The organism is Streptomyces sp. T12, from assembly GCF_028736035.1.
GTDB lineage: Bacteria > Actinomycetota > Actinomycetes > Streptomycetales > Streptomycetaceae > Streptomyces.
In genome coordinates this window covers 2347286-2404956 of record NZ_CP117866.1, presented here as the reverse complement: position 1 = coordinate 2404956, position 57671 = coordinate 2347286, and the positions used below count along the sequence as shown (strand labels likewise).

Below are 57671 nucleotides of genomic sequence, written 5' to 3'. Positions count from 1 at the left end.
GACGTGGCCGCCGGGACGCGGGTGACGGTTCACGGGCCCGACGAGTTCGACGCCGTGGTCGACTTCCGCAACCCGTACTTCATCGGGCTGCGCACGGACCGGGGCCTCACCCGCTTCTTCGGGCGCAACCACTGGGGCTACCCGGTCGGCATCTCCCTGCACGACTTCACGCCGGGCGCCGACATCAAGGAGTGCGAAGCCGCCTGGCAGGGCTGGCTGAACGGCATTTTCAGCCAGCCCTGAGACTCACCGGAGGTTACGGGCGGAACCGCAGCACCTGCGGGTCGTGGTCGCTGATCTGGTCGTTGAACTCCGAGTTGACGTGCACGCTGTCGTACTCGAAGTCGCAGGAGCGCCGGATCGACGGGCTGATCAGGATCTGGTCCAGCGTCTGGGCGTTGCCCTGGTAGACGTACGAGTAACGCTCGCTCTTGGGCAGCGACTTGATCGCCGACCACAGCGCGCCGCCGTCCTCCAGCCGCTCGGCGGTGCCGGAGAACTCGAAGTCGTTGATGTCGCCGAGCGTGACGACATCGGCGTTCTTCTGGACGGCCAGGATGTCCTTGACGAAGGCGTTGACGGCACTCGCCTGGAGGTGGCGCTGGGTCTCCGAGCTGCGGGTCGGCGGCTGGTACTGCGCGTGCAGCGACTGGTCGCCGCCCTTGGAGGCGAAGTGGTTGGCGATCACGAAGACCGTGCGGCCGCGGAAGACGAACTCGCCGGCCAGCGGCTTGCGGCTGTTGGTCCAGGCGGCGTTCGCCGGGTCGATACGACCGGGGGAGACCGTCAGGGCCGCCTTGCCGTTCGCCTTGGTCACGCCGACGGCGGTCGTCGCGTCGCCGCCCGCGCGGTCGGTGAAGGAGACCCGCTCGGGGTTGAACAGGAACACCTGGCGGATGTTGCCGCCCGGCTCGCCGCCGTCGGCCTTGTCGACCGGGTCGATGGAGCGCCAGTCGTACGCCGGGCCGCCCGCCGCGACGATCGCGTCGATCAGCTTCTGCACCGTCTGGTCGGCGGCGACCGTACCGTCGTTCTTCGCGCCGTTGTTGTCCTGGATCTCCTCCAGGGACACGATGTCGGGCGACTGGAGGTTGTTCACGATCGCGGAGGCGTGCTCGGCGAAGGTGGCGTCGGACGGGTCGAGGTTCTCGACGTTGTAGGTCGCGACCGCCAGCTCGCCGCGCCCCTGCTTCTGGGTCGTCTCCCGCTTGATGCCACCGCTCTTGAGCGTGCCGAGCTCGCTCGCGACGAGGGTGTAGCCACCGAACTGGTTGTAGTCCAGCGGGCCGGTGGTGGAGCCGGCGAGGGTGTCGCCGACGTTCGCGACCGGGAAGTCGGCCGTGGCGCCCAGGGACTGGATCTGCAGGCGTCCGGTGTTCTGGGACTCGTAGGAGCCGTAGACCGTGCCGCCGCGGCGGTTGCGGTGCTCCCACGGCTTCACCGTGACCCACAGCTCGCTGTACGGGTCGGTCGCGGTGACCACGCGCGCGTCGGCGACCTGGACGTTCATGCCCTCCAGGGACTCGTAGTGGTCGAGGGCGTACTTCGACGGCTGGAGCGTCAGGCCGTTGACCGAGCCGTTCGCGGCGGTGTCGCCGGCCGGGGCGTACGCGTCCGGCACCGAGTCCTCGTCGACGACCGTGGCGGCCGGGACGGCGTTGCCGCTGGAGACGACGGTGACCGTCGGCTTGGTGATCTCGGTCAGCGACTGGTTGCCGGAGGAGGCGCCGCCCGGGACGTACTCGGCGACCGTGCCGGAGACCAGGACCGAGTCGCCGACGGCGACCTTCGGGACGGAGCTGGTGAAGACGAAGACGCCCTCGCTGGTGGCCGGGTCGGCATCCGCGTCCGGATCCTGGATCCAGAAGCCTCTGGAGGAGCCGTAGGTGCGCACGCCGGTGACGATTCCGGCCACGTCCGTGACCTGCTTGCCGGCGTACGGGGATATTCGGGTGCTGCCCTGGACGTCATGGATGCGCACGGAGTCCGCGTGCGCGGGCGCGGTGAGGACAACGGTGGAGGCCGCGGAACAGACGGCGGCGACGGTGAGCGCGGCGAGACGCGCGGTCTTCTTGCTCGGCAACGGGATCCCTCCGGGGACGTGAATGAGCGCCGGGACGAGGGTGGTGCGTGGAACGGTGGGTGCAGGCGCGACCGGTGGGGCGGTGGCGACGCGCGTAGAAAATACAGTGAACAGATGTCCGCCCGGTTTCTACGCGCGTCAATCTCCTGCCTGCTCAAGCCACTTGTCAAGGTTTCGGCCATGTACAGCTCCCGACCGGGAGATGAACCGGGCGGCATGGGTGGAAATCCGTCTAGGCTGAGCGGTTGAGCCGTGATGTGTAGCGGCTGAGCCGTGATGCGTACGGCCCTGCAGAACGCCCTAGGAGAACCAGCCGATGTCAGACAGCTCCCCACTGCCGCCGGTGCGGCTGCACCCCGAAGCGGAGCTGGCGCGGGACGCGCTGTCCACGCCGTTGCTCGCCCGGGCCGCGCGGCTGGCCCGCTGGGCCGGGCCCGACACCCGGGTCGACGCCGGGGGCGGGCTCGTCGACGAGCAACTCCCGGCCGCCGCCGAGCTGCTCGGGCTGAGCGGGGACGACGCCGCCGCGTACGCGAGCGAGGCCTGGCGGGTGGCCGTCGACACCGGACTGGTCGAGGTCGTCGACGAGGAGGCGGGCACCGTCACCGCCGGGGCGGAACTGGCCCTGCTGACCGGCGGTTCGCCGCAGGACGTACTCGGCGTGTGGACCGGAGCGCTGGAGACGGTGCTCGCGGATGCGAGCGTGCCCGACCTCGACGACCTGGTCGACGCCATGGACGCGGGCGGCGAGGTCGACCTCTCCTCGCTGGACTGGGACCCGGAGGCCGAGGCGGAGTTCCTCGACGGAGTGCTCGGCAACCTGTACCTGCTGACGGCCACCGAGGACGGCCCGGGCGACAGGCCCGTGCCGCTGCCCGCCCTCGCCGCGTCGATGATCGTGCCCAGCGACATGGGCGAGCCCACGAACGACGTGCTGGAGCAGGTGTCCGACGCGATGATGCGCCTGGACGACCAGTTCCGGCTGCTGGAGCCGGTCGGGCTGGTGGAGTACCAGCCGGTGGACGAGGCGCTGATGGCGGACGCCGAAGGCCCCGGCGAGGATCCGTCGGCCGCCGTCGACGACACCGACGTGTCGCGCTACGGCATGGTGCGGCTGACCCCGCTCGGACTGTACGGGCTGCGGGCCCGGCTGCTGGAGGCCGGATTCGAGGCGCCCGCGGTCGGGGACCTGGCGGACAAGGGGGCCGACGCGCTGCTCGACGGGACGGCCACGTTCCCGCAGAGCGCCGCGCAGGCCGAGACCGAGCAGTGGCTGGCCCGGCGTGAATCCCTGGCCGCGGCACGGGAGTTGCTGGCCGCGGCACGGGGACTGGACGCCGGGGCGCCGCTGCGGCGGCTGCGCTGCCAGCAGGCGCTGTCCCTGGTGGGCGCGGAGGCCGAGCCCGCGCTGCGGGAGGTCCTCGACGATCCGGAGCTGGGCGGGCTGGCCCGGGTGTGGCTGACCGAGGCCGGGTTCGCCGACGTTCCCGCGCCGTCCCAGGATCTGGTGTTCTGGCTGACCGTCGACACCCTTGCCGCCCAGCTGGCGGCCGAGGGGAACTCCGAGGAGCTGACGGCTCTGGTGGAGGGGCTGGCCGCGCAGCACAGTTCGTTCTTCGCGGCGGCTTGGCGGGTCGATCATCCGGCCACCGCGGATGTGCTGGAGGCGATGGGGCGGCTGCATCCGGACAAGAAGATCGCGAAGGAAGCGCGGAAGGCTGCGTTCAAGGCGCGGTCGCAGCAGGGGGGCTGAGCTTGTCTTGCGGGTGCGGCCGGGGTATGGCTGGTCGCGCCCACGCGGCGGCGCCGCATATCGATAGGGTCCCGCGCCCCTCAGGGCGTTGCCCGTGCCCGGCGTTGTTTCATGGAACCTGGTGCCCTGAGGCCCCCCGGAGTTCAACTCCTGTTCAGACATGGGCGGGACCGTTGCGCCGTCCCGAAGTCCGCCACCCTCCACGGCACCCACCGTCACAGGAGACACCATGTCGCTCACCCGCAGGGACTTCGCCAGGAAATCCGCGATCACCGGTGCCGGTGTCGCGCTGGCGGGCAGCGCCGGCGTGCTGGCCACCGCACCGAACGCGCTCGCGTCCACGGAGTCCGAGACCGCGAGCGAGGAGCCCGCGGACGCCCACGGTGGCGGCGTCGGGTACGGACCGCTGATCCCGGACCCCGAGGGCATCCTCGCGCTGCCCGCCGGGTTCGAGTACCGGGTCATCACCTACAGCGGCAGGACGAAGCTGGAGTCGGGTGAGTACACCCCCTCCAACCATGACGGCACGGCCACCTTCGACGGCCCGCGCGGCACCACCCTCCTCGTCAACAACCACGAGCTCAAGGGCCCGCGCGCCAACTGGAAGTACCCCGTCCCGCTCACCGAGGGCCTCGTCTACGACCCCGCCGCGGCCGGCGGCTGCACCGTCGTCGAGGTCCGCCCCGGCGGTCAGGTCGCCGAATGGGTCGGCATCGCGGGCACCTCCACCAACTGCGCGGGCGGCAGCACCCCTTGGGGCGCCTGGCTCACCTGCGAGGAGAACTCCGACAAGGCCGGCACCAACGGCATGACCAAGGACCACGGCTACGTCTTCGAGGTCGACCCCATCGACCGGCGCGCCAACCGCGACCCCAAGCCGCTGAAGTTCTTCGGCCGCTACGACCACGAGGCCGTCGTCATCGACCCCAAGCGCGGCCACGCCTACCTCACCGAGGACGCCGCCTCGCCCAACGGCCTGTTCTTCCGCTGGACCCCGCCGAAGGGCTTCGCGTACGGCCGCGGCAGGTTCCGCACGCTCGCCGACGACGCCGGTGTCCTCCAGGCGCCCAAGTGCTTCGACTCCGGCGGCAAGTTCGTCGACGACCTCTCCCGCGCCACGAAGATCGGCACGGTCTACGGCGTCGACTGGGTGGACGTCCCCGACCGCGACGCGCGGACCACACCGGTGCGCAAGCAGTTCGCCGCCGACGAGATCACCCGCGCCCGCAAGCTCGAGGGCATGTGGTGGGGCGACGGCGGCGCGTACATCGTCTCCTCGTACGCCCGTGCGGAAAGCCCCGTCCAGCACGACGGCCAGGTCTGGTTCTACGACCCCAAGCGCCGCACCCTCACCCTCAAGGTCCTCCTCGGCGTCAACCCCGACCCGTCCAAGGACGGCGCCTTCGACGGCCCCGACAACATCACCGTCTCCCCCTACGGCGGCCTGGTCATCGCCGAGGACGGCGAGGGCATCCAGCACCTGTTCGGCGCCACCGACAGCGGCCGCACGTACCCCATCGCCCGCAACGAGCTGAACGTCGGCACCGAAGAGGAGCCGGAGTACAGCGAGTTCACCGGCGTCACCTTCTCCTGCGACGGCAGGACCCTGTTCGCCAACATCCAGACGCCGGGAATCATGCTCGCCATCACCGGGCCCTGGAAGCGGCAGAAGCGCGGGTAATTAATTCGCTCGCCCGGCCCGCGGCACCCCTCTTAGAGTGATGAACGTCCAGGTGCGAAGGCAGGACTTACTTCCACTCTTAATGGGGAGGCCGCGGGTTCGAATCCCGCCACCGGTTCCACGAGCCGGTGTAGCTCAGTGGCAGAGCACCACGTCGGTTCCGCCGACCTCGATCTCTGGACACCACAACTTCATGCACCTCCCGGTGCGCAGGCCGCGGCTACTTCTTCTCCTAAAAGAATCCCATGCCGCTGCCGACTTGATCTCGGGAGGCGCAGCTCAAGGTGGGTGCCCGGTGCGCAGGCAGCGGATACTTCGGGAGCTGGTGGGGGTACACCCCTCGTGCGGGTTCGAATCCCGTCATCGACTTCGGGTCGGTGTGGCGGAACGGAAGACGCGCCAGTTATAAGCAACCGCAGTCGACTTCGACCTCGGACACCCTCCTTTTGCCGTGCCTCCCTCCGAAACCCACAGTGAATTCGGGGGAATTCAACATGGCGCGATTCAACACGCGGGCCGCCAAGGCGCGCCCGACTTCGCGAGTGACGTCGACAGGGCGTGTACTCCGTACCTATGAGGGCGGCCGCGGTCATGAGCGTGACGCCCGCTCCGAGCTCTTCCTTCTGTCGGTCGCCAACTTCGTCTCGCAGCAGACCTTCTACGAGGCCGGCGCCGACCGCGACGACCGGTTCGCGGGACTCGTGCGCGAGCTCGCCGTCACCGACCCGGTGTGGACGGCCGGCCTGCTCGGCTGGCTGCGCGGCGAGGGCAACCTCCGTACGGCGGCCCTCGTCGGCGCTGCCGAGTACGTGAAGGCACGCCTGGCGGCCCAGGCCACCGACGGCCCCTCGAACCGGCAGGTCATCGCCTCCGTGCTCCAGCGGCCGGACGAGCCCGGCGAGTTGCTCGCGTACTGGACGGCGACGTACGGCCGCAACGTGCCCAAGCCCGTCAAGCGCGGCGTCGCCGACGCCGTACGGCGTCTCTACAGCGGCAAGTCGCTGCTGAAGTACGACACCGCGTCCAAGGGCTACCGCTTCGGCGACGTCCTCAACCTGGTGCACGCGGCCCCCGACCCGGACAGGCCGTGGCAGGGCGAGCTGTTCCAGTACGCCCTCGACCGCCGGCACAACCCGGACACCGCCGTGCCGCCCGCGTCCGACCGGACGCTGGTCGCACACCGTGAGCTGATGGCGCTGCCCGTCGAGGAGCGGCGTGCGGTGGTCACGTCCGAGGGCGGTGCCGAGCGGCTCGCGGCGGCCGGGATGACGTGGGAGGCGCTGGCGGGCTGGCTGCAGGGGCCGATGGACAGGGCGGCCTGGGAGGCCGTCATCCCGTCCATGGGCTCCATGGCGCTGACCCGCAACCTGCGGAACTTCGACGAGGCAGGCGTGTCCGACGAGGTGGCGGCCCAGGTCGCCGCGCGGATCAGCGACCCGGCCGAGGTCGCGCGCTCGCGGCAGTTCCCCTTCCGGTACCTCGCCGCGTACCAGCACGCGCCGTCGCTGCGCTGGGCGTACCCGCTGGAGCAGGCGCTCGGCCACTCGCTGGCCAACGTGCCCGCGCTGCCCGGCCGGACGCTGGTGCTCGTCGACCGCTCGGGCTCGATGTGGGGCCCGCTGTCCGACCGGTCGAAGCTCAACCGGGCCGACGCGGCTGCGATCTTCGGCACGGCGCTCGCGCTGCGGGCGAAGAAGGCGGACCTGGTGGAGTTCGGCTCCACGAGCGCCCCGGTGAAGTTCCGCGGGGGCGAGTCGGTGCTGAAGATCCTTGGCCGCTTCGGTGGCCTGGGCGGCACCGACACCACCGAGGCGGTCCGCCGCCACTACAGGAAGCACGACCGGGTCCTGATCGTCACTGACGAGCAGTACACGTACAGCCACCACGGCGACCCGACCGAGCAGGTTCCCGCCGACGTGCCGGTCTACACCTGGAACCTCGCCGGGTACCGGGCGGGCCACGGCCCGTCGGGGAAGGCGAACCGGCACACCTTCGCAGGGCTGTCGGACGCCGCTTTCCGGATGGTTCCGCTGCTGGAGAGCGCTCGGAGCGCCGACTGGCCCTGGGCGGTCTGAGGCACAGCCTGCCTGGAACACAGGCCTGTGCCCTGAGCGTGGCCCGCACTTCACGGGGGGTGCGGGCCACACCCTTGTCCGGACACCGAATTGACATCTAACATTTCAGCCCGTGGAGGCGATACGACCCGTAGGCAGGATCCTGCTCAGGGACCAGGCGTACGAAGCGATCCGGGACGCCATCGTGGCCGGGGAGATCGAGTCCGGCGCGGTGGTGCGGGACGCCGATCTCGCCGAGCGGCTCGGGCTGTCCCGGGCGCCGGTGCGCGAGGCGTTCTCGCGGCTCGTGGACGAGGGGCTGCTGGAGAGCAAGCCGCAGAGCTACACGCGGGTGACGCCGGTCGTGGCCGCCGACGTACGGGACGCGGCCGCCGTGGTCGGCGCCATGCACGAGCTGGCGACGCGGGTCGCCGTGCCCCTTCTGATGGCCGCGGACGTGGAGATCATGCGCGCCGCCAACGAGCGCTTCGCCGCCGCCGTCGCCGCGGGTGAGGTGGACCTCGCCCTGCGGGCCGACGACGAGCTGCACGACGTACTGGTGCGGGTGAGCGGCAACCGCGCGGCCGCCGCCACCGTCGCCCGCTACACCCCGCTCATCCGCCGCCTGGAGCGACGGCGCTTCGGCGAGGGCGGGACCTGCCGGTCGGCCGGGCTGCACGAGCGGCTGATCGAGGCGTGCGCCGCCGGTGACGTGGACAGAGCGATCCGTGTCACGGCGGAGATCTGGCGCACCCTCGCCGACCTGGCCGACTCCGACTGACGCCGTTGCCCCTGGAGGCGCCCCATGTCCCTCTCCTCCTACGAGCGCTACCCCCTCCTCTTCGGTCCGTCCCCGGTGCACCCTCTGCAGCGCCTGACCGAGCACCTCGGCGGCGCCTCCCTGTGGGCCAAGCGGGAGGACTGCAACTCCGGGATCGCCTACGGCGGCAACAAGACCCGCAAGCTGGAGTACCTGGTCGCCGACGCGCTCGCGCAGGGCTGCGACACCCTCGTCTCGATCGGCGGCGTGCAGTCCAACCACACCCGCCAGGTCGCCGCCTGCGCCGCCCGCGCCGGTCTCAAGTGCGTGCTGATCCAGGAGAGTTGGGTGGACTGGCCCGACTCCGTCTACGACAAGGTCGGCAACATCCTCGTCAGCCGGCTCGCCGGAGCCGACGTACGGCTGATCAAGGCCGGGTTCGGGATCGGCTTCAAAGAGAGCTGGGAGCAGGCGCTCAGGGAGGTCGAGGAGTCGGGCGGCAAGCCTTACGCCATCCCGGCCGGCGCCTCCGACCACCCGCTCGGCGGGCTGGGGTTCGCCGGCTGGGCGTATGAAGTGGCCGAGCAGGAGAGGCAGTCGGGGGTCTTCTTCGACACGGTGATCGTGTGCTCGGTGACGGGGTCCACCCAGGCCGGTATGGTCGCCGGCTTCGCCGCCCTGGAGGAGGCGGGTGGCCGGCCCCGCCGCGTCCTCGGCATCGACGCCTCGGCCAAGCCCGCCACCACCCGTGAGCAGATCGCCCGGATCGCCCACGGCACCGGCCAACTCATCGGCGTCAAACGCGAGTTGACCGAGGCCGACGTAGAGCTCGACGAGCGGTACCACGCGGGCACGTACGGCATCCCCGACGAGTCGACGCTGGAGGCCATGCGACTCGCGGCGCGGACGGAGGGGATGGTCACGGATCCCGTGTACGAGGGCAAGTCGATGGCCGGGATGATCGACCTGGTCGGCCGCGGGGAGATCGGGCGGGACTCGACCGTGCTCTACGCCCATCTGGGCGGCCAGCCGGCGCTGAATGCGTACAGCGCGCTGTTCTAAGGAGTGTGGCCGTCGACGAGCTTGCGAACCTCGATGCTCTCGGGACTCTCGGAGTCGATGGCTTCCAGGGCGCGGGCGAGACGCTCGTAGCCGTCGGGCCGTTTCCTGGCGATGCGTACGACGGCGAGGAGCCAGGGGCGCGTGGGCAGGTTCGATTTGGGTTCCTCGGCGGTGTCGAACCCGGTCGCCTCGAACCAGATGGTCCGGATGTCCCCGTCGATCAGGGACGAGGCCACGGAGAGCTTGTCGACCAGTCTGCTCTCGAAGGAGCTGACGGCATTGGACGGGAAGGCGGGCGGGGCCTTCCTGGCGACTGCCGGCGCGGTGACCGGGGCGTTGACGGCGGTGAGGAGGATTTCGCGCTGAGACAGCGGATCCGGGATGTCGTACAGCGCGGCGACGTCTTGCGGGGTCAGTCCGGCGGGGACTTCCTCCGGGGGAACGTGGTCGATGAACACCGGTACGAGGCGCGGTAGATCGGGCTCGAGGTCCGGGTCCGCGTATATCTCCTCCAGGACCGTTCTGTTCAGACATCGGTCGGTGAGGCTGTCCCGGGACAGCAGCAGGACCACGCGCTTCGCGCGGAGCAACGAAGATCTGAGAAGTCTTGCCGGTGCGCGGCCGAAACACTCCGCGGGGAGAACGTCGACGTCGTGTCCCGGGTGGAGCTGGCTGTACGCCCACTTGCCCCAGCCGCGGTCCCTGTCCCGGTCGGTGTAGGCGAGCACATAGTCGACCGGCAGCGAGGACTCGGCGCCGAACTGCGGGCGCAGCGTGGCGATGTCCTCGACCCGAATGGGCGCGAGGGCGGCAAAGTGGGCTTCGACCAGGAGGCGGGCCACCTCGTGAACGACGTCCTCGTACTCCTGGTGGACCGGACCCTGGTCACGCGGAACGATCGACACCAGCCCGCGCTGCTCGTACATGGTGCCGGCCCCGAGGCGTACGTACTGGTACGCGGTGCTGGGCTCCGGCAACTTCAGGCCGATCCTCTGCCAGAGCACGCCGATGAGGAACGGGGAGTCGATGAGGTTCGCGCGGCGGCTCAGCCGGGCGTTGAACACCGTCCATTCATGGGCGCACCAGTGACTCTGGAAATAGCTGGGCGAGTACAGGGCCAGCATCGCCCTGGCCGTGCAGACGCCGTTCGCGACGACCCGTTCCTCCCAGCGCTCACCCGGCCTGATGTCCTGGAAGTCCACGAATCCTTTGCCGGGGACCGCGTTGCCGAGCATCTGCTTGACCTGCTTCTGGACGTCGTTGTGGAAGCGCTCGACCAGCGGGAACATGCTCCGGTCGTCCGAGTAGCCGGTGAAGAACCAGTACGGCACCGGCGGCGGGCCCCCGCCGGCCGCATCCGGCGGAACAGCGGCGTTCACCGGTTCGCCCGGCGTTGCTCGATCTCACCGACGATGTGGCGGGCCTCCGTCACCGCGAGACTCTCCGGTTCGACCGCTTCGAGGGCGTCCACCAGCTGAGTCAGACCGCCCGGACGGGCCTTCAGGCTGCGGACGGTCTCGAAGAGCCTGGTCCGTGAGGACACCTCGTCCCGGACGCGCACGCCGAGCGGGGTGACCAAGGAGTGGAAGCTGTCCCGGCTCTGCAGAATGGCGGTGCGCGCCAGCGCGTTGACGAGCTGCCGGGTCAGCAGCGCCTGGCCGTCGTCGTCGGGACCGGTCGCTCCGGGGAACACGGGAGGACGGGCGTCGCGCTCCGGTTCCAGGGCGAACCGCAGGAGGTCGCGGGCGGCGTCCGGGTCGAGGTCGTACAAGGCCGGCGTGATCCGGTCCCGGAGCGGAGGCGGTAGCCGGTCGGTCTCCACCGGCCGGACGAAGAGCGGCACCAGGCGCGGCCCGTCGTCCGAGCCGCCGTGCAGCAGCGCGCTCCACTCCTCGGAGGTCCAGGCGGTGGCAGTCATCGACGCCAGATAGCTGGGGGACAGCAGTACGAGGACGATGTCCGACACCCGGGGCCACGGCCGCCCGAGGTGAGTGTCCTCGACCTCCGTCACCACCGCGTAGCCGAGTTGCTCCAACTCGAAGGTCACCCAGTCGGCCCATATGCGGTCGGCCTCGACATGGCTGACCAGCACGCACTCTCCGCCCGGACGCTTCACCGAAGGGCGCGCGGACCGGGACTCGGACGGCTGGGGCGGCCTGATGGTGCGGCCGTCCGGCGCCGGGAGGTCGCCGGTCGCTTGGGACCAGCCGTCGAGGAGCTCGGCGACGATCCGGTCCGCGCCCGCCACGGGCCAAGCCACGGGGAAGTGCTGTTTCAGCACCTCCCGGGCTTCGTCCGTCCGACCGCTCTCACTCAGACATACGGCCAGGAGTTCCGCCGTCTGACGGGTCTCGGCACCGTCCCTGCCCCAGAAGCGCACATTCCCGTCGTACGCGCGCCTGGCCCAGGTCAGCGCGGTGTCGACGTCGTGGACGGCGAGATACGCGCCGGCCAGCAGACCGGAGGTGCTCAGGCAGTCGACGTGATCGGCGCCCAGCGTCTCCCGCTGGCGCGTGTAGGTGAAGTGGAGACGCTGCTGGGCTTCCTCGTGGCGCTCCATGCGGATCAGCAGAGCGGCCAGTGGAGCAGTGGCTCGCAAGGCGGCCGGATCGCGGGGGCCGAGGGTGAGACTGAGGTCGTGGAGGACGACGTCGCGCAGGTTCAGGGACCGTTCCAGGTCACCGAGGTTCGCGTACAGGGCGGCCAGGTAGGTGGCTGTGCGGAGCGTCTCGGGGTGGTACGCACCGAGCACGCGCCGCTGCCGGGACAGGGTGTCCTCCCCGAGGGTCCGGGCTTCTTCCCTGGTGCCGAGTACGCCCATCGGCACCAGCAGTGTGGCGGAGAGACTGAGCGCGAGGGGGTGGTCCGGCCCGAGGACCTCCCGCAGTTGCTTACGGGTCGGCATGCCGAGCTCCACGGCTGCTGCCGCGTCTCCCGCGTCGGAGAACAGTGCCGCCAGTTGTGCGGCGGTTTCGAGTGCCGTCGGCGCCGTGTCGCCGAAGGTGCGCCGCTCCCAGGCCAGGAGGGTCTCGGCCAGCGGCAGGGCGGCCCGGGGCTCTCCTGTTGCCTGCAAGCCGTCGACCAGGTACGACGTGATCTCCATCGTGGTCGCGTCGTCCGCACCGAGCCGGGACCGCGCGGCCTCGCGCAGCTCCGTCAGCCGGGGCACGGCGGTCGCGGCCTCACCGTCCAGCACCAGTCGGGTGCACCCCACGCACACCGCCGAGAGTCCCTCGCGCCTGGTCAGGTCCTGCGGGGCCACCGCCAGCAGATGCGGCAGCAGCGGCGCCCAGGCCTCCGACGGCGTGTGCAGGGAGGGGAGAGCCGCCACCAGCAGAGCCTGGGCGCCGAGAGCAGCGGTCGCTCGGTCGCCCGGGGAGAGCAGGTCGCGGAGCGCGGAGTGCGCGGCCGGGTGGATGCGCAGGGCGCCGTCGCCGCCGTGGCCGAGTCCGTACCGGTTCACCGCGCGCAGCGCCGACTCCCTCGCCTGGGGGGTCCGCAGCAGTACGGCGAGGGGCTTCGGGGTCCAGTCCGGTACGCGTACGCAGTCCCGGAGCTGGAAAGGCTGCGGTGCGAGCAGGGCGCAGGCCGACAGGAGCGCGACCGCTCGCTCGTCTTCGGCAGCCAGCCGGTCCAGGCCGAGCCGCACGGCATGCTGGAGCACCTGCGGCGGGTTCTCCACGGATCCGTCCTCCGAAAGCGCCTCGAGATAGGCGCTCACGGAGATGCCACGGCTGAGGGAACCCGCCGCCATGCCCACGGCCAACGGGATGTCCCCCATGTCGGCCGCCACCACCTCGGCGTCCTGCTCGCTCATCGTGGGCACCAGCGTGCGCAGCAGGGCGGAGGACTCCTCGGGCGTGAGCCGGCCCACCTCGATGGGTTCTCCGACGTCGGTACGGTCTCGCTCACGGGAGACGACGAGGATCTGGCCGTTGCCCATGTCCCCCCTGAGCTCCTCGGGCAGTCGGCCGACGTCGAGTACGTCGTCGAAGACCAGCAACCACCGGTTGCGCGTCCGCAGCTCGGCGGTGACGGCCCTGGCCGCTTCCCCGGGCACCGTGTCGCGGGAGGCGGCCCCGAGCCGCACCGCGAGCTCGCCGAGCTGGGCCGATATGGACCCCTGGCCCGGTCCGATCCACCAGACGAGTTCGTACTCTCCCGCGAACCGGTGGGCGTACTCGATGGCCAGCTGGGTCTTGCCCATGCCGGGGTCCCCCACGAGGACCGCCCGGGACCGCTCCGTCAGCGCGGCCCGCAGCCGCTTCAGCAGCTTGACCCGGCCCACGAACCGGTCGTTGCGCTCGGGCACGTTCCACACGCGGGGCCGACTGCCCGGCAGCCGGGGGCTGGTGGCACCGAGGCGGCGCAATCGACCGCCGACCGGCGGGCGTTCGGGGTCGACGGCGCGCAACAGGACCGAACGGGCAACCCGGTCGTCGTCGAGACCGGCGAGACGCACGAACTGCCGCTCACCAAGGACGCCGAGACCGTCCGGGACCGGGCCGTCGTGCAACAGGACAGGGATCGGCTGCTTCCCCGCGGAAAGAAAGGACTCCAGCTCCGCCCGGGCATGCCGGCTGTGCGCATACGACGGTGAGACGAGAACCAGCATCACCTCGGACCGGCTGACCGCGGCCTGGATCTCAGCCATGAAGTCGGCGCCCGGACGGAGCGACCAGGTGTCCAGCCACACCTCGTACCCGGCGTCCTCCAACTGCCACGCCACCCACTCGGCCCAGGCCTGGTCGTCCCGCGCGTAACTGATGAAGCACGCCGCCCCGGCACCAACAGCCATATGCCCGCCCCTCGTTCACAAGCCCCGGGACGAGATTACGGTGAGTGCCGTCCCGGCGGGAGGTTTCCGCGTTCCCGACGTCGAGGCCTGGTCTTCATGCGGCAGGGACTCCACATGCCCCTATGCCCACCTCGTCGATCACCCGGCGGCACCGGGCCCTGCCGCCGCGCGCACCTGGCCGGATACAGTGCACGCGTGCGGGCGGACGATCAGCAGCGGGAGCCGAGTGTCGAGCAGCCTGACGGCACCCGCCGCCGGGCCACGATCCACGATGTCGCGAAGCTGGCCGGAGTGTCACGGCAGACGGTCTCCCGCGCGGTCAACGACAAGGGCGAGATCGACCCGGCCACGAAGGAGCGGGTGCTGGAGGCGGCGCGGCTGCTGGACTACCGGCCCAGCCGGTTCGCGCGCGGCCTCGTGCAGAAGGGGGCCGTGACGGCGGGTCTGGTGATCCCGGACCTGATGAACCCCTTCTTCCCCGAGGTGGCCGCTGGCGTGCTGGAGGCGGCCGAGAAGCGCGGGTGGCAGGTCGTCGTATGGGACTCCCGCATCGACGAGGCCCGGGAGCGGGAGGCGCTCGATGTGCTGTCCCACCAGGCGGACGCGGTCATCGGCTACTTCAAGAGCCCGGACGACGTGCTCGCCCGGCACCTCGGGGGCGTACCGCTGGTGCTGCTGGAGCGTGGCCCGCAGCAGACGCGTTTCGCGGCCGTGGGCATCGACGCCGCCGCCGGTCTCGCGCAGGGCATGGCACACCTGGTGGGCGCCGGTCACCGCAGGATCGGCATGCTCGACGGGGTGCACGGACCCGGCCCTCGCAGACAGGCCTTCCTGGAGCAGGCCCGGCGGCACGGCCTGCCGGTCGACGAGAGCTGGATCGCGCTGTGTCCCGAGCACAGCGTGGCCGGGGGCGAGGCCGGCATGGAGCAACTGCTGGACGCCCGGCCCGACATCAGTGCCGTCTTCGGCTTCAACGACCTGATGGCGGTCGGCGCCGTGCGGGCCGCCCGGCGTCGCGGTCGGCGGGTGCCGGACGACCTGGCCGTCCTGGGCTTCGACGGACTGTCGCTGGGCGAGCTGGTGGAGCCCGCCCTGACCACCCTGCACATCGACAAACGGCGGCTGGGACGGCTGGCCGTGGAGCAGGTGGCCCGGCTGCGAGCGGGCGACGAGCCGATGAGTGGCGTGGATGCCTGGGTCATTCCCGAGCTGGTCGTGCGGGCTTCCGCCTGATACCGCCTGATGGCTCGTCGGGGCTTGCACCTGCTCGTACCGGCGCGGCGTCTTCACGTGCGCCGCTACTCATGATCAACCCGGACAAGGTCACCCTCCAGGTCGCCCTGGCGAACCTCAACGTGCTGTACAACGCCGACTACGCGCTCGTGATGGCAGGCGCGGGATCTGGCGGCGGGGGCCACGAAGACGTGAGCGCTGATGCGCCGCCGGGCGCCCCCTGTGGGGTGGGGCGCCCTTGGACGTCGTACGGCTGTCTACAGCGCCTGGGCCGCCGGCTTGACCATCCCCCTCACGGTGCGGGACTTCACGAAGTCGCCCATGGCCGTCATCTCCCACTCGCCGGAGAACTGCTTGATCAACTTCGCCATCATCACGCCCGTCTGCGCCTCGGCGTTGGTGAGGTCGAAGCGGACGAGTTCCTCGCCGGAGGCGGCGTCGATCAGCCGGCAGTAGGCCTTGGCGACCTCGGTGAACTTCTGGCCGGAGAAGGAGTTGACGGTGAAGACGAGTCCGGTGACCTCCTGCGGCAGGCGCCCGAGGTCGACGGTGATGACCTCGTCGTCCCCGCCGCCCTCACCCGTGAGGTTGTCGCCGGAGTGGCGGATCGCGCCCTGCACGATCTGGAGCTTGCCGAAGTAGCAGCTGTCGATGTGGTTGCGCTGCGGGCCGTACGCGATGACCGAGGCGTCCAGGTCGATGTCCTTGCCGCGGTACGCCGGCTCCCAGCCGAGGCCCATCTTGACCTGGGAGAGCAGGGGGCGGCCGCCCTTGACCAGGGACACGGTCTGGTTCTTCTGGAGGCTGACGCGGCCCTTGTCGAGGTTGATCTTGCCGGCGCCGGGCGCGGGAGGCGCGGGCGGGGCCGGGGGAGCGGCGGGAGCCTGCGGCGCCGGGGGAGTGGACATCGGCGGGGCCGGCGGGGCGACCGGGGGCTGCATGGTGGGCTGCGGCGGGGCCACGGGGGCGGCGGGGGCGGGGGCCGGTTCCTCGACCGTGACGCCGAAGTCGGTGGCGATGCCGGCCAGGCCGTTGGCGTAGCCCTGGCCGACCGCGCGGGCCTTCCAGGCGCCGTTGCGCAGGTAGACCTCGACGATCACCAGTGCCGTCTCGGTGCCGAGCTGCGGGGGCGTGAAGGTGGCCAGGACGCTGTTGTCGTCGGCGTTGCGGATGGTGGCCGTCGGTTCGATGCCCTGGAAGGTCTGGCCGGCGGCGTCCGGGCTGGCGGTGACGACGATCTTCTCGATGCCGGGGGGAACGGCTGACGTGTCGACCGTGATCGCGTCGGGGCTGGTGCCGCCGCCCGAGCGGTACGTCACGCCGGGGCCGCTCGGTTGGTTGTAGAAGATGAAGTCGTCGTCGGAGCGCACCTTGCCGTCGGCGGTGAGCAGCAGGCCCGATACGTCGAGCCGCACCGGGGCGGCGACGTCCACCGTCACGCGCGCGGCGGAGAGAGGGATGTTCGAGCCGGGGGTCATAGCTGTCATGCCCGGAAGAACGAGCGAGCCCGATTTACCGTTCCCTTACCCTGAGGCCAATCGGGTCGGTGTTCCGAGGTCCTGCTTGCAGTTCGCGCCGTCGTCCGTCGAGGAGGATCCGTGGATCCCAGTCCCCTGTTGGTCGTTCCCGCGGCTCTGTGGACCACGGCCGCCTTCGTGGCGGTGGTCGCGGCGATGGTGGCAGCCGCGCTTCCCGGCCGGGCCAGGCGTCAAAGGATGGTGACCGACGACTGGAGTCCGTTGGGCAGGGACTTCCCGGTGGTCGCCCTGGCGGCGTCGGTCGCCTACGTGGTCGTCGCCGCCGTCCGGAGCCAGTTCGCTCCGTCCTCCGCCGCCTTCGGCATCCTGTGGCCGGCGATGGCGGCGACGGCCGTCTCCTACGCGGCAGGACTGCGCAGCCGCCCCCTGCCCCGCTGGGCCGGCGTGACCTTTGCCGCCACGGGCGCCGCCCTCTACGGTTCGCTGCCGATATGACCTCCTGCCCGACGGTCGTGCCGTCGGACAGGAGACGGCTCTACGGCACCACCACGATCTTGCGGCCCACCCCCGACGCGAACTGCTCCAGCGCCTGCGGGTACCGCTCCAGCGGGATGCGGTCGCTGATGAAGATCTCGGGGTCGAGGACCCCGGTCGCGAACAGCTCCGCCGCGCGCTCGAAGCTGTGCAGGACCGCCATCGAACCCGTGATCGTGATCTCCTGGTTGTAGATGCGGTACGGGTCGATCGTCACCCGGGTCGCGTAGTCCGCCACCCCGAACTGCAGGAACGTGCCCGCCTTCGCGACCCGGTCAAGGCCGTCCTGGATCGCCGCCGCGTTGCCCGTGGCGTCGACCACCAGGTCCCAGCCCTGAGGGCGGTCCAGCTCGTCCGGGTTCGCGGCGGACGCCGAGACGCCGAGCCGCCGTGCCGTTTCCAGCCGTGCCGGGTTCACGTCCACCACGTCCACGCTCGCCGCCCCCGTCCGCTTGGCGAGCTCCAGCATCATCAGGCCCATCGTGCCCGAGCCGTAGATCAGGACGTGGGCGCCGAGGCGGGACTGCAGGACGTCGTAGCCGCGGACCGCGCACGACAACGGTTCCACCAGCGCCGCGTCCTCGGTGCGGACGTGTTCCGGCAGCTTCACGCAGTTCGCCACCGGCGCCACCGCGTAGCGTGCCGCGCCGCCCGCCGTGGTCACGCCGATCGCCGCCCAGCGTTCGCAGAGGTTGTTGTGGCCCGTACGGCAGTAGCGGCACTCGTAGCAGTACAACGACGGGTCCACCGCGACCCGGTCGCCGACCGACAGCTCCGTGACCTGGGTGCCGACCCCGACCACCTTGCCCGCGAACTCGTGCCCGGGCACGATCGGCAGCTTCGGGGCGAACTCGCCCTGGAGGATGTGGAGATCGGTTCCGCACAGGCCGCACGCCGCGACCTCGACCACGACGTCGCGCGGTCCTGGCGTGGGGTCCGGGACCTCGGCGACGACGGCCTTGCCCACGGACTCGATGACGGCGGCCTTCATTTCACGGCTCCCAACGACAGGCCCTGGACCAGCTTGTCCTGGGCGGCGAACCCCGCGGCGAGCACCGGCAGGGAGATGACGAGCGACGCGGCGCACACCTTCGCCAGGAACAGGCCCTGGCTGGTGATGAAGCCGGTCAGGAAGACTGGGGCTGTTTCCGCTACCACGCCGGTCAGTACGCGGGCGAACATCAGCTCGTTCCAGCTGAAGATGAAGCAGATCAGGACCGTTGCGGCGATGCCGGGGAGGGCGATGGGGGCCACCACGCGCCACAGGATCGTCGGCAGTTTCGCGCCGTCGATCTGCGCCGCCTCGATGATCGCGGTCGGTACCTCGGCGAGGAAGGACTGCATCATCCACACCGCGATCGGCAGGTTCATGGACGTGTAGAGGATGACCAGGGCCCAGATGTTGTCGAGCAGACCGGTGTTCTTCGCGAACAGGTAGATCGGCAGCAGGCCGGCCACCAGCGGCAGCATCTTGGTGGACAGGAAGAAGAACATGACGTCGGTCCACTTCTTCACCGGCCGGATGGACAGCGCGTACGCGGCCGGCAGTGCGAGGACCAGAGTCAGCAGCGTCGAGGCGACCGAAGCCGTCATCGAGTTGATCAGTGCGGGCCACGGGCTGGCGCCCCCGCCCACGCCGAAGAATTCGCGGTAGCTGTCCAGGGTGAGCGAGGCGGCGAGGGAGGGCGGGTTGGTCGCCGCGTCCGCCTCGGAGTGGAAGGAGGTCAGGACCATCCAGAGGATGGGCAGCACGAACAGGATGCCGGCCAGCCATGCGACGACTCCCAGGGCGGCACCCTGGAACCGGCCGCGGGACCGTGGTGCGGTGGTGGTGATCGTGGTCATCAGCGGGACACCTCCGCACGGAACAGGGACGACACGACGCGCAGGGCGAAGGTCGCGAGGATGAGCGAGCCGATGACGACGATGACGCCGGCCGCCGAGGCGAGGCCGTTCTCGTGCGCCTGGTAGAAGGTCTGGTAGATGGTGTATGGCAGGTTCGCGGTGCCCAGGCCGCCGGAGGTGATGGTGTACACCGCGTCGAAGTTCTGCACGATGTAGATCGAGCCGAGCAGCACGCTCAGTTCGATGTAGCGGCGCATGTGCGGCAGCGTGATGTGGACGAACACCTGCCAGTCGTTCGCGCCGTCCATGCGGGCCGCCTCGAGCAGCTGAGAGTCGCGGCTCTGCAGTCCGGCGAGCAGGATCAGCGTCATGAACGGCGTCCACTGCCAGATCAGCGACGCCTCGACCGCCATCAGGGGCATCTCGGAGATCCAGTCGGGCTGGGCCGCCCCGTCCCCTCCGATCCAGTTCAGGATGCCGTTGAAGAGACCGTACTCGGGGTTGAACAGCACGTGCTTCCACAGCAGCGCTGCCGCGACCGGCACCAGCAGGAAGGGGGCGATGAGCATCGTGCGCACGGCGGCCCGGCCCCGGAACCTCCGGTCGAGCAGCAGCGCCAGCGCCAGTCCGAGCACCAGGCTGACGAGCACGACCGTGACGGTCAGCAGGACGGTCGTCCCCACCGACTCGCGCAGCTCGGGTGTGCTCAGCACTTCCGAGTAGTTGGCGACGCCGGCGAAGTGGCGGTCGTCCGGGTACAGCGCGTTCCAGTCGAAGAACGAGATCACCAGGGTGGCCACGAAGGGCAGCTGTGTCACGGCGATCATGAAGATCAGCGCGGGCAGCAGGGGGGCCCGGGTGGCCCACGCGCGCATGCGGTTCGGCGGCCGGGTCTCCGGCCGCACGGGGGCGGCGGCGACTCGGGTGGGGGGAGTGGTCACGCTCATGATCCCTCGTACTTCTTCCCTACGGCCTCGGCGAGCTCCTGCGACTTCTTCAGCGCGCTGTCCACGGACTGGCGGCCGACGATGGCGGAGCTGATCTCCTGGGAGACCTTGGTGCCCAGGTCGGTGAACTCGGGGATGCCGACGAACTGGATGCCGGGCGCGGGCCGGGGCTGCACGCCCGGGTCATCGGGCTTGGCATTCGCGATGGCGTCACGGGTGACGTCCGCGAAGGCGGCCGCCTCCTTGCGGTACTGCGGGATGTCATAGGTCGACGCACGCTTGCCGCCCGGCACGTTGGCCCAGCCGATCTTCTCGCCGACGAGCTTCTCGTAGTCCTTGCCGGAGGCCCAGGAGATGAACTTCCAGGCGTTCTCGGCGTTCTTGGACGCCTTCTGCACGCCCCAGGCCCAGGTGTAGAGCCAGCCCGAGCTCTCGGTCTTCTCGACCGGGGCCGGGACATAGCCGATCTTGCCCTTGACCGGGGAGCCGGAGGCCTCCAGGGAGCCGGCGCCGGCCGTGGCGTCGTACCACATCGCCGTCTTGCCCTGGGTCATGTTGTTCAGGCACTCGGCGTAGCCGGACTGTGCGGCGCCGGACTCGCCGTGCTCGCGGACCAGGTCGACGTAGAACTGCGTGGCCTCCTTGAACTCCTTGGAGTCCAGCTGCGCCTTCCAGTCCTTGTCGAACCAGGTGCCGCCGTAGGTGTTGACGACCGTGGTCAGCGGTGCCATCACCTCGCCCCAGCCGGGCAGGCCGCGCAGGCAGATGCCCTTCATGCCGGACTCGGCGCCGTCCACCTTGGCGGCGATGTCGGCGACCTGCTTCCAGGTGGGCTTGGCGGGCATGGTCAGGCCCGCCTTCTCGATGACGTCCTTGCGGTACATCAGGAAGGAGGACTCACCGTAGAAGGGCTCGCCGTAGAGCTGGCCGTCCTCCCCGGTGAGGGCCTGCGTCATGGGCGTGAGGATGTCGTCCTGGTCGAAGGCGGTGTCGCTCTTGACGTAGGAGTCCAGGGAGTGGAGCCAGCCGTTCTTGGCGTAGATCGGGATCTCGTAGTTGCTCAGGGTGGCGACGTCGTACTGGCCCGCCTGGTTGGCGAAGTCCTGGCTGATCTTGTCGCGGACGTCGTTCTCCGGCAGGACGGTGAAGTTCACCTTGATGCCGGTGTCCTTGGTGAAGTTGTCTGCAGTGAGCTTCTGGAGCTCCACCATCTGCGGGTTGTTCACCATCAGGACGTTGATGGAGTCGCCGCCGGTTGATCCGGATCCGCCGGCGCCCGAGCAGGCGGCGAGTGAAGTGATCAGCGTCCCTACGGCTGCCACGGCAAGGGAGGCGCGTGGCGTGCGTCGGCTCTGGGTTCGCATGAGGTACTCCTGGACATTTAGTTACAAAGGGGGCGGTAGTGGGGATGGGTGTGCCGTACGGGGTGGGTCGGTTGGACGGCCGGTCCTTCGGACGGGGTGTGTGGGGTGCGGCTCGGGCGTCAGACGCGGATGACCTGCGGTCCCAGCAGTGAGTAGCGGTGGGCCTCGGCCGCAGGGAGCAGCGTGCTCGTCACGATCGCTTCCAGCGCGCCGATCTCCGCGAAGCGGCAGAAGCTGACGGCCCCGAACTTCGTGTGGGCGCCCGCGAACACCGTGCGCCGCGCGGATCGGATCGCCTGCGCCTTGACCTCGCTGACGGCCGGGTCGGGGGTGGTGAGGCCGTGTTCGCGGGAGATGCCGTTGGCGCCGATGAACGCCAGGTCGATGACGAAGCCGGCGAGCATCTTCGTGGTCCAGTGGTCGACCGTCGCCAGCGTGCCGGAGCGGACCCGGCCGCCGAGCAGCAGGACCGAGATGCCCTCGGCCTCGGCAAGCGCGCCTGCGATCGGCAGGGACGCGGTGACCACGGTGAGCGGCCGGCCCCGGGGCAGGGCCTCGGCGATGAGCTGCGGGGTGAAGCCCTCGTCGACGAAGACCGTCTCGGCGTCCCCGAGCAGCTCGGCCGCCGCGGCGGCGATCCGGCGCTTCTCGGGAACGTGGCTGGTGGCGCGGAAGGAGAGTGTCGTCTCGAAGCCGGCGCTCTCCACGGGGTAGGCGCCGCCGTGGGTGCGGCGGAGCAGGCCGTGCTCCTCCAGGACGCGCAGGTCCCGGCGCACGGTCTCCTTGGCCACGCCCAGCTCGACGGCGAGCGCGGTGACGTCGACCGAGCCGGTGGAACGCGCAGCCTGCACGATCTCGCGCTGGCGTTCTTCGGCGGTCCTCGCTGTGTTGGCCGTCGTCATCGTCGACACCCGCTTCCGTGCTGTGGTGCTTGGCTTGATCGCCTGGGAGGCGTCAAGCCGGAGTTGCCCGTTCGGGCCCGGTGGGGCCCATGGGGGAAGTTCTACAGCGGAGGTGGGGTGCTGAACAGGCCTGTTGTCGATCCGATACTGCCCGTTTCTGCCCGTTTGGCACTGTGGGTGCCCGCCTCGGACCTGCGCGGCCGTGAAGGTGGGCGTGAGATCGGGCAGCTCTGATGCCCGAATGCGGGAGCGGGCGGGCCCGTTCGGTGCCCGCCCGCTCCCGCGAACGCCTGGTTTCCGCCGTGTTTCGGTCGGATCTGTACGGTCGGATCAGTACGGCCAGATCGGCGGGTCGCTCACGAAGTGGCCGCCCAGGTAGGCGTGCGCGATGTTGTCCGGTTCGAGGTCGCCCTGCTCGGCGATGAGCTTCTCGGCGTACGGCTCGGAGTCGTCCTGCGGCTCGTAGCCGAGGGCCCGTGCGGTGGCGAGGTCCCACCACAGGCGCGTGTTCGCGGAGGAGCCGTAGACGACGGTGTGCCCGACGTCCTCGGCGGTCAGGGCCGCGTGGAAGAGGCGGGCGCCGTCGGCCGGGCTCATCCACAGGGAGAGCATGCGGACGCTGGTCGGCTCGGGGAAGCAGGAGCCGATGCGGACGGAGACCGTCTGCAGGCCGTGCTTGTCCCAGTAGAACTGCGCGAGGTCCTCGCCGAAGGACTTGGACAGGCCGTAGAAGGTGTCCGGGCGGCGCGGGGTGTCGACCGGGATGAGGGGGTCGTCGCTCTGGGGGCGGGGCGTGAAGCCGACGGCGTGGTTGGAGGAGGCGAAGACGATGCGCCGCACGCCCTCCTCGCGGGCGGCCTCGTACAGGTTGGCGGTGCCCGCGATGTTCGCGCTGAGGATCTTCTCGAACGGGGCTTCCAGGGAGATGCCCGCGAGATGGATGATCGCGTCGACGCCCCGCACGGCCTCGCGCACCGCGTCCTTGTCGGCGAGATCGGCGACGATCGCGTCCGGCTCGTCCTCGACGGGGCGCAGGTCGAGCAGCCGCAGCTCGTAGCCGTACGCCGGGAGCAGGCCCCGCATCAGGGTGCCGAGGCCGCCGGCGGCGCCGGTGAGCAGAACGGTGCGGGGGGCTGGCATCCTCGGTTCTCCTTCAATCAGCGGCCGCATGCGTGCACGGTATTCACATTCATGGACTAGTTAAGGATCACCACCCCTCGTCGTCAAGGGTGGTGCAGCCCGTGTTCATAACCGTAAACTCTGATCAGAACCCTGCACTCACCGTCTCGTTCTAGGGAGAGCCCGTGACGCCAGCCCCCCTCGCCGCACGCCTCGGCATCCCCGGCGGGCCGCTGTTCTTCCCCGTCACCGCCTACGGCCCCGACGGCTCGGTCGACCTCGACACGTACCGCACCCATGTGCGCCGAGGCATCGAGGCCGGGGCCGCCGCCGTGTTCGCGTGCTGCGGCACCGGGGAGTTCCACGCGCTCACGCCCGAGGAGTTCCAGGCATGCGTGCGCGCGGCCGTCGAGGAGGCGGCGGGACGGGTGCCGGTCGTCGCGGGCGCCGGATACGGCACCGCCCTCGCCGTGCGGTACGCGCAGCTCGCCGAGGCGGCCGGGGCGGACGGGCTGCTCGCCATGCCGCCGTATCTCGTCGTCGCCGGGCAGGAGGGGCTGCTGCGGCACTACCGGGAGGTCGCCGCGGCGACCGCGCTCCCCGTCATCGTCTACCAGCGCGACAACGCCGTGTTCACCCCGGACGGCGTCGTCGAGCTGGCCCGCACGGACGGCGTCATCGGGCTCAAGGACGGCCTCGGCGACCTGGACCTCATGCAGCGGATCGTCAGCGCCGTACGCACCGAGGTGCCCGGCGACTTCCTCTACTTCAACGGCCTGCCGACCGCCGAACAGACCCAGCTCGCCTACCGGGCCATCGGCGTCCCGCTCTACTCCTCCGCCGTGTTCTGCTTCGCCCCCGAGATCGCCCTCGCCTTCTACAGGGCGCTGGAGGCGGGCGACGACACCACGGTGAACCGCCTCCTGGACGGCTTCTACCGCCCGTTCGTCGAACTGCGCGCCCAGGGCCGCGGCTACGCCGTCGCCCTCGTCAAGGCCGGCGTACGGCTGCGCGGGCTGGACGTGGGGGAGGTGCGGCCTCCGCTGCACGAGCCGAGCGAGGATCATGTCAAGCAGCTCGCCGAGGTGATCGAGCGCGGATACGCGCTGCTGCACAAGGAGCCGGAGGAAACCAAGTGAAGGCGTCGGCATTCGTCTACCCCTGGGACGTCAACGGAGACCCGGAGGCGCCCGGGAGAATCGCCGCCCTCGGCGTACGGCAGGCGACGCTCGCCGCCGCCTACCACTCCACCCGCGCCCTCACCCCCCGCCACCCGCGCCACCGCATCGTCACCGCCGAGCACGCATCCGTGCTGTATCCGACCGACGACCGGTGGCAGGGCCGGGAGCCGCGCCCCTACCCGGCCGGGGACTGGGCGCCCGGCGACGCCTTCGGCGAGGCGGCCGCCGCGCTCGCGGACGCCGGTCTGGAGGTGCACACCTGGGTGGTCCTGGCGCACAACTCCCGCCTGGGCGCCGAGCACCCCGACACCTCGGTCGTCAACGCCTACGGCGACCGCTACCCCTGGGCCCCCTGCATCGCACAGCCCGCCACGCGCGCGTACCTCGTCGACCTGGCCGCCGAGGCCGCCGTACGGCCCGGGGCGCGCGGCACCGAGCTGGAGTCCCTCGGCTGGTACGGGCTGCAGCACCTGCACGCGCACGACAAGACCGGCGGGGTCCCGCTCGGCGACGCCGGGATGTACCTGATGGCGCTCTGCTTCTGCCCGACGTGCAAGGAGGGCTACGGCGACCAGGGCGTGGACGCCGACGAGCTGGCGGCCGCCGTACGCGCCGCCCTCGAACCGCTGTGGCAGGGCACGGTCGCCGACGAGGGCTGGGCCGGGGTCGAGAAGCTGCTCGGCGAGTCGAACGCGGCGGCCACGCGCGCGTGGCGCGACGAAACCGCCCGCACACTCCAGGAGACGGCGGTCCGGGCGGTCCGCGCGGCCGCCCCCGACGGCTTCCAGATCCTGCTGCACGCCGACCCCGTGACGTACCACGTCGGCGCCAACCCGGGCGTAGACCCCGAGCACATCCTCTCCGTGGCGGACGGCGTGGTCGTGCCCTGCGCGGGCGGCCCCGCTCTGCTGACGCCCTTCGCCGGGCAGGGCCGCGAGGGCGCGGTCATCGCCGCCAACTTCGGTGTGGTCTCCGGGATGGGCGGCAGCCCGGGCACGCTGGCGTCGGACGCGGCACGCGCGCGTGAGCTGGGGGCCACGGAAATCCGGCTCTATCACGCGGGGTTGGCGTCGGACGGCGACCTGGTGGCGGTGCGGGAGGCGCTGGCCGCGCTCTGAAGCAGCGGCAGCGCGGCCACCAGCCACGCCACGCCCACGGCGGCCGACAGCAGCCGCACGTCGAGCAGTTCGACCAGCGTGGCCCCCGCGGCCAGCCCGATGACGTTCGGGGTGAAGACGAGTGTGTTGGCCGTGGCGGCCGTACGGCCGAGCAGGGCGTCCGGTGTCTCGCGCTGTACGGCGGTGAGCGCGGCGATCAGCACGCAGGGCAGCCCCGCGCCGATCGCCGCGCCGCAGACCAGGGCCACCGGGTCGGACGGGATCGCCCGCAGGCCGGCCGCGGTGGCCGTCAGGGCGATGCCGTACGCGGCGAAACGGCGCTCGCCGAGGCGGCGCAGCGCGGGCCCGGAGAGCAGCCCGATCGCCACCGAGCCGGCGCCCTGGACGGCGTACAGCACACCGGCGTACGCCGGGTCGTGCCCGAGGCCGTCGATCACGGCGTAGATCATCGCGCCGTTGAGACCGGCGAAGAGCATGGTGGTGCCGCCGGCCAGGACGAGAGGGCGCAGCCGGGGGTGTGTCCAGAGGTAGCGGGCCCCCTCGGCGGTCTGCGCCCGCCAGCCGCCGCCCGTCGGCTCGGGCGTGCTCTCGCGGACGCGGAGGCAGGCGTACAGGCCGGTCGCGACCACGAACGTCATGGCGTCGAGCAGGGCGACGCTCGCGCCGCCGTACGCCGCGTAGACGCCCGCGCCGGCCAGCGGGGCGAGAAGTTTCATGCCCTCGGTGGCCGTCATGCGCAGTCCGTTGAAGTCGCCGAGCAGGGACGCGGGGATCGCGCCGGCGACGAGGGCGGACTCGGCGGCGTCGTGCACGACACCTGCGGCGCCGTAGACGAACAGGACCGCGAAGAGGAGCCAGAGGCGGGCGGGGGAGTCGACGGTGAAGAGGGTGAGCAGGAGGGCGGCCAGGAGGAGGTTCGCGCCGATCAGCAGCGGTTTGCGGCGGGTGCGGTCGGCGAGCGTGCCGAGGAGCGGGCCGGCCAGGGTGGGCGCCCACATGGCGAGCATGCACAGCGCCGCCAGGCCGTCGGACCCGGTGAGGTCCTTGACCCAGACGCCGGACGCCAGCCACAACGCCGAGGTGCCGAAGCCGGAGACCACGACTCCGGCGAGGTAGAGGGCGGAGTTGCGGTCGCGCAGGACACGCACGAGTGCCCAGGTGGTGGTTGTCGTCATGGCACGCCATGGTGCGTCTGAGGCGGGGGCGTGCGGATGGGGGAAGTGCCTTAGACGGCGCGCTTTTCGCGCTGTGCGTCATGGGGCTCGGGGTGGTGTGCGGCGGTGTGGGGTGGGTGGCGTGTGGACGAATCTCACCTCGGGGGGTGGCCGCGGACCGTGTCGCGGAAGGCGATCGGGGTCTGGCCGGTGCGCTGGTGGAAGTACTTGCTGAAGTGGGTGGCGCTGGAGAAGCCGAGGCGGTCGGCGATTCGGGCGGCACTCTGATCACTGCGGGCCAGGAGGCGCTTGGCTTCGAGGACGACGCGGCGGTCGATGAACTCCTTGGCACCGAGTCCGGCGGAGGCGAGGGTGGCGCGGGAGAGGGTGCGGGCCGAGTAGCCGAGCGCGTCGGCGTAGTCCTCGACCCGGCGGGTGCGGGCGTAGTCCTTTTCCACCGCGTCACGGAAGCGCAGGTAGGTGGCGTCGGGCTCGGGGGCGGGGCTGCCCGCAGGCACGGTGAGGTGGGCCAGGCGCAGGACGAGGACGGCCAGCAGGTGGCGCAAGGCCGCGGTGTGGATCTCCAGGGGCAGGCGTCCGAGGGCTTGGAACTCGGCGGCGAGATGGTCGGCGGTCAGTCGAAGGGCCTGGGCGTCCTCGGGCAGGGGTCTGCGCAAGATCGGCCCCGACGCCCTGCGCCGGCTGGTCGCCGGCCTGCCGGAGGGCTTCCGCTACGAAGGCGCCCGGGTGATCGCCGACGGCGACCTGGTCGCCCTGCACGGCACGTACCACGGCTTCGGGCCCGACCCGCTGGTCGCCTTCGACGTCTTCCGCGTCGACGCCGACGGCAAGCTCGCCGAGCACTGGGATGCCCTGACCCCGATGGTCAAGGACACCGCCTCCGGCCGCTCGCAGACCGACGGCCCCACCGAGGTCACCGCGCCCGCGGAGACCGAGGCCAACCGGGCCCTGGTCGCCGAGTTCGCGCAGAAGGTCCTGGTCGGTGCCGACTACTCGGTGCTCACCGACTACATCTCCACCGAGACGTACGACCAGTACAACCCGGAGGCCGCCGACGGCCTCGACGGCTTCGGCGCCGCCGCCGCGAAGTGGGCCGAGCAGGGCAGGAACCTCGTCTACAAGACCGTCCACAAGGTCATCGCCGACGGAGACTTCGTCCTGCTCCAGCCACCGACCGCAGCCACGACGGCCGCACCGCACACCCCTGCGGCGGCGAGGTGGAGATCAACGTCCGCATCGGCCCCGAGTTCGTCGACGCCCCCTATCTCCCCGCAGGCCGCCGTCTCCAGGACTGGCTGGGAACCGCCGCCGACGCCCGCCTGCTCATCCTCGAATTCGGCGCCGGATTCAACACCCCCGGCGTCATCCGGTGGCCGGGCGAACACCTCACCCGCCAGATCCCCCACGCACGCCTCGTACGCGTCAATCCCACCCACCCCGAAACCCCCGCCGACCTCGCCGGCCGGACTCTGTCCGTCCCGGTCGGGGCCGACCACTTGCTCGACGCACTCACCGTGCCGCACCCGGCACCCGACCCTACGGTGGCATCATGAGCGACCCGGAGAAGAACAAGGCCACGGCTCAGGCGTTCTACGACCTGATGTTCAACCAGTGCCGCCCCGCCGAGGCCATCGACCAGTACGCCGGCGACACCTACATCCAGCACAATCCACACGTCGGCGACGGCAAGCAGGCGTTCATCGACTACTTCGAGCGCATGGCCGCCGAGTACCCGGGCAAGCGGGTGGAGGTCAAGCGCGCCTTCGCCGAAGGCGACCACGTGATCCTGCACTGCCACCAGACCTGGCCCGAGGAGGAGTACGCCGGCATCGACATCTTCCGTTTCGACGCAGGCGGCAGGATCGTCGAACACTGGGACGTCCTCCAGGTGATCCCACCTACCTCCAAGAACGCCAACACGGTGTTCTGACCCAGGTGAACAGTGCGCCAATTCCCTGTGTGGGAAGGCGATTTGATCGTGACGCGGGGGTGGGTCGCAAGGTAATGTTCAGGCAAAGAGGTGCTCGCGGTGACCAAGGGAGCCGCGACCGGACAAAGTTCGAAGGAGGCAATGGTGTTCGATCTCCGGACCGAGGCGGAAATGAGGCTGTTCTCGGAAAAGACGGCCCGGGAACTCGCGCTGAAGAAGCAGCGGGATGAGGGTGTCGAGTCCGAAGAGTTCAGGACCACGGAGACGTCGGCCGCCATTGCCGCGGAGCCGGTCGGCTGACGTTCTGCTCGGAGTGGTGTGACGGTCCGTCGGGTTATCCGGCGGGCCGTTCTGGCTGTCCGGAAAGGGGAATCGATGAGGACCCTGCACTTCGGCCTTCGCGTGGCCGACCTCGAACGATCGCTCGCGTTCTACACGGCCGTCGGCTATGAGGTGGTCGGGAGCGCCCCCGACACCCCGTTCGGAAGCCTGACCATGCTGAAGCTCCCCGGCGACGAGTTCGTCAGCATCGAACTTATCCATGATCCCGCCGGGGGATACAAGGCCGCCGCCGGTAACAGCAGCGTCCTCAACCATTTCGTCATCAAGGTGGAGTCGATGGCGGCCACTCTCGGCGAACTCACCGCGCAAGGCATCGACGCCGAGGCGCCCGTATCGCCGGACGGTTCGGACGACTTCCTGACTGCATGGCTCACCGATCCGGACGGCAACCGGATCGAGCTGGTCCAGTGGCCGACGGGGCATCCCGACGGCATCACGGGAGCGGACTGGACGGACTGAGCCGGGGCCGGGGCCGGGCATGCGAACCAGGGCCGGGCGGGAATCCGTGTGGTGAATCGTCTTCTCATGCAGTACATCACTGGGCGGGCCCGCTCAGAAAGGGAGGGCCGTCGGAGTCGGGGCGTGGGACGGGATCGCTGGGGGCGGGGCGTGTAGAGCCGGGTCGTATCACCGGCGCGCCGTGCCCCGTGGGAGCGCCGACCCGCGATGAGCCGTCGGCCGCAACCGGCCAGGGCAGTGGGGACCGGGCCTGTTTACCCGTGCGCGAGCACTCGGCCTGCTCCAGGTGCCTCTCCTTCGTCCGGTGTCGGCCGCTTGGTCGGTTTCGGGTGGTCTCCCTTCGTCGGGCGTTGGCCCCTCGGCCCTGCTCCGGATGGTCCCCCTCCCGGGGCGGCCCCTCGGCTTGCTCCGGGTGGCCTCCCTCCTCCCGCGTCGGCCGTTCGGCCTGTTCGATGCGGCCCCTCTTCGTCGGGCGTTGGCCCCTCGGCCTGCCCATGTGGCCCCCTCCTCTCGCCTCGGCCCCTCGGCCCCTCGGCCTCCGCCCGGCGGCGCGCCCCCTACGTCAAAGGCCCGCCCCCGGCCGATGAATCTCGCGAGCGCCGCCGATTAGTTTCGTCACTCCCGCCGGTCTACCCCTCAGAAACCCATCTGTGAGGAGCCGGCCCATGACCGACACGACCCTCGACCTCGGACCGCAGGCCCGCATCGTGGCCCGCCTCGCGGACGGTGTCATCGACGATCAGCTGTCGGCGCGGACGCCCTGTCCGGACATGGCGGTGCATAACCTGCTGGGGCACTTGATCGGGCTGGCCGTCGCCTTCCGTGATGCCGGGCGCAAGGACCTGGGCGTCACGACCGACACCAGCCCCGAGGCCGCAGTACCGGACATCGGGCCGGGCTGGCGTGCGGAGTTGCCCAAGGTGCTCGACGAACTGGCCGAGGCGTGGCGCGCTCCGGACGCGTGGGTCGGCATGACCCGTGCGGGCGGTGTGGACCTGCCCGCTGCCGTGGCGGCGGCGGTGGCCGCCGACGAACTGGTGATCCACGGCTGGGACCTGGCCGTGGCGACGGGCCTGCCGTACGCACCGGACCCGGCCGCCCTCCAGGCGTCGTACGACTTCCTCCGCGCCGCCGCCGACTCCGACCGGGGCGGCGGCATCTTCGGCCCGGTCGTTCCGGTGCCGGACGAGGCGTCCCTGCTGGACCGCGCGGTGGGGCTGAGCGGGCGGAACCCCGGCTGGGCGCCGTAATCCCGGGAACACCGAGGCGGCGGGGACATACGCTCCCCGCATGCCTCCCACCCTCACCCTCACCGTCCTCGGCACGGCATCCCCGCACCCCGGCCCCGGCCGCCCCTGCTCCGGCTATCTGGTGCGAGGGGGAGGGGCCGAAGTGTGGGTGGACGCCGGGACCGGGACCTTCGCGGAGTTGCAGCGGCATGCGAACCCGGCACGGCTCAGCGCTGTCTGGATCTCCCACCTCCACGCCGACCACAACGCCGATCTGCTCGCCGCCTTCTACGGCCTGGCCTACGGCGGGCTCACTCCGGACGCGCCCATTCCGGTCTACGCGCCGGGCGACTGCGCGCAGCGCCTCGCCGCCTTCCTCGGCCGGGCGGACGCCGGGTTCCTGAGCGGCATCCTCGACTTCCGGCCCCTGTGCGACGGCCACACCGTCCAGCACGGCGACCTGCTCCTCACCTCGCGTGCCGTCGTGCACGACGTCGAGGCGTACGGGCTGCGGGTGGAGAGCGGCGGGCGGGTTCTCGCGTACTCCGGGGACAGCGGGCCCTGCCCCGCGCTCACCGAACTCGCCCGCGACGCCGACCTGTTCCTGTGCGAGGCCGACATCGACGAGCATCGCGAGGGCGAACAGGTGCACCTGACGCCCGAGGACGCCGGAACCGCCGCCCGCCGGGCGGGTGTGAGGGAGCTCGTAGTCACCCACGTCGGGCCCACGCTCACCCCGGAAGCGGCGACCGTACGCGCTGCCGAGGCCTTCGGCGGGTCCACCGTCACCGCGCGCGAAGGTCACGTGCTGCGCGTCTGAGGCAACCTCAACTTCCTTTGTAAGAAGCATTGACGAAACATGCGCCCCCTCTTACCTTCATCGCGTCGTACTTCGTACGTCATATATGAGACGCGATACGTGAGATCCCATACGCGAGAGCCATCCCGCGAAGATCCGAGAGGCGCGCATGACCTCTGTGCCCACGCCGATCCCCTCCCGCACGCAGTACGTGCTGGAGGAGATCAAACGCCGCATCCTCACGGGGCAGTTGACGCCCGGTCAGGCCCTGGTCGAGACCGAGCTCGCCGCTCAGTTCGGGGTGTCGAAGACCCCGGTGCGCGAGGCGCTCAAGACGCTGGCCGGGACCGGGCTGGTCGTGATGAGCCAGTACAAGGGCGTCACGGTGCGCATGGTGGACGCGGACATGGCGCGCGAGGTCTACGACGTGCGGCTGCTCCTGGAACCCGAGGCCCTGAAGCGGGCCGTCCGGCGCGGAGCCTCCCTCGATGCCGCCCGGGATGCCCTGACCCGCGCCGACGCGGCCGGCGACACCGCTGAACGCTCCCTCGCCAACCGGGAGTTCCACCGCGCCCTCTACCTGCCGTGCGGCAACCCGCTGCTCGGCCGGATGCTCGACGAGGTCCGCGACCAGGCCGCCCTCGTCTCCGCCGTCGCCTGGGCCGCCTCGCCCTCCTGGGAGCGGGAGGCCGGCGAGCACCGGGAGATCCTGCGGCTCGCGCTCGAAGGGGACGCGGACGGCGCCGCGCGCGCCCTGCACGCCCACATCGCGTCGTTCGTCGAGCGGGCCTTCCCCGACGCGGAGGTCGAGGCCCAGGGAGAGGACGGTCCGGCATGACCACGACGTTCGAGACCCAACGGACGGCCCTGGCCGACGTGGTGGCGATCCCGGTGACCCCGTTCGCCGAGGACGGCCGTGTCGACCAGGACGTCCACCGGGCGCTGCTGCGTCGTCTCCTCGACGGGGGCGTCACCACCCTCACCCCCAACGGCAACACCGGTGAGTTCTACGCCCTCAGCCCCGAAGAGCGCCGTCTTGTCACCGAGTTGACGATCGACGAGGTCCGCGACCGCGACGCCGTCATCCTCGTCGGCGTCGGCCACGACGTGCCCACCGCCATCGCCTCCGCCCGGCACGCCCGCGAGCTCGGCGCCCAGATGGTGATGGTCCATCAGCCCGTCCACCCGTACGTCTCCCAGAACGGCTGGGTCGACTACCACCGCGCCATCGCCGAGGCCGTGCCCGAGCTCGGCGTCGTGCCGTACATCCGCAACGCCCAGCTCAGCGGCGCGCGCCTCGCCGAACTCGCCGACGACTGCCCGAACGTCATCGGCGTGAAGTACGCCGTCCCGGACGCCGCCAAGTTCGCCGCCTTCGCGCGGGACGCGGGGCTCGACCGCTTCGTGTGGGTCGCGGGCCTCGCCGAGCCGTACGCGCCCTCGTACTTCTCGGCGGGCGCCACCGGCTTCACCTCCGGACTCGTGAACGTCGCCCCGTCCGTTTCGCTGAACATGATCGAAGCGCTTCGATCCGGTGACTACCCGGGCGCGATGAAGGTCTGGGAGCAGATCCGCCGCTTCGAGGAGCTGCGCGCCGCGAACGGCTCCGCCAACAACGTCACCGTCGTCAAGGAGGCCCTCGCCTCCCTCGGCCTGTGCCGCCGTGACGTCCGCCCGCCGAGCCGGCACCTGCCCGAGGACGAGCGCGCCGAGGTCGCCGCCATAGCCGCCGGGTGGTCCCTGTGACGCCCTCGCAGGAACGGCCCGTGAAGCGCCCGGAGGAACTCAGAAGCCACCAGTGGTACGGCACCGACGGGCTGCGCTCCTTCAGCCACCGGGCCCGCACCCGCCAGCTCGGCTATCTGCCCGAGGAGCACCTGGGCAAGCCGGTCATCGCGATCCTCAACACCTGGTCCGACATCAATCCATGCCATGTGCACCTGCGGGACCGCGCGCAGGCCGTGAAGCGCGGGGTGTGGCAGGCCGGGGGCTTCCCGCTCGAGTTCCCGGTCTCCACGCTCAGTGAGACCTTCCAGAAGCCGACCCCCATGCTCTATCGCAACATGCTCGCGATGGAGACGGAGGAGCTGCTGCGGTCGTATCCGGTGGACGGGGCCGTACTGATGGGCGGCTGCGACAAGTCCACGCCCGCCCTGCTCATGGGGGCGGCCTCGGTCGACCTGCCCGCCGTCTTCGTGCCCGCCGGCCCCATGCTGCCCGGCCACTGGCGCAGCGAGGTCCTCGGCTCCGGCACCGACATGTGGAAGTACTGGGACGACAAGCGCGCCGGCCTCATCGGCGACTGCGAGATGGGCGAGCTGGAGAACGGGCTCGCGCGCTCTCCCGGGCACTGCATGACGATGGGGACGGCGTCCACGCTGACCGCCGCCGCCGAAGCCCTCGGTGTGACCGTCCCGGGTGCCTCCAGCATCCCGGCCGTCGACTCCGGGCACGACCGGATGGCAGCCAAGGCCGGTATGACGATCGTCGACCTGGTCCACAAGGACCGGCGGCTCCTGAGCATCCTCACCCAGGAGGCCTTCGAGGACGCCGTCACCACCGTTCTCGGCCTCGGCGGCTCCACCAACGCCGTCATCCACCTGATCGCCATGGCCGGGCGGGCCGGCATCCGGCTCACGCTCGACGACTTCGACCGCATCGCCCGCACGGTCCCGGTGCTGGCCAACGTACGGCCCGGTGGACAGACGTACCTCATGGAGGACTTCCACTTCGCCGGCGGCCTGCCCGGGTTCCTCTCCCGGATCCCGGACCTGCTCCACCTGGACCGGCCGACGGTGTCGTACGACACCCTGCGCGAGCAGATCGAGGGCGCGCAGGTGCACAACGACGACGTCATCCGGACCCGGGACAACCCGGTCGCGAGCGAGGGCGGGGTGGCCGTGCTGCGCGGCAACCTCTGTCCGGACGGCGCCGTCATCAAGCACATCGCCGCCGAGCAGCACCTGCTCGCGCACACCGGGCCCGCGGTCGTCTTCGACGACTACAAGACGATGCAGCGGACCATCAACGACCCGTCGCTCGGCATCACCGCCGACAGCGTGCTCGTGCTGCGCAACGCCGGGCCCAAGGGCGGTCCGGGCATGCCCGAGTACGGCATGCTGCCGATCCCCGACCACCTGCTGAAGCAGGGCGTACGGGACATGGTGCGGATCTCCGACGCCCGGATGAGCGGCACGAGTTACGGCGCGTGCGTGCTGCATGTGGCACCGGAGTCGTACATCGGCGGACCGCTGGCCCTCGTGCGGACCGGGGACCTGATCACCCTCGACGTCGAGGCGCGCACGCTCCATCTCCATGTGGACGACGAGGAGTTGGAGCGCCGCCGGGCCGAGTGGACGCCGCCGCCCGCACGGTACGAGCGCGGCTACGGCGCGCTCTACAACGAGCAGATCACGCAGGCCGACACCGGCTGCGACTTCGAGTTCCTCGCCCGCCCGGGCAAGGTCGCGGATCCCTACGCGGGCTGACCGGCAAGCAGTAGTCAAGCAGTAGGCAAGCAGTACGAGCAGTACCAGCAGTACGACCTCGCACACCTCTGCACAGGGAGAAAGCGCTTCCCGAACAACGTACGCAAGCTCGACGCACGCACGACGCAAGCTCGACGCACGCACGCACGACGTACCAGAACGGAGAACAGTCATGGCCCAAGCCGCAGCCGTGGCGAAACCGCCCGCGCCACCCCGGCGACGCCGTGCCTCCGCCACGCCGCGCAGGCTCCCGTATCTGCTGATCGCCCCGGCGGCCCTGCTCATGCTGGGCTTCATCGCCTACCCGGTCATCAGCGTCTTCTACTACAGCCTGCAGGAGTACAACCCCACCAAGCCGTGGCGGAACGGCTTCACGGGCCTCGACAACTTCGTCCACGCCTTCACCGACGACCCGCTGTTCTGGGACACGCTCGTCTTCAGCGCCAAGTGGGTCGTCGTGGAGGTCGGGCTGCAACTGCTGTTCGGGCTCGCTCTTGCGCTGATCGTCAACCAGACGTTCGCGGGACGGGCGCTGGGCCGGGCGCTCGTGTTCTCGCCGTGGGCCGTCTCCGGCGTGCTGACCTCGGCGATCTGGGTGCTCCTCTACAACTCCCAGACGGGCATCACCCGTTACCTCGCGGACGTGGGCATCGGCTCCTACGGCACCAGCTGGCTGTCGGACACCTCCACCGTGTTCCCGGCGGCGATCGTCGCCGACCTGTGGCGCGGCGTGCCCTTCTTCGCGATTCTCATCCTCGCCGACCTCCAGTCCGTCTCGAAGGACCTGTACGAGGCCGCCGAGGTCGACGGGGCCAGCCGGATCAAGCAGTTCTGGCACATCACGCTGCCCCATCTGAAGGACGCCATCGTCCTGTCCACGCTGCTGCGCGCGGTGTGGGAGTTCAACAACGTCGACCTGCTCTACACGCTGACCGGCGGCGGCCCGGCGGGAGTCACCACGACCCTGCCGCTTTACATCGCCAACACCAGCGTCGACGCGCACAACTTCGGCTACGCGTCCGCCCTGACCACGGTCGCGTTCGTGATCCTGCTCTTCTGCTCGATGGTCTATCTGCGGCTGAGCAAGTTCGGAGGTGAGGACAAGTGAGCGTCAAGGAAGCCACCAAGGCCGCGCCCGCCCCCATGCGTGCCGCCCCCGAACCGCCGCGTCCGTCGAAGAAGAACCATTCCTGGGACGAGGTCCCGCGCTGGCAGATCTACCTTCCGCTGTCGATCTACCTGCTCTTCACCCTGATCCCCTTCTACTGGATCCTGCTCTTCTCGCTGCGCCCGGCCGGCTCGACCTCGCTCGTGCCCTGGCCGATGACCTTCGACCACTTCGAGAAGGTCTGGACGGAGCGGAGCTTCGGCACCTACTTCCAGAACAGCGTGCTGGTCGGCGTCGCCACCCTGCTGATGACGACCCTCGTCGCCCTGGCCGGTGGCTACGCCCTCGCGCGCTTCAACTTCAAGGTCAAGCGCGCCTTCATGCTCGCCCTGCTCTGCTCCCAGTTCGTGCCGGGCGCGCTGCTCCTGGTGCCGCTGTTCGAGACCTTCGCCGAGCTGCAGATGATCAACTCGCTGGGCAGCGTCATCATCGCGGAGACGGTCTTCCAGTTGCCGCTGTCGATGATCCTGATCAGCAACTTCATCAAGAACGTGCCGTACTCCCTGGAGGAGGCGGCCTGGGTCGACGGCTGCAACCGGATGATGGCCTTCAGGATCGTCGTCCTGCCGCTGCTGCGCCCCGGTCTGATCGCCGTCGGCTCCTTCGCCTTCGTGCACTCCTGGAACCACTTCCTGTTCGCCCTGATGTTCCTCAACAACCCGGAGAAGCAGACCATCCCGGTCGGCCTCAACACCCTGATGGGCGCGGACAGCGTGGACCTGGGCGCGCTCGCCGCGGGCGGCATCATCGCGGCCGTACCCGTCGTGCTCGTGTTCGCCTTCATCCAGAAGTGGCTGATCACGGGCTTCAGCGCGGGGGCGGTGAAGGGATGAGGCTCCGTCGGATCACCGTGACATGCGCCCTGCCCGCGGACGACGGTCGAGCCCGCACGGGGGTGGGCTCGACCGGTCGCGAGGTCCGCGTGGCCGCTCGGCGGGCCGTGGGTGCTCCGAAGTGGTTGTTCGCCGGTCGGCGTGCGGAGGTGGTGTCGGTATGAGGGCGCGTCAGATTGCTGTTGTGGGCGCCTTGTTGGAACTGCTGTGCGTCCTGGCCCGCGCCGGGGCCCGGGAAATCAGTCGCAGCAGCCTGCCCGCGGACGACGGTCGAGCCCGCACGGGGGTGGGCTCGACCGGTCGCGAGGTCCGCGTGGCCGCTCGGCGGGCCGTGGGCGCTCCGAAGTGGTTGTTCGCCGGTCGGCGTGGGGGGGTGGTGTCGGTATGAGAGGACGTCAGATTGCTGTTGTCGGCGCCTTGTTGGGACTCCTGTGCGTCCCGGCCCACGCCGAGGCCCGGGACGTCAGCCGCGACACCCTGCCCGCGAACGACGGCTGGGCCTCCGAGGGGGAAGGCACCACCGGAGGCGCCGCCGCCGACGACGCGCACGTGTACACCGTCACCGACCGGGCCGGGCTCGTCCGCGCCCTCGACGGCGGCAGCGCCACCCCGAAGATCATCAGGATCGCGGGGACGATCGACGCCAACACCGACGACGACGGCGACCACCTGGACTGCGCCGACTACGCCACCGACGGCTACAGCACCAAGAAGTACCTGGCCGCCTACGACCCCCGCACCTGGGGCTCCGCCAAGCCCAGCGGCCCGCAGGAGGAGGCCCGCCAGGCATCGGCCGCCAAGCAGGCCGAGCGGATCGAGCTGGCCGTCGGCTCCCACACCACCATCGTCGGACTCGGCGACAGCGCGGTCCTCAAGGGCGCGAGCCTCCAGCTCGAAGGCGCCGAAAACGTCATCGTCCGCAACCTCGAACTCCGGGACGCCTACGACTGCTTCCCGGTCTGGCAGCCCAACACCGGCGGCCTCGGTGACTGGAAGACGGCGTACGACAACATCTGGCTGCGCGGCGCCACCCACGTCTGGGTCGACCATGTGACCCTCAGCGACAAGGGCCACCCGGACGAGAAGGAACCCACCTACTTCGGCCGCAACTACCTCCGCCACGACGGCCTGCTGGACATCACCAACGCCTCCGACCTGGTCACCGTCTCCTGGAGCCGGTTCGCCGACCACGACAAGGCGATCCTCATCGGCAACGGCGACACGGCCACCGGCGACCGGGGCAGGCTGCGGGTCACGCTGCACCACAACGAGTTCGAGTCCGTCGTCCAGCGCGCGCCCCGCGTCCGCTTCGGGCAGGTGCACCTCTACAACAACCGGTACGTCGTCCCGGCCGACGCCCACGACTACCGCTACTCCATCGGCGTGTCGACCGAGTCCGGCATCCACGCCGAGAACAACGCCTTCACCACGCCCGGACATGTCGAGGCCGCCGACCTGGTCAAGAGCTGGAACGGCACCGCTTTCCACCAGTCCGGCACCCTGTTCAACGGCTATCCGGTGGACCTGCTCGCCATCCACAACGCGTACAACTCCGGCAGCGAGCGTGATCTCACGGCCGACGTCGGCTGGACACCTACCCTGCACACAAAGATCGACAGCGCCGCCACGGCCGACCGTGAGGTGGCACGCGGCGCGGGCGCAGGGAGGATCCCATGAGCACGGCCGTACCCATCGTCCTGGCGGGCGCGCGCGGCCACGGCCGCTGGCACCTCGACAACATCCGCCGGCTCCAGGACAAGGGGATCGTCCGGCTGGCGGGGATCTGCGAGCTGACCCCGCTGAGCGAGGACGAGCTCCCGGCCGGCCTGGGGACGCCCGAGCAGTCCGCCGACTTCGGTGCCCTCCTCGACTCCACCGGCGCGAGCGTCGCGGTGATCTGCACGCCGATCCCGACCCACACCGACCTGGCGTTGACGGCCGCGCGCAGGGGTGTGCACATCCTGCTGGAGAAGCCGCCCGCCCCGTCGTACGCCGAGTTCCGGCGCATGGCCGACGGGGTCGCCGAGGCCGGGGTCGTCTGCCAGATCGGCTTCCAGTCGCTGGGCTCGCGAGCGGTGCCCGCGGTCCGGACGCTGATGGCCGAGGGCGCCGTCGGCGAGATCGTCGGGATCGGCGGTGCCGGTGCCTGGGCGCGCCCCGAGGCGTACTACCGGCGGGCTCCCTGGGCGGGCAAGCGGCGGCTGAACGGCGTCGACGTGATCGACGGCGTGCTGACCAACCCGCTCGCGCACGCCGTCGCCACCGCCCTCGCGCTGGGTGGCACGACCCACGCGGAGGACGTCACCGCCATCGAGACCGAGCTGCTGCGCGCCAACGACATCGAGTCCGACGACACCTCCTGCGTCCGCGTCACCACCGCGCACGGCCCCGAGGTCGTCGTCGCCGCGACCCTGTGCGCCGAGGACCCCGACGATCCGTACGTCGTCGTCCACGGCGAACACGGCCGGATCACCTTCTGGTACAAGCAGGACCGCGTCCTGCTCCAGCGCGCGAACCACGGCCCCGAGGAGTACGAGTACGGCCGCACCGACCTGCTGGAGAACCTCGTCGAGCACCTCACCGACGGCGCCGACCTGCTGGTCACGCCCGAGGCGACCGGCGCCTTCATGAAGGTCGTTGAAGCGATTCGACGGGCCCCCGACCCGGCCCCGCTGCCGGACGAGGCCTGGCAGCTGCTCCCCGACGAGCAGCGCCGGGTCGTGCCCGGCATCGACGGCCTCGTCGCGGCCGCCGCCGACACCCTCGCCCTCTACTCCGAGCTGGGCGCCCCCTGGGCCCTTCCGGCACGAACGAAAGAGGTGAGCACCTGATGACCCCCCACGACACCGCGGTGCTGCGCGTCGCGAGCCGACCGGTCGGCCGGTACGTCACCCGGCCCGAACTCCCGGCCCGGCTCTCCCCACGCCCGTATCTGCACCCCGTCACCACCCTGGCCGGCACGGCGGTCACCGAACTCAGCCCCGCCGACCACATCCACCACCTCGGCGTCGGTGTCGCCGTTCCCGACGTCGAGGGGCACAACTTCTGGGGCGGACGCACCTACGTCCGCGACCAGGGCCCGACCGAGCTCGACAACCACGGCGCCCAGCGCCACACCGCCTTCCAGCTGCGCGATCCCGACGGCTTCGTCGAGGAACTGCGGTGGGTGGCGGCGGGGGCCGAGCTGCTGCGCGAGCGCCGTACGGTCGCGACCACCGAACTCACCGTTTTCGCCTGGGCGTTGGACTTCACCTTCTCCCTGACCAACGTCACCTCCGGCCCGCTGTCGATCGGCAGCCCCGCCACCAACGGCCGCCCCGGCGCGGCGTACGGCGGCTTCTTCTGGCGGGCCCGCAAGGAGGCGGTGGCGCCGGAGGTGTTCACCGTCGACCGCGAGGGCGAGCAAGAGGTGCACGGCACCCGCGCCCCCTGGGTGGCTCTCGCGGGCTCCACCTGGACCCTGGTCTTCGCCGGGGCCACCGAACAGACCCGCCGGGATCCGTGGTTCGTGCGCGCCGGGGAGTATCCCGGCGTCGGCTCCTCCCTCGCCGCCGAGGAACGGCTGCCGATCCCGCCCGGCGAGACCGCCGTCCGCCGGATCGTCACCGTCGTCGCCGACGGCCGTATCAGCCGGCTCGAAGCGGCTGCCCTGGTCCGCAAGGCGGTGAGCCCGTGACGGCCGACGTGTATCGCAACCCCGTCCTGAACGCCGACTGGTCCGACCCGGACGTCGTCCGCGTCGGCGACGACTTCTACCTCACCGCCTCCAGCTTCGGCCGCGCCCCGGGCCTGCCCCTCCTGCACTCCCGCGACCTGGTCAACTGGACCCTGGTCGGCCACGCCGTCGACCACCTCGAACCGGCGCAGGAGTTCGCGGCACCGCGGCACGACTGCGGAGTCTGGGCCCCTTCCCTCCGGCACCACGACGACCGCTTCTGGATCTTCTGGGGCGACCCCGACCAGGGCATCTTCCAGGTCAACGCCCCCGAGATCCGCGGCCCTTGGACCCGCCCGCACCTGGTCAAGGAGGGCAAGGGCCTGATCGACCCCTGCCCTCTGTGGGACGACGAGCGTGGCGAGGCCTACCTCGTGCACGCCTGGGCCAAGTCCCGGTCGGGGGTGAAGAACCGCGTCACCGGCCACCGTATGCACCCAGACGGCACCGAGCTCCTCGACGAGGGCAAGCTGATCGTCGACGGTGACCGGATCCCGGGCTGGTTCACCCTCGAAGGCCCGAAGCTCTACCGGCACGACGGCTGGTTCTGGATCCTGGCGCCCGCCGGGGGAGTGGAGACGGGCTGGCAGGGCGCCTTCCGCTCGCGCGAGTTCTTCGGGCCGTACGAGGAGAAGATCGTCCTCGAACAGAAGGACACCGACGTCAACGGGCCGCACCAGGGCGGCTGGGTGCGCACCCCCTCCGGTGAGGACTGGTTCCTGCACTTCCAGCAGCGGGGCGCGTACGGCAGGGTCGTCCACCTCCAGCCGATGCGCTGGGGCACCGACGGCTGGCCGGTGCTGGGCGACGACGGCGCCCCCGTCGCCGTACACCGCACCCCCGACCTGCCGCCGCAGCCGCCCGCCGCGCCCGCCACCGACGACGACTTCCCCGGCGGACGCTTCGGCCGCCAGTGGTCCTGGACCGCCACTCCGCAGGACGGCTGGGCCACCCAGCACTCCGGCGACGGCCTGAAGCTGGCCTGCGTCCGCTCGGCTGACGCCCACGACCTGCGCAAACTGCCGAACGTGCTCACGCAGCGGCTGCCCGGCACGCCGTGCGCGGTGGAGGTCGAGCTGCGGCTGGACAGCGAGGAGCCGGGGGCGCGGGCGGGGCTCGCGGTGCTCGGGGACGCGTTCGGCTGGATCGGGCTCCAGCGGGGCACGGACGCAGAGGTGCACGTGGTGCACCGGTTCGCCGAGGCCGTCGCGGAGAAGGAACGGGATGCCGCACACGCGCGGCTCGCGCCTGAGGGGCGGGTGCGGCTGCGGATCGAGATCGGGGCGGGGGCGCGCTGTCGCTTCCACTACGACATCGGGGAGGGCCCGCGCCCGTCCGGCCCGGTCTTCGCGGCCACCCCCTGGCGCTGGGTCGGCGCCCTGCTCGGCCTGTTCGCCCTCACGCCCACCGGCTCGGGACACGCCGGCGCGGCGAGCTTCACGCAGTTCCGGATCACCTCCTTGTAACCCACCCGTACGCCTGTTGGGAGCCGCAATGACGCACCTCCATAGCAAGCGCTTGCCGAGACCGGGGTACGGCAGGGTCGTGGCCGCCGTGCTCGGCCTGGTGGCCGCCCTGTGCCTCGGGGCGGTCGGCGAGGCACAGGCCGTGAGCCCTGCTCCGACCGCCCTGACCGCCTCGACCGCCCCGACTGTCACGTCCGCTGATCGCTGGACCGATCAGCCGCACGGCTTCGCCTCGCTGGCCGGCGGGACCACCGGGGGCGCGGGCGGCAAGGTCGTGACCGTCACCGACCAGGCCTCGCTCGCGAAGTACGCGGCGGCCGAAGAGCCGTACGTCATCCGGGTGTCGGGGGCGATCGCCGTCGCGCCCTTCGGCTCGGACATCGTCGTGACCTCGAACAAGACCCTCGTCGGCGTCGGCGACACCGGCGAGATCGTCCACGGCGAGCTGCACCTCAACCCCGGCACGAGCAACGTCATCATCCGCAACCTGACGATCCGCGACTCCTATGTCGAGGGCGACTGGGACGGCAAGACGACCGACTTCGACGCCATCCAGATGGACACCGTCGACCACGTCTGGATCGACCACAACCGCCTCACGCACATGGGCGACGGACTGCTCGACATCCGCAAGGACAGCCGGTACATCACCGTCTCCTCCAACCAGTTCACCAGCCACAACAAGGCGTTCGGGATCGGCTGGACCACCAACGTCCAGACGGAGATCACGATCGACCACAACTGGTTCACGGGAACCAAGCAACGCAACCCGTCCGCCGACAACTGCGCCTACGCCCATCTCTACAACAACTACCTCTCGGCGCAGGTGGCCGACGGCGACCCGACGTGGACGTACGGGAACTGGTCGCGCGGACGGACCAGGATGGTCATCGAGAACAGCTACTACGACGGAGTCCAGCACCCCTACCAGGCCGACGCCACCGCCGAGTTGGTGCAGCGCGGCTCGATCCTGAAGAACGTCAGCGGACGTCAGGACGCGTGGGGGACGGCCTTCGATCCGCGGGAGTTCTACGACTACCGGCTCGATCCGGCCGCCGCCGTACCGGCGTTGGTGAAGAGGTTCTCCGGACCGCAGCAGCGGATCGGCACGACCCTGCACGTCCCGGCCGACTACCCGAGCGTGCAGGCCGCCGTGGACGCCGTGCCCGACGGCAACGCCGTGCCGGTCACCATCGCGGTGGCGCCGGGGACGTATCGCGAGAAGGTGTTCATCCCCGCGGCCAAGCCGAACATCGTGCTCAAGGGAACCGGGCGCGACCGGTCCGACACTGTGATCGTCTACGACACGCCCGCCGAGTACGGAGGGTCGACGGGGAGCGCCACCGTCAGGATCGCCGCGCACGACGTCACCGTCCGCAACCTCACCTTCAACAACGACTTCGACGAGGCCGCGGTCGAGCTGAAGGGCGAGCAGGCGCTGGCGATGAAGACGACCGGGGACCGGATCGTCTTCGAGAACACCTCCTTCCTGGGCAACCAGGACACCCTCATGACCGACAGCCCCAAGCTGGACGTGATCAACCGGGTCTACATCCGCGACTCCTACATCGAGGGCGACGTCGACTTCGTGTACGGGCGGGCGACCACCGTCATTGAGCGGTCCGTCATCCGCGCGCTGAGCCGGGGCTCGGACACCAACAACGGGTACATCACGGCCGCTTCGACCTGGACCGGCAACCCGTACGGGTTCCTGATCACCGACTCGCAGATCGTGAGCGACGCACCGCCCGGGAGCTTCCACCTGGGGCGGCCGTGGCATCCGGGCGGGGAGCCGAACGCCGTCGCACAGGTGCTGATCCGCGACACCTGGTTGCCCGCCGCGATCAAGTCCTCCCCCTGGACCGACATGAGCGGGTTCTCGTGGAAGGACGCGCGGTTCGCGGAGTACCGGAACTTCGGCCCGGGATCCGAGGTGACCGCGGACCGGCCGCAGATGAGCGCCGCCGACGCGAGCAGGCACACCATCGCGCACTACCTCCGGGGCACGGACGGCTGGGCGCCGTACGCGCGCCACTGAGACCCCCACAACTGCATATCTCCGCTGGATCCAGAAGAAGAGAGCCGAGCAATGAAGATCAGCATCCACAGAAGCAGGCGCGCCGCCGTGGCCGTCGCTCTGGGTTCCGTCCTCGCCCTGACCGCCACCGCCTGTGGTGACAGCGGCACGAGCGGCGACTCGGGCGACGAGGGCAGCGGCACGGGAGAGATCGTCTTCTGGGACAACAACGGCGGTGTCCGCACCGACATCTGGAAGGAGGTCATCGCCGACTTCCAGAAGGCGAACCCGGACATCAAGGTCGAGTACGTCGGGATCCCGTCGACCGACTACCAGTCCAAGGTGGACACCGCCATCCAGGGCGGCGGCCTGCCGGACGTCGGCGGCGTCGGCGCGGCGATGCTCGCCGGGTTCGTCGCGCAGAGCGCGCTGGAGCCGCTGGACGACCGGCTCGCCAAGTCCTCGCTGAACGGCAAGCTCAACGAGGACATGCTGACGTCGATGAAGGCCGCGGGCGGCGGTGACGACAAGCTGTACTCGGCTCCGACCTCCGCGAACAACGGTGTCCTGTACTACCGCACCGACCTGTTCAAGAAGGCGGGTCTGGACGAGCCCGCGACCTGGGACAAGTTCTACGAGGCCGCGGAGAAGCTCACCGACGCCAAGAAGAACGAGTTCGGTTACACCATCCGCGGCGGCGCCGGCTCCATCGCCCAGGCGCTGGACGCCATGTACGGACAGTCCGGCATCACGTCCTTCTGGGACGCCGGCGGTGAGAAGACGACCGTCAACGACCCGAAGAACGTCGAGGCGCTGGAGAAGTACGCGGCCCTCTACAAGAAGGTCACCCCGGCCGCCGACCTGAACAACGACTTCACCAAGATGGTCGCCCAGTGGGACTCCGGCACCATCGGGATGCTGAACCACAACCTCGGCTCCTACCAGGACCACGTCAAGGCGCTCGGGGTCGAGAATTTCCGCGGTATCCCGCAGCCCACGGGTCCGGACGGCAAGCGGGTCCAGGTCTCCAACCCGGTCGACGGTCTCGGCCTGTTCAAGAGCTCCAAGAACAAGGAAGCCGCCTGGAAGTTCATCGAGTTCGCCGCCTCGCACGAGTCGAACTCCAAGTGGAACGAATCGGCCGGCGCCATCCCGTCCAACACGGAGGCCGCTAAGGACGCCTGGATCTCCAAGGCCGAGCCGACCAAGCTCGCGGCGCAGGCCCTGAACGACGGGTCGACCACGATCGTGCAGCTGCCGTACTACCTGCCCGACTGGAACTCCATCTCCAAGGCCGACAACGAGCCGAACTTCCAGAAGGTGCTCAACGGGGACATGAGCGCCAAGGAGTTCCTGGACACGATGGCCGACCAGCTCAATGAGGCTCAGACCGAGTGGAAGGAAAGGAACGGCTAAGAGCTCGGGTGGTCCTGTGCGCGGCCGGCTGCGGGTTGTGTGTGGCTGGTCGCGCAGTTCCCCGCGCCCCTGGGGCGTCGCAATCCCCCCCCCACGTTTGAAGGCACCCCTGAACGACTCACCCATCAGCCCTGTTGAGAAAGGCACTTCCCCGTGTCGCTCACCCGCAGACAGGTAAGCCTGGCGGCCATGGCCGCCGTCCCGCTCGCTCTCGCGGCCACCGGTACCGCTCACGCCGGCTCCGGCCGCCGCACTCGCACCCTCTACATCGCCGGTGATTCCACCGCTGCCCAGAAATACGCCGACGCCGCCCCCGAGACCGGGTGGGGCATGGCGCTCCCCTTCTTTCTGCACAAGGACCGGACCGTTTCCAACCACGCGGTGAACGGGCGCAGTTCGAAGAGCTTCGTCGACGAAGGCCGGCTCGACGTCATCCTCGGGGCCATCCGGCCGGGCGACTTCCTTCTCATCCAGTTCGCCCACAACGACGAGAAGGCCACCGACCCCACCCGGTACACCGAGCCCTGGACGACGTACCAGGACTACCTGCGCCTCTACATTGACGGCGCCCGCGCCCGGGGTGCCCGGCCCGTCCTCGCCACCGCCGTCGAACGCCGGAAGTTCGACGCCGGCGGCAAGGCCCTGCCGACCCACGGCGACTATCCGGCAGCGATGCGTGCGCTCGCTCAGGAGGAGCGCGTCACGTTGCTCGACATCCAGGCCCTGTCCCTCGCGCTGTGGCAGCAGCTCGGGGTCGAAGGGACCAAGACGCACTTCAACTGGACCGCCACCGAGCAGGACAACACGCACTTCAATCCGCCCGGCGCCATCGCCGTGGCGCGTCTCGTGGCGCGGGAACTGCTGCGCACCCGCGTGCTGGCCCCGCAGGACGTGCGCCGGCTCGACGAGGAGATCCCGGAGTCCTGGGTCACCTGGCCGCAGGCCGCCGCGTAACCACCCCGACCGCAGAAGAGAGAGCCGCACAATGAACCCACAGGTATGGCATGGGCATGCCACGACGAAGGCAGCTGTGCTGATCGGCTGCACCGCGCTCGTCCTCGGTCTCACCGGCACCAGTGCCCAGGCGGGCCCCCGTGACCTCGGCCGCCAGGTCCTCGGCGCGGGCGACGGCTGGGGCTCGGAAGGTGCCGGTACGACCGGGGGGTCGGCCGCCGATGCCGAGCACGTCTACACCGTCACCACCTGGGCCGAGTTCAAGGCCGCGCTCAAGGACGGGGGCGACGCGCCGAAGATCATCCAGGTCAAGGGCATGATCGACGCCGTCTCCCAGGGCTGCGAGGCCTTCGTCACCGACGGGTACGACCTCCAGCAGTACCTCAAGGACTACGACCCGGCCGTCTACGGCAACGACAAGGTCGCCATGGGTCCGCAGGAGGACGCGCGGGTCGCCTCCGCCGCCAAGCAGGACACGGAGATCAAGGCCAACATCCCCAGCAACACCACCATCGTCGGCGTCGGCAAGAACTCCGGCATCCTCGGCGGCAGCCTCCAGATCAAGGGCGTCTCGAACGTCATCCTGCGCAACCTCACCATCGAGGCCCCGCTCGACTGCTTCCCGAAGTGGGACCCGACCGACGACAACGCCACCGGTGCCTGGAACTCCGAGTACGACGCCGTGGTCGTCTACGGCACCGACCACGTGTGGCTCGACCACAACACGTTCACCGACGGGCGCTACCCCGACAGCGAGCGGCCGGTCTACTTCGGCAAGGTCTTCCAGCAGCACGACGGGCTGACGGACATCGTGCGCGGCTCCAACTACGTGACCGTGTCCTGGAACCGCTTCCAGGACCACGACAAGAACATGCTGATCGGCAACGGCGACGGCCTCGCCGCCATCGACTCCGGCAAGCTCAAGGTCACCATGCACCACAACCGCTTCGACGGGATCCTCCAGCGGTCCCCGCGGGTGCGGTTCGGACAGGTCGACGTCTACAACAACCACTACGTGGTGACCGAGGAGCAGAAGGACGACTACTACATCTTCGGTATCGGCATCTCCTCGCAGCTCTACGCCAGCGACAACGCCATCACGCTGCCGGCCGGCGCGAGCGTCGGCAAGGTGCTGAAGAAGTGGAAGGAGTCGCCGCTGACCGCCGAGAACAACTACGTCAACGGCAAACTGACGGATCTCATCGCGGTCCACAACGCCGAGATCCCCGCGGAGACCCTCCAGTCCGGCGCCGGGTGGAAGCCGACCCTGCGCACGAAGGTCGACAACCCCAAGGCGCTGCCGGGGATCCTCAACCACTGCGCGGGCGCCGGCCACCTGCGCTGACCCGGCCCACCCGCACCGGGCCGGGGCACGCCGCCCCGGCCCCACCACCCCCCACGGCGAGGTAGTCCCCCGCAACATCCCCGAAGAGCCGCACCGCGAAGGAGCACCCGCATGCCCTCGCCCCACCGCCAACTCCCCCTGTCCAGACGGGGGTTCCTGCTGGCGAGCGCCGGAGCCGGCACCGCCCTCGCGCTCGCGTCGGTCCCCGCCCGAGCCGTCGGCGCCCGACCGCACCCCTTCGGCCGGTACGGTTCACCGGCCGCCCGCCTGACCGCACAGACCCTGTACGTCGACGCGTCCGGCCAGGGCGACTTCACCTCCGTCCGAGCCGCCGTGACCGCCACGACCGGCAGCGGCTGGACGCTGGTCATCGCCCCGGGGACGTACCGGGAGACCGTCGCCGTCGACGTGACCCGCACGGAGATGACCTGGCTCGGCGCCGGCGACGACCCGCGTGACGTCGTCATCGTCTACGACAACGCCGCCGGTACCCCCAAGCCGGGCGGCGGAACCTACGGCACCACCGGATCCGCCACCACCACCGTGCAGGCCGCGGGATTCACGGCCCGCCACATCACCTTCGCCAACGACTGGCTGCGCGCCGATCACCCCGAGATCTCCGGCACCCAGGCGGTCGCCATCAAGGTGCAGGGCGACCGGTCCGCGTTCCACCACTGCCGGTTCCTCGGCCACCAGGACACCCTGTACGCCGACTCGATGGCCCTGGCCGTCTTCGCCCGCCAGTACTTCTCGCACTGCTATGTCGAGGGCGACGTCGACTTCGTCTTCGGGCGGGCCACCGCGGTGTACGAGCACTGCCACTTCCGGACCCTGAACCGGACCGACCTGACGTCGGCTCCGTACGGCTTCGTCTTCGCGCCCTCGACGGCGGGCGCCAACCCGCTCGGGTACCTGGTGACCAGGAGCCGTGTCACCAGCGAGGCCCCGGACGCCTCCTACAAGCTGGCCCGCCCCTGGGTGCCCAGCTCCGACACCACCGCCCGCCCGTCCCTCGTCGTCCGGGACACCCACCTCGGGGCCGGCATCGACGCGGTCGCGCCCTACACCAACATGTCCGACGCCTTCCCCTGGCAGAGCCAGCGCTTCGCCGAGTACCGCAACACCGGCCCCGGCTCAGTCATCACCGTCCCCGAGAACCGGCCCCAACTCACCGACGAACAGGCCGAGTCGGCGACCCGCGCGGCCTACCTCGGCGACTGGCAGCCGTGGAAGGAGGCGTGCTGAGATGCGCAGGCGCACTCTTCTCGCGGCCGGAATGGGCCTGGTCGCCGCCGGGGCCACCCCTGCCCTCGCCGCCGGGCCCCGCCGTGTCCTGCACGTGCGCCCCGGCGACTCCGTCCAGGCGGCCGTGGACGCGGTGGACGGGCCCGGCTGGACGATCGTCGTGCACCCGGGGACGTACCGCGAGGTCGTCGATGTGCCGGCCGACAAGGCGGAGTTGACCCTGCGCGGTGCCTCCTGCGACCCGCGCGACGCCGTCATCGTCTACAACAACGCGAACGGCACGCAGAAGCCCGACGGCTCGGGAACGTACGGCACCGCGGGCTCCGCCACCTTCACCTCGGCCGCCCCCGGCCTCACCGTCCGCGACCTGACCCTCGCCAACGACTGGCTGCGCGCCGACCACCCCGACATCACCGGCACCCAGGCGGTGGCGGCGTACACGTACGGCGACCGCACCCACTTCGAGAACGTCCGGCTGCTGGCCCACCAGGACACGCTGTTCGTCGAGACGAGCGCGCTGACCGCCTTCGACCGGCAGTATTTCCACCGTTGCTACATCGAGGGCGACGTCGATTTCGTCTTCGGCCGGGCGACCGCCGTCTTCGAGGAGTGCCACTTCCACACGCTGCAGCGGGACGTCGACTTCACCCCCAAGGGCATGGTCTTCGCCCCGTCCACCGCCCGCGCCAACCCCCGCGGCATCCTCGCCGTCCGCTCCCGCATCACCTCCGGTGCCCAGGACGCGGCGTACAAGCTGGCCCGGCCGTGGGTGCCGACGTACGAGACGACCGCCTGGCCGTCCCTCGTCGTGCGGGACACCCGGATCGGGCCCGGCATCGATCCCGTCGCGCCCTACACCAACATGCGGGAGCAGTATCCCTGGCAGACCATGCGGTTCCGGGAGTACCGCAACTCCGGGCCGGGCGCTGTCATCTCGATTCCGGAGAACCGGCCTCAACTGACCGCGGCGGAAGCCGAGGCGCACACCAAGCGGACGTATCTCGGCGACTGGCGGCCCGGTGCGTAGGGCCGCCGCCGTCCTTCTCGCCGGTGCGTGCCTGCTCTGGGCGCCCGGGGCCGTCGCCGCCGAACAGCGCGGCCCCGTCGGCTGGGCCGCCACCGGCCCCGGCACCACCGGCGGGGCGGGCGGCACCACCTGGACGGTGCACACCCGCGCCGAGCTCAAGGAGGCCCTCGGCAACCACGGCGACCCCGGTGCGCCCAAGGTGATCCGGGTCGTCGGCGACGTCAGTGGCCATGAGGCGGCCGACGGTTCGCTGCTCGGCGAGCAGGACTACGCGCCCGGATACGACCTCGCCAAGTACATGTCCTGCTTCGGTGAGGACGGGGCCGAGTGGTCCGACACCCGCTACGACTACTGCAAGCAGCAGCGTCAGCTCCGCCAGACCGGGTCGAACAAGGAGAAGGCGCAGATCCAGCTGACCGTGCCGAGCAACACCACGCTCGTCGGGGCCGGCGACGACGCCCGGCTCCTCGGGGTCTTCCTGACCGTCAACACCGGCACGAACATCGTCGTGCGGAACCTGCATCTCGAAGCCCCCGTCGACCACTTCACCAGCTGGTCGCCGGACGACGGCGCACAGGGCAACTGGAACGCCCGCTTCGACGCGCTGACCGTCATCACCGGCAAGCACCTCTGGATCGACCACTGCACCTTCACCGACGGCCGCTTCCCGGACCGCGAGGCGCCGCTCGGCTTCCACGGCGAGCACGTGCAGCGGCACGACGGGCTGCTGGACATCGAGGACGGCTCCGACTTCGTCACCGTCTCCGACAGCCGCTTCGACGACCACGACAAGGCGCTCCTCATCGGTTCGGGCGACGGACGCGGCGACCGCGACCGCGGACACCTCAAGGTGACCTTCGCGCGGAACCTGTTCACCGACATCGTGCAGCGCGGGCCCCGCGTCCGCTTCGGGCAGGTGCACGTCGTCAACAACGTGTACCGGGGGAGGGCCACGGACACCCTCTACGCGCTCGGTGTCGGGGTGGAGTCCGCGATCTTCTCGGAGCGCAATGTCTTCAGCTACCCGCGGGGTGAGCCGTCCCTCGCCGTCGCCGCCTACGGAGGCGAGCACTTCCACGACACCGGCTCCTGGTTCAACGGCCGCCCGGCCCGGCTGAACGCGGTGGCCGGCGGCCTCGGGCTCACCGACGACGTCGGCTGGCACCCGGGCGACGTGTACGCGTACCGGCCGCTGATGTCCCGGGCGGCGGTCGAGCACTACGTCCTGACCCAGGCCGGCGCGGGGAGGCCGCATGCCTGACGCGATGGGACGCCGGACGTTCGTGACCGGAGCCGCCGCCGTGGCCCTCGCGGCGGGAACCGGGAATGCCGAGGCGGCCGACCTCGTCGGCGGTAACCTCCCCGACTTCCACCAGGCCCTCAAGGCCGAGCTGAACTTCCCGCTCGCCTGGGGCACCTCACCGATCCGCGACTTCCGGGCCTGGCGGCGCGCCGCCCGCGCCAAGGTCGAGGAGCACCTCCTCGTCGACCGCCAGGACGGCACGCCGTACGCACCGCAGTTCACCGCAGGCCCTCAAGGCGACGGATACACAAGGGAGTTGGTCACCCTCTCCCTCAGTCGCCACGAACGCGTCCGCGCTGCCCTCCTCACCCCGCAGGGACCCGGGCCCTTCCCCGCCGTCCTCCTGCTCCACGACCACGGGGCCAGGTTCGACATCGGCAAGGAGAAGCTCGTCCGGCCCTGGTACGACGACACCCGGCTCGCCTCCGCGCAGGCCTGGGCGGACCGGTACTTCAGCGGGCGGTTCGTCGGCGACGAGCTCGCCCGGCGCGGCTATGTCGTCCTGTGCGCGGACGCCCTCGGCTGGGGCGACCGCGGGCCCCTCGCCTACGCCGAGCAGCAGGCCCTGGCCTCCAACCTCTACCACCTCGGCTCCTCACTCGCCGGACTCATGGCCCGCGAAGACGCCCGAGCCGCCGAATTCCTGGCGGACCTCGACCGGGTGGACGCACGCCGGGTCGCGGCCGTCGGGTTCTCGATGGGCGCCTACCGCGCCTGGCAGACCGCCGCGCTGACCGACGCGGTCACGGCCACCGCCGCCGTCTGCTGGATGACCGGCCTGAAGGAAATGATGGTGCCCGGCAACAACACCCTGCGCGGGCAGTCCTCGTACTACATGCTCCACCCCGGGCTTCCCCGGTTCCTCGACTTCCCCGACGTGGCGAGCATCGCCGCACCCAGGCCGATGCTCTTCTTCGACGGCGGGCTCGACCCGCTGTTCCCCGCCGACGGCGTCCGCGTGGCGTACGACAAGCTGCGCGCCGTCTGGCGCTCCCGCCACGCCGAGGAGCGGTTGCACCTGAAGACCTGGCCCGACCTCGGCCATGTCTTCGTCGACCGCATGCAGGACGAGGTCTTCGCATGGCTCGACACCGTCCTGTGCACGTGAACCATCCCCCCACCCGCACGAGCACCCGCACGAGAAGGGACCCGCTCTCCATGTCTCGTCGTACCGCACTCGCCGCCACAGCGGCCCTCACCCTGGGCGCCGGCCTGGCCGTCCTCCCCACCCAGGCCCAGGCCGCGACCGTGGTCGTCAGCAACTCCACCGACCTGTCCAACGCCATCAAGAACGCCACCGCCGGCACCGTCATCCAGGTCCGCGGCGGCACGTACTACCCGACGGCCACGCTCCAGTCCACGGCCAACGGCACCTCCTCCTCGCCGATCACACTCACCGCGTACGGCTCGGAGACCGTCAAGATCGCCGGGTCGTCGCTGCCCTCCGGCTCCTGGATCTTCAAGCTGACCGCCGACTACTGGAACGTCTCCAACATCACCTTCCAGAACTCCCCGGACAGCGCGGTCGTCTGCCAGTCCTGCACCGGGACCAACTGGAACAACATCAAGACCATCAACGGCGGCGACTCCGGCTTCACGCTCACCGGCGACGGGACCGTCAACAACACGGTCAGGAACATCGACTCCTACGGCCACTACGACGCCGCCAATCACGGCGAGAACGCCGACGGCATCGCCGTGAAGTTCGGCTCCGGCACCGGGAACCTGATCACCGGCGCCCGCCTCTACAACAACTCGGACGACGGTCTGGACTTCTGGTCCTTCTCCTCCCCGGTCACCGTCGAGCACACGTGGGCCTTCGGCAACGGCAAGAACCGCTGGTCCGACTCCGCCTTCGCGGGCGACGGCAACGGCTACAAGCTGGGCGGCGACGGCGAGACCGTGGCCCACGTCATCAACAACTCCGCCGCCTGGGACAACGCCGGCAACGGCTTCACCGAGAACAGCAACAAGGGCGCGATCGTCATCAACCGCACCACCGCCTACGCCAACGCCAAGTGGGGCTACTACTTCGCCACCGGCGCGGCCCGGCTCGGCAAGAACCTCGCCGTGAGCAACGGCGGCGGCCAGGTGAACAAGGGCTCGTCGGTGGTCTCGGCCGGCAACAACTGGGACTCCGGCATCTCGACACCGGCCTTCCGCTCCACCGACGCCTCGACCACCTACAACGCCCGGCAGTCCAACGGCTCGCTGCCGGTGACGACCTTCCTGACCACGGGCAGCACGACCATCGGGGCGACGATGGACTGACCTGCCCGGGGAAGCGCGAGACCCGTTCGTCCGTGAGACAGGTAAAGATCGGGCAACGGGTCTCGCGCTCATGCGGGTGACGCGCGTAGAAATCTTTGTCATGCATAAACCACTGCGTATCGCGGCCGTCACCGCCGCCTGTGCCGTCGCCGGTGCCGCCCTGTACGGCGCCGGCGCCGCCACGGCCGGCCAGTCGACCGCGAACAGCACCCACGAGCCCTACAACATAGGGCTGCTGGTCAAGGACATAGACACCTACTACGGCACCACGCCCGACGCGAACGGCGTCTACCAGGCGTCCAAGGACAGCCCCTACGCCAAGGACCTGGCGCGCATCGACAAGGCCGCCCGGAAGTACATCGACAAGGCGGCCCGCAAGGCGCTGCACAAGGGCGAGAAGCCGGCCGTCGTCTTCGACATCGACGACACGCTGCTGCTCAGCCTCGACTACGAGAAGAAGACCAACTACACGTACAACAGCGCCACTTGGGCCGAGTACGTCAACAAGGCGGACCGCCCGGCCGTCTTCGGCAGCCCGGAGCTGGTCCGGTACGCCGAGTCCAAGGGCGTCGAGGTCTTCTACAACTCGGGCCTGAGCGAGGCGCAGCGGTCCGCCGCCGTCGAGAACCTGAAGAAGATCGGCGCCGAGGTGAACCTCGACGCCGACCACATGTTCCTCAAGGACAAGGCGAACCCGCCGGCCTACCTCGCCGAGTGCGCCACGCCGGGCACCTGGAACTGCACGACCGTGCAGTACAAGTCCGGCACCCGGCAGCACATCGAGGACGACCTCGGCTACGAGATCATCGCCAACTTCGGCGACCAGTACAGCGACCTCGAAGGCGGCTACGCGGACGAGACGTACAAGCTGCCGAACCCGACGTACTTCGTCAGCTGAGCCTCACCGCCGTACGGGCCTGATCCCCTCCAGCGTCGGCACCACCGGCTCGATCGTGCCGTCGGCCGCGAACCGCATCCGGTCGACGGTCGTCTCGCGGTGCATGCCGTCGCCGCCCGGCCTTCCGGGGCCGTTCAGGGCGAACCGGTGGTAGACGACGTACCAGTCGTCGGTGCCGGGGGCGTTGACCACCGAGTGGTGGCCGGTGCCGAGGATCCCGTACTCGGGACGCTTCTGCAGGATCGTGCCCCGCTTGGTCCACGGGCCGAGCGGGGACGGTCCCGTCGCGTAGGCGACGTGGTAGTTCTCGCTGCGGGTGTCGTCCTCGGACCACATGAAGTAGTACGTGCCCTTCCGCTTGATCACGAAGGAGCCCTCGCGGAAGTTGTCGGGCGTGATGTCCTGCACCTTCGACGCGTCGTACGACACCATGTCGTCGTTCAGCGGGACCACGTACCCGTGCCCGTTGCCCCAGTAGAGATACGACGTCCCGTCGTCGTCCGTGAAGACGGCCGGGTCGATCATCTGGCCTTGCAGCGAACCGCCCTTGGCGACCAGCGGCTTGCCCAGCGCATCCTTGAACGGGCCGGCCGGGGAGTCGGCCACCGCCACGCCGATCTGCTGCTCGGCGCAGAAGTAGAAGTAGTACTTGCCGTCGCGCTCGGCGATCGCGGGCGCCCAGGCGTACTTGTCGGCCCAGGAGACGTCCGGACCGAGATCCAGGATGACCCCGTGGTCCTTCCAGTGGACCAGGTCCTTCGACGAGTACGCCTTGAATTGGGTCCCGCTCCAGCCCTGGAAGCCGTCCGTCGTCGGGTAGATCCAGTACTCGCCGTCGAGGTAGTGCACGTCCGGGTCGGCGTTGAGGCCGGGCAGGGTGGGACTGTTGGTGCGCACCGCTTCGACCGTCCAGGTGCGCTGCGTGCCGTCGGCGGCGGTCACCGTGTACTTCTGCGGCTTGCGGAAGTCGCGCCGGGTGCCGGAGCGCGGGCTGACCGTGGCGCCCTCACCGATCGACAGCTTCGGGGCGAGGCGGGACAGGTCCGCGTCCGGCCGCATGGGGAGTACGACCTTCGCGGCGCTCTGCGTGACGATCGCGTACCCCTTCTGGTCCTGCGCGGTCGCGTCCACGACCGAGGCCGGGCTCGCGGGGTACGCGGCCAGCAGCCGGTCGTACTCCGCCTGCGTCACCGGTATCACCGTGCCGTGCCGGGGGCTGGCGGGCAGCTGGTAGTCGGTGGACGGGGTCCACTTGCCCGAGTCGAGGTCGGTGGTCTCGAAGGGGACGTAGCCGCGGCCGCCGTACTCGTCGATGAACAGATACCACTTCTCCTCGGTGTTCGACTTGAACACCGTCGGGCCCTCGCCCCGGTCCATCGCGCCGCTGCCGACGCAGTCGGCGACGAAGTCGTACGACGTGTCCGTCAGGCTCGTCGACTTCTCCGCGGTGATGAACTTCGAGCAGGGGCTGGAGGAGCTGGGGTCCCGCTCGTCCTTGGTGTAGCGGTAGTAGGTGTCCTTGTGCTTCACCACGGTCGAGTCGATGACTGAGTAGCCGGGGTCGTCCCAGACCTTCGGCGCGCTGAAGGTGCGGAAGTCCTTCGTCGTCGCGTACAGCATCTTGTTGTACGTCGATCCGGTGTGGTCGGGGTCGTCGTCGGCGTACAGCTTCGACGCCCAGAAGACGACGAACTCACCGAGGCTGTCGTCCCAGTACGCCTCCGGCGCCCAGGTGTTGCCCGCGTTGTCGGGGGAGACCCTCACCAGGCGCTGGTCGGTCCAGTGGACCAGGTCGGTGGACTCCCAGACCATGATCGACTTGCTGCCGTGCCGCTGGACCTGGTCCCAACTGCCGCTGCTGTTCCGGTACATCCGCAGGTCGGTGGCGATCATGTAGAACTTGTCGCCCTCGGGGGAGCGGATCACGAACGGGTCGCGCAGGCCCTTCTCGCCGATCGTGGAGGTGAGGACCGGCTTGCCGGCGTTGAGCTCCCGCCAGTGCAGCGCGTCGTTGCCCCGGCTGAGGGCGTAGCGGATCTGCTCGCCGTCGGCGGTGCCCTCGCCGGTGAAGTAGGCGAAGAGGTAGCCGGCGTACTTGGCCTGGCGCACGGGCTGTGTCACGGGTGGTGCTCCGGGGTTCGCGGTACTGGGGGGTGCGGCCAGCAGGCCGAGCAGGAGGGCGAGGAGGGGGATCAACGGGGCCAGGAGCGTGCGGGCGGTGCGGGGGCGCATGACACATCCTGTGGGAGTGTGGGGGTTCTGGTGGGGGGTTCTGTGTGTTCGGCTGCCTCGGAGTGTCATCGGTGGGCGGCAGGGCGTCAATCGGTGCGCAGGTGACGGACGGGGACCGAAACTTTCGCTCGCTTTCGAGGGGTGCGGCAACCTTCCCGGCCCTGGCGGCGACCGGATGCCAGAAGCGGGCCGGGGCGGCCCCTCCGGCCCGCTTCGTCCCCATTCCCCAGGAAAGGAACGCTCCGTGCGTTTGAGCACCGGCCGTCACCGCAGGACCCGTACCCTGTCCATCGCCGCGGCGATCGCCGTCGCCTCGGGTGCGGGCGGCGTCTACCTCGGCCTCTCGGGCGGCGGCGCCGAGGCCGCTTCGACGACGGTCACCGTGTCCACCACCGCTCAGCTGGAGTCGGCCGTCAAGAACGCCGCCGCCGGTACGACCATCCAGGT

At 70.3% G+C, this 57671-nt stretch carries 48 protein-coding genes, 1 tRNA gene and 2 pseudogenes (2 of these 51 running past the window's edge); 38 read left to right on the top strand and 13 right to left on the bottom strand.

Annotation, left to right across the window (positions count from 1 at the left end):
• Window positions 1–243, top strand: the 3' end of a protein-coding gene (locus tag PBV52_RS10665) for an SRPBCC domain-containing protein (protein WP_274238069.1). 492 nt of this gene lie to the left of the window's left edge; only the last 243 of its 735 coding nucleotides appear in the window; the start codon falls outside the window, past its left edge; its stop codon occupies window positions 241–243.
• A 13-nt stretch (window positions 244–256) separates the two neighbouring features.
• On the opposite strand, the gene PBV52_RS10660 is transcribed toward PBV52_RS10665, so the two are convergent.
• Window positions 257–2083, bottom strand: coding sequence for an endonuclease/exonuclease/phosphatase family protein (locus PBV52_RS10660; RefSeq protein ID WP_274238068.1), 1827 nt, complete (start codon window positions 2081–2083; stop codon window positions 257–259).
• 316 nt (window positions 2084–2399) lie between these two features.
• On the opposite strand from PBV52_RS10660, the gene PBV52_RS10655 reads away from it, so the two are divergent.
• The 6 genes from PBV52_RS10655 (at window position 2400) to PBV52_RS10630 (ending at window position 9393) form a co-directional block, all read left to right on the top strand.
• Window positions 2400–3836, top strand: coding sequence for a hypothetical protein (locus PBV52_RS10655; protein WP_274238067.1), 1437 nt, complete (start codon window positions 2400–2402; stop codon window positions 3834–3836).
• 229 nt (window positions 3837–4065) lie between these two features.
• Window positions 4066–5517 (top strand): alkaline phosphatase PhoX, encoded by a 1452-nt coding sequence (locus PBV52_RS10650; protein WP_274238066.1) that lies wholly within the window; start codon window positions 4066–4068, stop codon window positions 5515–5517.
• Between the two features lie 48 nt (window positions 5518–5565).
• Window positions 5566–5638 (top strand) — tRNA-Ser (locus PBV52_RS10645).
• 373 nt (window positions 5639–6011) lie between these two features.
• The gene (locus tag PBV52_RS10640; RefSeq protein WP_274238065.1) at window positions 6012–7592 is read left to right on the top strand and encodes a TROVE domain-containing protein; all 1581 of its coding nucleotides are present in this window, start codon (window positions 6012–6014) and stop codon (window positions 7590–7592) included.
• 112 nt (window positions 7593–7704) lie between these two features.
• A complete protein-coding gene (locus PBV52_RS10635) occupies window positions 7705–8352 on the top strand; it encodes a GntR family transcriptional regulator (protein ID WP_274238064.1) in 648 nt (215 codons plus the stop codon).
• Between the two features lie 24 nt (window positions 8353–8376).
• Window positions 8377–9393 carry a 1-aminocyclopropane-1-carboxylate deaminase gene (locus PBV52_RS10630; protein WP_274238063.1) on the top strand — a complete coding sequence of 339 codons (1017 nt, stop codon included), beginning with the start codon at window positions 8377–8379 and terminating at the stop codon, window positions 9391–9393.
• Here the strand turns inward: PBV52_RS10630 and PBV52_RS10625 are convergent.
• Window positions 9390–10772, bottom strand: a complete 1383-nt coding sequence (locus PBV52_RS10625; RefSeq protein WP_274238062.1) for a TIR domain-containing protein — start codon at window positions 10770–10772, stop codon at window positions 9390–9392. The genes PBV52_RS10630 and PBV52_RS10625 overlap by 4 nt on opposite strands.
• On the bottom strand, window positions 10769–14191 hold the full coding sequence (gene fxsT, locus PBV52_RS10620) for an FxSxx-COOH system tetratricopeptide repeat protein (RefSeq protein ID WP_274238061.1): 3423 nt from the start codon (window positions 14189–14191) through the stop codon (window positions 10769–10771). The genes PBV52_RS10625 and fxsT overlap by 4 nt, the downstream gene beginning before the upstream one ends.
• A 195-nt stretch (window positions 14192–14386) precedes the next feature.
• Between fxsT and PBV52_RS10615 the strand changes: the two genes are divergently transcribed.
• Window positions 14387–15424: a LacI family DNA-binding transcriptional regulator gene (locus PBV52_RS10615; protein ID WP_274238060.1), complete on the top strand. Its 1038-nt coding sequence runs from the start codon at window positions 14387–14389 to the stop codon at window positions 15422–15424.
• Window positions 15425–15681: 257 nt separating this feature from the next.
• On the opposite strand, the gene PBV52_RS10610 is transcribed toward PBV52_RS10615, so the two are convergent.
• Window positions 15682–16902 (bottom strand): TerD family protein, encoded by a 1221-nt coding sequence (locus tag PBV52_RS10610; protein ID WP_274249349.1) that lies wholly within the window; start codon window positions 16900–16902, stop codon window positions 15682–15684.
• A gap of 120 nt (window positions 16903–17022) precedes the next feature.
• Here PBV52_RS10610 and PBV52_RS10605 point away from each other — a divergent pair, with 120 nt between their 5' ends.
• Window positions 17023–17397: a hypothetical protein gene (locus PBV52_RS10605; protein ID WP_274238059.1), complete on the top strand. Its 375-nt coding sequence runs from the start codon at window positions 17023–17025 to the stop codon at window positions 17395–17397.
• 40 nt (window positions 17398–17437) lie between these two features.
• On the opposite strand, the gene PBV52_RS10600 is transcribed toward PBV52_RS10605, so the two are convergent.
• From PBV52_RS10600 to PBV52_RS10575, 6 genes are all read right to left on the bottom strand, one after another.
• Window positions 17438–18427 carry a zinc-dependent alcohol dehydrogenase family protein gene (locus tag PBV52_RS10600; RefSeq protein WP_274238058.1) on the bottom strand — a complete coding sequence of 330 codons (990 nt, stop codon included), beginning with the start codon at window positions 18425–18427 and terminating at the stop codon, window positions 17438–17440.
• Window positions 18424–19281: a carbohydrate ABC transporter permease gene (locus PBV52_RS10595; protein ID WP_274238057.1), complete on the bottom strand. Its 858-nt coding sequence runs from the start codon at window positions 19279–19281 to the stop codon at window positions 18424–18426. Before PBV52_RS10595 ends, PBV52_RS10600 begins: the two co-directional genes overlap by 4 nt.
• A complete protein-coding gene (locus PBV52_RS10590; RefSeq protein ID WP_373921843.1) occupies window positions 19281–20228 on the bottom strand; it encodes a carbohydrate ABC transporter permease in 948 nt (315 codons plus the stop codon). The genes PBV52_RS10595 and PBV52_RS10590 overlap by 1 nt, the downstream gene beginning before the upstream one ends.
• Entirely contained in the window at window positions 20225–21592 is a 1368-nt protein-coding gene (locus PBV52_RS10585) for a sugar ABC transporter substrate-binding protein (protein ID WP_274238056.1), read from the bottom strand. The genes PBV52_RS10590 and PBV52_RS10585 overlap by 4 nt, the downstream gene beginning before the upstream one ends.
• 119 nt (window positions 21593–21711) lie before the next feature.
• A complete protein-coding gene (locus tag PBV52_RS10580) occupies window positions 21712–22494 on the bottom strand; it encodes a DeoR/GlpR family DNA-binding transcription regulator (protein ID WP_274238055.1) in 783 nt (260 codons plus the stop codon).
• 330 nt (window positions 22495–22824) lie between these two features.
• Window positions 22825–23634 (bottom strand): NAD(P)-dependent oxidoreductase, encoded by an 810-nt coding sequence (locus tag PBV52_RS10575; RefSeq protein ID WP_274238054.1) that lies wholly within the window; start codon window positions 23632–23634, stop codon window positions 22825–22827.
• Window positions 23635–23798: 164 nt separating this feature from the next.
• On the opposite strand from PBV52_RS10575, the gene PBV52_RS10570 reads away from it, so the two are divergent.
• Together PBV52_RS10570 and PBV52_RS10565 are read left to right on the top strand one after the other, a co-directional pair.
• Window positions 23799–24752, top strand: a complete 954-nt coding sequence (locus tag PBV52_RS10570; protein ID WP_274238053.1) for a 5-dehydro-4-deoxyglucarate dehydratase — start codon at window positions 23799–23801, stop codon at window positions 24750–24752.
• Window positions 24749–25912: a hypothetical protein gene (locus PBV52_RS10565; RefSeq protein WP_274238052.1), complete on the top strand. Its 1164-nt coding sequence runs from the start codon at window positions 24749–24751 to the stop codon at window positions 25910–25912. Before PBV52_RS10570 ends, PBV52_RS10565 begins: the two co-directional genes overlap by 4 nt.
• Here PBV52_RS10565 and PBV52_RS10560 read toward each other — a convergent pair.
• The gene (locus PBV52_RS10560) at window positions 25849–27087 is read right to left on the bottom strand and encodes an MFS transporter (RefSeq protein WP_274238051.1); all 1239 of its coding nucleotides are present in this window, start codon (window positions 27085–27087) and stop codon (window positions 25849–25851) included. The two genes, PBV52_RS10565 and PBV52_RS10560, sit on opposite strands and share 64 nt — an antisense overlap.
• A gap of 134 nt (window positions 27088–27221) precedes the next feature.
• A pseudogene (locus PBV52_RS10555) lies at window positions 27222–27749 on the bottom strand (helix-turn-helix transcriptional regulator); the annotation flags it as partial.
• Here PBV52_RS10555 and PBV52_RS10550 point away from each other — a divergent pair.
• From PBV52_RS10550 to PBV52_RS10425, 26 genes and pseudogenes are all read left to right on the top strand, one after another.
• Window positions 27640–27870 (top strand): annotated as a pseudogene (locus tag PBV52_RS10550) (hypothetical protein); the annotation flags it as partial. The pseudogenes PBV52_RS10555 and PBV52_RS10550 overlap by 110 nt on opposite strands.
• Before the next feature lie 434 nt (window positions 27871–28304).
• Window positions 28305–28640 carry a hypothetical protein gene (locus PBV52_RS10545; protein ID WP_274238050.1) on the top strand — a complete coding sequence of 112 codons (336 nt, stop codon included), beginning with the start codon at window positions 28305–28307 and terminating at the stop codon, window positions 28638–28640.
• Window positions 28637–29017, top strand: coding sequence for a nuclear transport factor 2 family protein (locus PBV52_RS10540; protein WP_274238049.1), 381 nt, complete (start codon window positions 28637–28639; stop codon window positions 29015–29017). The genes PBV52_RS10545 and PBV52_RS10540 overlap by 4 nt, the downstream gene beginning before the upstream one ends.
• Window positions 29018–29116: 99 nt before the next feature.
• Complete coding sequence (locus tag PBV52_RS10535; RefSeq protein ID WP_274238048.1) at window positions 29117–29317, top strand: hypothetical protein; 201 nt, start codon at window positions 29117–29119, stop codon at window positions 29315–29317.
• Window positions 29318–29392: 75 nt separating this feature from the next.
• Window positions 29393–29818: a VOC family protein gene (locus PBV52_RS10530; RefSeq protein ID WP_274238047.1), complete on the top strand. Its 426-nt coding sequence runs from the start codon at window positions 29393–29395 to the stop codon at window positions 29816–29818.
• A gap of 665 nt (window positions 29819–30483) precedes the next feature.
• The gene (locus tag PBV52_RS10525; protein ID WP_274238046.1) at window positions 30484–31068 is read left to right on the top strand and encodes a TIGR03086 family metal-binding protein; all 585 of its coding nucleotides are present in this window, start codon (window positions 30484–30486) and stop codon (window positions 31066–31068) included.
• A gap of 40 nt (window positions 31069–31108) precedes the next feature.
• Window positions 31109–31867, top strand: a complete 759-nt coding sequence (locus PBV52_RS10520) for an MBL fold metallo-hydrolase (protein WP_274238045.1) — start codon at window positions 31109–31111, stop codon at window positions 31865–31867.
• Between the two features lie 148 nt (window positions 31868–32015).
• Complete coding sequence (locus tag PBV52_RS10515) at window positions 32016–32684, top strand: GntR family transcriptional regulator (protein WP_274238044.1); 669 nt, start codon at window positions 32016–32018, stop codon at window positions 32682–32684.
• Window positions 32681–33592 (top strand): dihydrodipicolinate synthase family protein, encoded by a 912-nt coding sequence (locus PBV52_RS10510; protein WP_274238043.1) that lies wholly within the window; start codon window positions 32681–32683, stop codon window positions 33590–33592. Before PBV52_RS10515 ends, PBV52_RS10510 begins: the two co-directional genes overlap by 4 nt.
• A gap of 20 nt (window positions 33593–33612) precedes the next feature.
• Window positions 33613–35334 carry an L-arabinonate dehydratase gene (gene araD, locus PBV52_RS10505; protein ID WP_274238042.1) on the top strand — a complete coding sequence of 574 codons (1722 nt, stop codon included), beginning with the start codon at window positions 33613–33615 and terminating at the stop codon, window positions 35332–35334.
• A 172-nt stretch (window positions 35335–35506) separates the two neighbouring features.
• A complete protein-coding gene (locus tag PBV52_RS10500; RefSeq protein WP_274238041.1) occupies window positions 35507–36442 on the top strand; it encodes a carbohydrate ABC transporter permease in 936 nt (311 codons plus the stop codon).
• Window positions 36439–37335 (top strand): carbohydrate ABC transporter permease, encoded by an 897-nt coding sequence (locus tag PBV52_RS10495; RefSeq protein WP_274238040.1) that lies wholly within the window; start codon window positions 36439–36441, stop codon window positions 37333–37335. The genes PBV52_RS10500 and PBV52_RS10495 overlap by 4 nt, the downstream gene beginning before the upstream one ends.
• A gap of 384 nt (window positions 37336–37719) precedes the next feature.
• Entirely contained in the window at window positions 37720–39012 is a 1293-nt protein-coding gene (locus tag PBV52_RS10490) for a polysaccharide lyase family 1 protein (RefSeq protein WP_274238039.1), read from the top strand.
• Complete coding sequence (locus tag PBV52_RS10485) at window positions 39009–40166, top strand: Gfo/Idh/MocA family protein (protein WP_274238038.1); 1158 nt, start codon at window positions 39009–39011, stop codon at window positions 40164–40166. Before PBV52_RS10490 ends, PBV52_RS10485 begins: the two co-directional genes overlap by 4 nt.
• Window positions 40166–41011 (top strand): PmoA family protein, encoded by an 846-nt coding sequence (locus PBV52_RS10480; protein WP_274238037.1) that lies wholly within the window; start codon window positions 40166–40168, stop codon window positions 41009–41011. Before PBV52_RS10485 ends, PBV52_RS10480 begins: the two co-directional genes overlap by 1 nt.
• The gene (locus tag PBV52_RS10475; RefSeq protein WP_274238036.1) at window positions 41008–42516 is read left to right on the top strand and encodes a glycoside hydrolase 43 family protein; all 1509 of its coding nucleotides are present in this window, start codon (window positions 41008–41010) and stop codon (window positions 42514–42516) included. Before PBV52_RS10480 ends, PBV52_RS10475 begins: the two co-directional genes overlap by 4 nt.
• A gap of 28 nt (window positions 42517–42544) precedes the next feature.
• Complete coding sequence (locus PBV52_RS10470) at window positions 42545–44554, top strand: pectinesterase family protein (RefSeq protein WP_274238035.1); 2010 nt, start codon at window positions 42545–42547, stop codon at window positions 44552–44554.
• Between the two features lie 51 nt (window positions 44555–44605).
• Window positions 44606–45949: a sugar ABC transporter substrate-binding protein gene (locus PBV52_RS10465; protein ID WP_274238034.1), complete on the top strand. Its 1344-nt coding sequence runs from the start codon at window positions 44606–44608 to the stop codon at window positions 45947–45949.
• 153 nt (window positions 45950–46102) lie between these two features.
• Window positions 46103–46903: a rhamnogalacturonan acetylesterase gene (locus PBV52_RS10460; RefSeq protein ID WP_274238033.1), complete on the top strand. Its 801-nt coding sequence runs from the start codon at window positions 46103–46105 to the stop codon at window positions 46901–46903.
• Window positions 46904–46934: 31 nt separating this feature from the next.
• Window positions 46935–48248, top strand: coding sequence for a polysaccharide lyase family 1 protein (locus tag PBV52_RS10455; protein ID WP_274238032.1), 1314 nt, complete (start codon window positions 46935–46937; stop codon window positions 48246–48248).
• Between the two features lie 111 nt (window positions 48249–48359).
• Entirely contained in the window at window positions 48360–49493 is a 1134-nt protein-coding gene (locus tag PBV52_RS10450) for a pectinesterase family protein (protein ID WP_274238031.1), read from the top strand.
• A gap of 1 nt (window position 49494) precedes the next feature.
• On the top strand, window positions 49495–50520 hold the full coding sequence (locus PBV52_RS10445) for a pectinesterase family protein (protein ID WP_274238030.1): 1026 nt from the start codon (window positions 49495–49497) through the stop codon (window positions 50518–50520).
• Window positions 50513–51781 carry a polysaccharide lyase family 1 protein gene (locus PBV52_RS10440; RefSeq protein ID WP_274238029.1) on the top strand — a complete coding sequence of 423 codons (1269 nt, stop codon included), beginning with the start codon at window positions 50513–50515 and terminating at the stop codon, window positions 51779–51781. The genes PBV52_RS10445 and PBV52_RS10440 overlap by 8 nt, the downstream gene beginning before the upstream one ends.
• Window positions 51774–52931, top strand: a complete 1158-nt coding sequence (locus tag PBV52_RS10435; RefSeq protein ID WP_274238028.1) for a dienelactone hydrolase family protein — start codon at window positions 51774–51776, stop codon at window positions 52929–52931. The genes PBV52_RS10440 and PBV52_RS10435 overlap by 8 nt, the downstream gene beginning before the upstream one ends.
• 50 nt (window positions 52932–52981) lie before the next feature.
• Window positions 52982–54094 carry a chondroitinase-B domain-containing protein gene (locus PBV52_RS10430; protein ID WP_274238027.1) on the top strand — a complete coding sequence of 371 codons (1113 nt, stop codon included), beginning with the start codon at window positions 52982–52984 and terminating at the stop codon, window positions 54092–54094.
• Between the two features lie 100 nt (window positions 54095–54194).
• Complete coding sequence (locus PBV52_RS10425) at window positions 54195–54992, top strand: HAD family acid phosphatase (RefSeq protein WP_274238026.1); 798 nt, start codon at window positions 54195–54197, stop codon at window positions 54990–54992.
• Window positions 54993–54995: 3 nt separating this feature from the next.
• On the opposite strand, the gene PBV52_RS10420 is transcribed toward PBV52_RS10425, so the two are convergent.
• Window positions 54996–57224, bottom strand: a complete 2229-nt coding sequence (locus PBV52_RS10420) for a family 43 glycosylhydrolase (RefSeq protein ID WP_274238025.1) — start codon at window positions 57222–57224, stop codon at window positions 54996–54998.
• Between the two features lie 244 nt (window positions 57225–57468).
• Here PBV52_RS10420 and PBV52_RS10415 point away from each other — a divergent pair, with 244 nt between their 5' ends.
• Window positions 57469–57671, top strand: the start of a protein-coding gene (locus PBV52_RS10415) for a right-handed parallel beta-helix repeat-containing protein (RefSeq protein ID WP_274238024.1). Its footprint extends 952 nt past the window's final position; only the first 203 of its 1155 coding nucleotides appear in the window; it begins with the start codon at window positions 57469–57471; the stop codon falls past the right edge of the window.

Coding starts and splice junctions, on each gene's coding strand:
- fxsT (WP_274238061.1), bottom strand. CDS start 14,191: ATGGCTGTTGGTGCCGGGGCGGCGTGCTTCATCAGTTACGCGCGGGAC.
- PBV52_RS10470 (WP_274238035.1), top strand. CDS start 42,545: ATGACGCACCTCCATAGCAAGCGCTTGCCGAGACCGGGGTACGGCAGG.
- PBV52_RS10600 (WP_274238058.1), bottom strand. CDS start 18,427: ATGAAGGCCGCCGTCATCGAGTCCGTGGGCAAGGCCGTCGTCGCCGAG.
- PBV52_RS10510 (WP_274238043.1), top strand. CDS start 32,681: ATGACCACGACGTTCGAGACCCAACGGACGGCCCTGGCCGACGTGGTG.
- PBV52_RS10650 (WP_274238066.1), top strand. CDS start 4,066: ATGTCGCTCACCCGCAGGGACTTCGCCAGGAAATCCGCGATCACCGGT.
- PBV52_RS10515 (WP_274238044.1), top strand. CDS start 32,016: ATGACCTCTGTGCCCACGCCGATCCCCTCCCGCACGCAGTACGTGCTG.
- PBV52_RS10530 (WP_274238047.1), top strand. CDS start 29,393: ATGAGGACCCTGCACTTCGGCCTTCGCGTGGCCGACCTCGAACGATCG.
- PBV52_RS10575 (WP_274238054.1), bottom strand. CDS start 23,634: ATGCCAGCCCCCCGCACCGTTCTGCTCACCGGCGCCGCCGGCGGCCTC.
- PBV52_RS10425 (WP_274238026.1), top strand. CDS start 54,195: ATGCATAAACCACTGCGTATCGCGGCCGTCACCGCCGCCTGTGCCGTC.
- PBV52_RS10540 (WP_274238049.1), top strand. CDS start 28,637: ATGAGCGACCCGGAGAAGAACAAGGCCACGGCTCAGGCGTTCTACGAC.
- PBV52_RS10455 (WP_274238032.1), top strand. CDS start 46,935: ATGAACCCACAGGTATGGCATGGGCATGCCACGACGAAGGCAGCTGTG.
- PBV52_RS10520 (WP_274238045.1), top strand. CDS start 31,109: ATGCCTCCCACCCTCACCCTCACCGTCCTCGGCACGGCATCCCCGCAC.
- PBV52_RS10485 (WP_274238038.1), top strand. CDS start 39,009: ATGAGCACGGCCGTACCCATCGTCCTGGCGGGCGCGCGCGGCCACGGC.
- PBV52_RS10590 (WP_373921843.1), bottom strand. CDS start 20,228: ATGAGCGTGACCACTCCCCCCACCCGAGTCGCCGCCGCCCCCGTGCGG.
- PBV52_RS10580 (WP_274238055.1), bottom strand. CDS start 22,494: ATGACGACGGCCAACACAGCGAGGACCGCCGAAGAACGCCAGCGCGAG.
- PBV52_RS10480 (WP_274238037.1), top strand. CDS start 40,166: ATGACCCCCCACGACACCGCGGTGCTGCGCGTCGCGAGCCGACCGGTC.
- PBV52_RS10430 (WP_274238027.1), top strand. CDS start 52,982: ATGTCTCGTCGTACCGCACTCGCCGCCACAGCGGCCCTCACCCTGGGC.
- PBV52_RS10585 (WP_274238056.1), bottom strand. CDS start 21,592: ATGCGAACCCAGAGCCGACGCACGCCACGCGCCTCCCTTGCCGTGGCA.
- PBV52_RS10655 (WP_274238067.1), top strand. CDS start 2,400: ATGTCAGACAGCTCCCCACTGCCGCCGGTGCGGCTGCACCCCGAAGCG.
- PBV52_RS10630 (WP_274238063.1), top strand. CDS start 8,377: ATGTCCCTCTCCTCCTACGAGCGCTACCCCCTCCTCTTCGGTCCGTCC.
- PBV52_RS10490 (WP_274238039.1), top strand. CDS start 37,720: ATGAGAGGACGTCAGATTGCTGTTGTCGGCGCCTTGTTGGGACTCCTG.
- PBV52_RS10465 (WP_274238034.1), top strand. CDS start 44,606: ATGAAGATCAGCATCCACAGAAGCAGGCGCGCCGCCGTGGCCGTCGCT.
- PBV52_RS10420 (WP_274238025.1), bottom strand. CDS start 57,224: ATGCGCCCCCGCACCGCCCGCACGCTCCTGGCCCCGTTGATCCCCCTC.
- PBV52_RS10610 (WP_274249349.1), bottom strand. CDS start 16,902: ATGACCCCCGGCTCGAACATCCCTCTCTCCGCCGCGCGCGTGACGGTG.
- PBV52_RS10560 (WP_274238051.1), bottom strand. CDS start 27,087: ATGACGACAACCACCACCTGGGCACTCGTGCGTGTCCTGCGCGACCGC.
- PBV52_RS10450 (WP_274238031.1), top strand. CDS start 48,360: ATGCCCTCGCCCCACCGCCAACTCCCCCTGTCCAGACGGGGGTTCCTG.
- PBV52_RS10500 (WP_274238041.1), top strand. CDS start 35,507: ATGGCCCAAGCCGCAGCCGTGGCGAAACCGCCCGCGCCACCCCGGCGA.
- PBV52_RS10435 (WP_274238028.1), top strand. CDS start 51,774: ATGCCTGACGCGATGGGACGCCGGACGTTCGTGACCGGAGCCGCCGCC.
- PBV52_RS10640 (WP_274238065.1), top strand. CDS start 6,012: ATGGCGCGATTCAACACGCGGGCCGCCAAGGCGCGCCCGACTTCGCGA.
- PBV52_RS10595 (WP_274238057.1), bottom strand. CDS start 19,281: ATGACCACGATCACCACCACCGCACCACGGTCCCGCGGCCGGTTCCAG.
- PBV52_RS10445 (WP_274238030.1), top strand. CDS start 49,495: ATGCGCAGGCGCACTCTTCTCGCGGCCGGAATGGGCCTGGTCGCCGCC.
- PBV52_RS10525 (WP_274238046.1), top strand. CDS start 30,484: ATGACCGACACGACCCTCGACCTCGGACCGCAGGCCCGCATCGTGGCC.